Genomic DNA, 57,128 nt, shown 5'->3' with positions numbered 1-57,128 from the left:
TGCTCCCCTGGCGGCTGTTCCTCGGATGGCGTCTCCACGATGCCGGGCTGCGGGGCCCCTGCCAGGATGCGGAAGGGCGCGCTCGTGCCCGACACCGTTCCATCCTCGGTGCTGGCGACGCGCAGCAGCGCCTCATGGCTCGGCACGTCGGGCACGCGCCAGATGAGGTGCCCCGTGTTCTCCACTGAAGTGGCTACCGGCACCCAACTGGCGCTCGCCTCCGTGGAGTACGCCACGTCCAGCGTCCGCACCTCGCCGAGCGTGGACCACCTCACCTCCACGTCCTGGCCCACGACGAAGTCTTCTCCACCGGTCGGTGCGTCCAGCACCAGTCGCGCCGCGGGCGCCGTCGCATCCGCCAGCCCGAAGTCGTCCACCAGCGCCCATCCCACCCCTTCCAGGGCGACGCCCACGCTCAGTTCGAACGCGTCGGCCGGCAGCGCGATGGGCAGCTCCCACGACGCCTCCGTCCAGGCCTCCGCGGGTGGCAGGCTCGGGCCGCGGTTCCACACCTTCCACGTCCCATCCGTCCCCTTCACGGCCGCCTCCAGGTGCAGCGGCGTACTGGAGCGGTACCAGACGCTCACCCGCGAACCGCCCCCAGGCGTCACGGCCGGTGCGCAGGTTCCGTCGTCGCGCAGCACCTGGAGCGAGGCGGCGCCCCCGGAGGCTTCCACGCGCTCGAGCCGGTAGGACCAGGCGCCGCTGTGCGCCTCGGCGGAGCGCTCGGCGCGCACGGCGCCACCGTGGGTGGGGCCTAGCTGCCAGCAGTCGGGCACGCCGTCGGCGTTCGCGTCGTCCTCGAGCGAGGGATTCTTCAGCGTGGCCGTGGGCGGCAGGGACACGGGGTGCACCGCGGGCCGCGCCGCACCGCCCAGGATGTCCTGCATCGTGCGCACCTCTGTCCCCATCGGAGCCCGCTGCGAGAGCCAGCCCATGAACTCCCGGAGGACGTCGGGCTTCACGCAGTAGGTGTGCTTGGTGCAGTCCGGCTCCACGAAGTGGAAGACGACGACCACCCAGCCGCCCCCCGCGGCCTCCGTCGAGGTGACCCACGCCTGCAACTGCTCCAGTCCGTCGTCGCGCGTCACCGTCGCGGGCGTGCGGATTTCGTAGGGATCGAGCGGAGGAATTGTCTCGGCCGTGGGGCAGGAGCCACACGTGTCCACCAGGCCCCGCACGTCGCGCGCGGCGTTGTATCCGCACGCCGCTGCCGTCTGGTTCACCACCGCATCGTTCGAGCCGAAGGGGAAGGCGAGGGAGGTGGGCGAGAAGCCCCAACTGAGCAGCCGCAAGCGGTCCTCGCAAATCTCCTGTCGTTGGTTCTCGGGCGACAGCACCGCCAACTCCGAGTGTTGCAGCGTGTGTCCCCCGATGTCGTGTCCGGCCGTGGCCATGCGGCGCAGGTCATCGAGGTTCATGTATCCCGTCTGGCCGACCCGCCCGCTGATGATGAAGAAGGTCGCCTTCAGCCCCGAAGCCGAAAGCATATCCAGCACCTGGCGCTGCTCCTCGAGTCCGTCGTCGAAGGCCAGCGTGACGACCGTCCGCGCCCCTGGCGCCCCGGCCCACGCCCCTCCGCTCCACACTCCCAGCACCATTGCGAGGAGGCAGGTGCCCGCCCGCGCGTTGAGCCTTGCTCGCATGTTCCCCCCTGTCTCAGCCCACGACGCTCCCCTTCGCGATGGGCCCCCTGCGCCCCGTCCCCTCACGTTTTGAGGCTGGGCGGACCCAGGCGCAACCGGAGCGCTCCCTCGCGGACGAGGGGGATGGCGACAGCAGCGCTGCCACACACCCTCACGTCGCAACTGGAGGCAGGCAGGGGGGGCGGGCACGGGCCCTGCCAAGGGAGGGCAGGGTGGGGCACGTGGGGAGGCGGCAGGAGCGTGGGCTTGCCCGGTGGACTGGTCGAGTCCATGCCGCCGTGACTCGGCAGCCCACCGACGCGCGTGCAACTGAAGCACGAACGTGGCCTCGTGCCTGAATCAGAAGCGAGCGAGGAAGGCGTCGTAGCCGCCGGCGTTGGTGTTGCCGCCGAGGCTTCCGAAGGTGTTGCCAGCCACGTAGGCGTTGCCAGAGGCGTCCACGGCCACGCCGCGCGCGATGTCCTGGAATGGGGTGCCCAGGGTGCGGGTGCCCAGCTTGGTGCCCAGCGCGTCGTAGCGGGTGAGGAAGGCGTCGAGGGAGCCAGTGGCCGGGTTGCCGTCGAGCGCGTCGGAGGTGTAGCCGACGAGCTGCACGACGTTGTTCGCGGTGACGGAGGCGCCGAACGCGTAGTCGGTCTGCGCGCCACCGAGCATGCGGCTCCACTGGCGGTTTCCGGCGCTGTCGTAGCGGGCGAGTAGTACGTCGACCGTGCCGTTATTGGCGTTGCTGTCGAGGCTGCCGAACGTCTCGCCAGCGAGGTAGACGCCGCCATCGGGGCCCACGGCGACGCTCTTGGCATCATCGAGCTCGCCCGCGTCGATTTGCCGGACCCACTGCTGGGCGCCGAGGATGTTGAGCTTGAGCAGGAAGATGTCGCTGCTCACCGGCGTGGTGGCGCCGTCGAGGCTGCCGTAGGTGTTGCCGACGACGTAGACCTCGTGGGTGGGCGTGACGGCGATGCCGCGCGCCATGTCGCTCGCGGAAGTGCCGTACTGCTGGAGCCAGTACGGGTTGCCCGCCGTGTCGTAGAGGGCGACGACGATGTCATAGTTGTTGGGGTTGCCGCCGTTGGCGAAGCTGCCGCCGGTGTAGCCGGTGAAGAAGAGCTTGTCGGGTGCGTTGATGGCGAGGCCGGTGGCGAAGTCGTCCATCTGCGTGCCGTTCTGGCGCAGCCACTGACGGTTGCCGGCGGCGTCGTACTTGGCGATGAAGTAATCGATGCCGCCCGCGTTGGTGTAGAAGTCGAGGCTGCCGAAGGTGGTGCCGGCCACGTACACGTTGCCGGCCTCGTCGGTGGCCACCGCGGTGGCGCGGTCCGTCCGCGCGGTGCCGAACTGGCGGACCCACTGGAGGTTGCCGGCGGTGTCGTACCGGGCGATGAAGGCGTCCTGGCCGCCCGCTTGTGGGTCGGCACCGAGCTGGCTGGTCGTCTGGCCTGCCACGTAGACGCTCGTGCCCGAGACGGCCACGGCGTGGGCCTGCTCGTCGTGGTGGGCGCCGAGCTGGCGCACCCAGGACGGAGGGGGGACCTGTGCCTCGGCGATGGAAGGCGCACCCGAGGCGCAGACAATGCCGACGAGCCCGAACATGCTCAAGAGAGGGTGTTGCATCACGAACTCCGTTCCTCAGCGGGGGAACTGAGCCGTGGCGCCGGGAGGACGCCTGTCGTCCGCTCCGGGGGGAGAAGTCTGTTGCCACGGCATCCCCGCAAGACCACGAGAGACGGGCGCGCGGAAGATGGGTAACGAAAGACACGCATGAGACAGTGTCTGACCCGGGTCTGAGGTGTCATGGACCCGGATGCCAATGGTGCACTGTGGCAGCTTCAGCGCCGTTGCGGCTGTGACATGAGTGTTTCACCCAGGACGTGCGCCAGGCGAGGACGTTCAGAGCGCGTGTCCAGCTTCGCAGCACAGCCTTGGTCAGGGAATTCCTGCGGCAGTGCTTGTTACCCACCAGCGGGCGCGCGACAATCTCCGGCAGCCGGACGTCCATCACGCGCGAGGGGGCCCAGGTGCCGGCGGCCTGCGGATGAACTGCCATGTACATTCCTTGCAGGGACCCTTTCGGCCACCGGGACGAATTTGACGCTTGCAGGCGCTGTGACGTCATTATCTGCACCGTCTGCAATGCCGAAGGCGAGTGCGGTGAGGGGTGTGGGGAGGACTTTGCGATGGAGCTGTCCTCCAACCACCCGCATGAGGTCCAGGTCTTCGAGGTGAACAACCACGGGGATCTCGACGCACTGGTTGTCTACGACGAATACCTGTACGGGTACATTCGCGACATCGAACGAGAGGACTCAAAGGGAGTTCCCTACTTCCATGTCATCTTCGAGTGCATCGATCAGCAGTGGTTCGCCCAGCTCCATGAGGATCTTCGCGACATGCCGCGCTGGAACACGGTGGGGCAGGACAGCAAGTTCTGCATCATGGACCTGACCGTTTCGGCCGACGTGCTGCAGGACATCGTCACCACGGTCGACGGCGACACGCCCTACTTCTTTCCAGGCAACTGGGTGGAGATGGTGGTCAATCGCAACGATGATCCTCGCGACAATCGCCCCCTGGCGGCAGTCGACATCCATTTCGTGCCGCGAGGCGCCACCAACCCGGCCCTGGCTGGGTTGTCCGGCGTCATCGACTCCCGGTGGTTCATGCGCGGCATCGGCCGGGTTCCCGACACGCCCTGGGCGCTGCGGAAGCTGAAGCGCTTGAGCCGAATCTGGGAGGAGGGCTGAACCGTGCCGCTCATCAATCTCAATCAAGGGACCGCCGACGCCCTGCTCCAGCACTGGTTCCCCGTCGGGGCAGCAACCAGACCGCGCTTCGTGGTGGTCGTCGATGTGGGCCAGGGCAACTGCAACGTCGTCTTCAACGACAACTGGCGCCCGTTCATCTACTACGACCTGGGGGGCGGGATGAGCGGTAGTCAGTTCACCTATCCCCACCCAGCGCCCACGTACTGCGTCGACGTCGCCTACTCCCGCGTGATCCAGTCGCACTGGGACGAGGACCACTACCGCGCGCTGCTCGAGCTGTCGAACGCGAATGCCATCAACAACCTTCACATCCTGGCGCCAGCGCAAGAACGGTCGAACATCGCCTGGCGCGCCGCCATCCAGAAGAGCATGACCGCGGACGCGCTGGAGCAGACGCTCGATGGTGCCGGGTGCACCATCCACAAGTGGCCCGACGAGGACTGGCGCAATGCCCCGGTCATGCGCAGGTCCACGCATTCTCACTTCCAAGTCATCAAGTGCTCGGGCAGAGACCCGAACAACGTGGGGCTCGCGCTGCGGATCGAGAACCCCGGGGTGGCTGGGCAATACATGCTGCTCACGGGAGATGCGACGTTCGAGCAATTACCCCACATGGCCAATCAGCGGGTCTTCCGCCACGGAGTGGACCAGCAGTGCGTGGGACTCGTCGCTGGACACCACGGTTCGCCCGTGGGCCATCCCCCGTACGTTCCGCGTCCCAATCGCGCGGCGGAGTACCTGATTGTCTATTCGTTCGGCTGGGGCAATGCGTTCGGCCACCCGAACATCGACGATGGCGTGACGGCGTACGAGAGCCGCGAGTGGGACGACGACCACCGGATGGACACCGGGGGGGCGGAGTTCGCAGCGAAGTACGCGGGGCCTCGGGGCAACGTGGGCATCCTGTGGCCGGGCGCGGCCCGTGGGCCGTGCTACGCGGACGTCGCCAATACGCCGGAGGAGATCAACGGCGCGGCCGTGTCGCTCCTCGCCACGGCCGCAGCGGAAATCGATGTCTACCAGAACGTGCTGGGCACGAGGGCCCAGGTCGCGGTAGGCGCGGCATACCAGGCGGCAATCGAGAGCAACATTCCGCTCGTGGCCAACGCCATGCTTGCCCCCGTGGCGCAGGTGCCTCCGCGCACGCTCGCGCAGCGGGCGGCCGACATGGCGGGATTGGCGGCCACGCATGCCTCGCTCACGGGGGCCCTGGCGACCGTCGTGGCGACGGCGACCGTCGCGTCGCATCCCAATGTTCAGGCCCTGGCCGCCGCGGTCGTCCATTGCGTGATGCACGCCGCCGCGAAGTGCGCCCAGGAGGTCACGAACTTCGTCGAAATCGTGATTGCGGACATGCTGAGCGACCCGTTGAACATTCCGACGCTGCCGAGCCAGGCGAAAGAGGCGGCGGCGCAGGCGCACGGCTGTGCGGCGCACGCCGACACCATCGAGCTGGTACACGACGCCATCCCCACCGACTTCGCGATGCGCGTCGTTCTCGCGGCCCACGCGCGCAACGGGGCCAACGTGCCGACCGCCGCGGAAATCAAGACGGCGGTGACCGCGGCCGTGTGCGCCGCGTCCCAGGCGCGAATTGGTCAGCCGGGTGGCAATTTCTCACAAGGGCCGGCGGAGGCAGCGGCTACCGCGGTGGCCGCGATGGCGGCCATCCGTGCTGACGTCCGCGTGGCAATCGCGGCGGCCGCCGCGCTGGCACCCGCGATTCCCATCAACCCACGGGCGTTCGCACCCGCGATGATCATCGACAACGTGAACGCCAAGCTCCTGCCACGCATCGCCGCCGTGGCCGCCATTTGTGGCACGCCCAGCCCGGCGCTGGCGGAGGTCGCGCGCGCCGCCGTGGCGGCCGCCCGCGTCGCGTTCGCCGGTGCTTGCGGTGCCCCGCAGATTGGGTGCCATCGTCACCCGCGCGTCTGTCCGAACGGGCCTTGCTCGCTCTCCATCCACTACTTCTTCGGCATGTTCCCGGCGTCTGTCTCGACCTTCGCGGGCACGGGCGTGAACGGCGACGTGGGCGACGCAGGACAGGCGGCCGCCGCGCAGTTCAACACGCCAACGCACCTGGAGTACGACGCGGATTGGAACGTGTACGTCTCGGACCCCGGACATCACCGTGTGCGCGTCATCGACGCTTCGGGGGGCATCCGCGCGTTCGCCGGAGACGGCAACCAGGGGTACTTGGGGGACTCTGACGCGCTGGCCACGAACGCCCGGCTCCGCACGCCGGCGGGCCTCGCGGTGGACCCATCACGCAACCGCCTCTTCATCGCGGATTCGGCGTCGCACCGGGTCCGCGAAGTCAACCTGTCCACGGGAATCATCACCACCATCGCGGGGACTGGAGCCCCGGGCTACGGGGGCGACAGGGATCTCGCCACCGCGGCCCTTCTCAACGCCCCCAGCGGCCTGGCGCTCGCGGTGGCAGACAACCTGCTTTACATCGCGGATACAGGCAACCACCGTATCCGCTGCGTCAACCTGAAGACGGGGAAGATCCGGACCTTCGCGGGCACGGGTGTCGCGGGCAATACGGGCGACGGCGGCCCACCTGCCGCCGCGACACTGAACGCGCCGACCGCGCTGGCGGTGGACGCGCGTGGTGGGCTCTACATCGCGGATACAGGAAACCACTGCGTGCGCCTGGTTTCGGCGGGACTCATCACGGCCTTCGCTGGCGATGGGACGCAAGGATTCTTGGGGGACGGCGCAGATGCGGACTCAGCCCAGCTCAACGCCCCTTGTGGCGTGGCGGTCGACTCCGCGGGCAACGTGTACATCGCTGACCGGGGCAACCGCCGCGTGCGGAGAGTGAACGAGGCGGACGGCACGATCAGTACGTTCGCGGGGACCGGCGCCAACGGTAACGGGGGCGACGGCGGGCTCGCCACCGCGGCGACGTTCAACACCGTCTGTGCCGTCGCGGTCGACTCCACGGGCGATGTCTACATCGTCGACAGGGGGCACCACCGGGTTCGCAAGGTCACGGTGGCCGCTGGCACCATCGACGCGTTCGCGGGGAACGGCACGCAAGGGTTTGATGGCGACGACTTTGATGCCAGCGGTGCCGAACTCGACACCCCGCTGGCGGTTGCCTGTGGGCGTGAGGACGTCTTCATCGCGGACTCCGTCAATCACCGCGTCCGGAGGGTGGACGGCGCGGTCGACATCCACACGTGTGCGGGTGACGGCAACAACGCGCACGCGGGCGACGCGAATCATCCCGCTGCGGCGGCGCAGTTGGACACTCCGGGCGGGCTGTCTTACGACCGCGACAACCATGTCCTCTACGTGGCGGACAGCGGGAATCACCGCGTGCGCCGCGTCGACCTCAGGTCCAGCAACATCTCGCTCGTCGCGGGCAATGGGACCCAGGGGTTCGGCGGTGACAATGGTGACGCCCTGCTCGCGCAGCTCGACACCCCCACTGACGTGGCCTATGACTTCAAGGGCGACGTGCTGTACATCTGCGACGAAGGCAACAACTGCATCCGCGCGCTCTCCATCGCTACCGGGACAATCACTACCTTCGCGGGTGACGGCAACGCGGCGTTCGCGGGCGATGGTGGGGCGCCCGCCGCGGCATCGCTCCACAGACCGGTCGCTGTCGCAGTCGACAACTCGCGCAACGTCTACGTGGCAACCGTCGGCGACCACCGTGTCCGCATGATTGAGTATGACGACACCACGGACACCTTCACGATGAACACGCTGGCGGGCACGGGCGTGCAGGGCAATGCGGGGGACGGTGCCGCGGCGAACGCGGCGATGCTCGACACCCCGCAGGGGCTCGCCGTGGATGGCGCGGGCGTGGTCTACATCACATGCACGCCGCAAGCGCGTGTGCGCAAGGTGGAGGAAGGCATCATCACCACGCTGGTGGGCACGGGCGCAGCCGGCTTCGCGGGTGACGGCGGTCTGCCGGGGGCCGCTCAGCTGGATGGGCCTCGCGGCCTGGCGGTGGACCAGGCCGGGCGCAGCCTATTTATCGCGGACACCGGGAACCGGCGGATTCGCCGTGCGATCCTTTGAGCGCTTGAATCGCTTGCCTGGTTTCGGACGCCAGATGCCCTCGAGTGAGGGCGCCTCCTGGCGCGACCGGTAGACGGCGTCGATGCGCGACCGGGTGCCGTCGTCAATCTCGCCACTGGGCTCAAGGCCGAAGTCCGCTTGGAAGGCCATGAGGGCCTGCCGCGTTTCGGCGCCCGCGTCGCCGTCAACGGGGCCCTGTTCGAACCCGAGGTTGCTCAATCGTGCCTGTACGCCTTGGACGGTGGACGGGGGCTTGAGCTTGCCCAGCTCCAGGTTCCACGTACGCGGCGGGAGCCCTTCGGTGAGCCACACCTTGAGGGCCGCCTTGCGCGCCTCCTTGGGGACCAGCTGGTCGACCATGCCGCGGTCGCCCGTGTTTCCGTCAACGGATACCGAGTCGATGGTCAGCCGGTACTTCTTGTGGGTGTACACGCCAAAGTCGTGATTCCGCACCACCAGGCGGATTCGCACCTTTTGTTGGAGAGGGCAGGGCTCCACCGCCGAGTCCACGGGGCGGTCCGGGAAGGACTGCGTCTGGGCTTGGAGGCGGGAAAAGTTCTCTCGAGTGCTCATCGCAGGGCCCCGGCGGTGAGCTCGCAGAGTTGGTCAACGCGTGTGGACGCGGGGACGCCAGAGGCCTTGAGCACGTCGGCGGCCCAAGCATAGCGGGGATTGGTGTCGAACCCGACGCCGAGCGCGAACTGGACGTTGACGAAGCGCGCGAGGTCTCTCTCAGAGGTGAGGCCGTAGGTCCGGCCGCGCGCGATGCCTTCCTCTACGAATTTGTGGAGGTCGGACGGCGACATCGCCTCGCACGTCTCCCGCCAGTGCTGGCGCACAAGGTCGCAGAGCCGCGATTCGAACCGATGGAGAGAAGCCTCTCCGAAGGTTGCCAACTGCGCCTGGCGGATGACGAGCGTCATGGAAGAGAGGATACCCATGCGCTGCCCGGAGTATCCATAGGTCGGATGGATGTGCCGCCGCGGGGGAGGGCCGGTGCTGCGCGGCGCGAGGCAGGTCGCCCTCTCGAGGGCACCAGGGGGGGCGAGGCGGACCGCGGGCTTGGAGGCCCGCGGTCCTTCGCCGCGGCTCGCTAGTCCTTCGTGCAGACGACGTCGTCGACCTGGAGGTGGTCGCGGTCGGCTTCGCTGCGGCTCGGATAGAAGAACAGGCGCCAGTCACGCACGTTGCCCGTGACACGGAAGAACACCGGCTGCCACTCGTCGCTGTCGACGGTGAGGAAGTCGGTGGCCGGGCTCCAGCCGGCGCTCGAGTAGCTGCGATGCCGGATGGTGCCGTGGCCCCGCACCCGGTACGAGCAGGAGTAGTTGCCGCTCGGGATGTTGAACTTCTCGAGCGTGAAGCGCTCGGCGACCTGGATGGGGACCACGAACTGCAGCGCCGACGAACCGCCATGCACCGCCGTCGTATAGCGCACGAGTCGCGACGGCCTGATCTCCGTGCCCGGGTCGGCGACGCCGTTGTCGAGCCCGTACCAGTAGTCCGGGATGAGATGGTTGCCGTGGTAGGGGATGTAGGTGGTGCTCCAGCTTTCGAATCCACCGTTGAGGATGATGTTCGCGGGGTGGTCGGCGGACACGCAGCGTCCGGTCGCCGTGTCGCAGGCCGGCAGCTCACCCACGCAGTCGTACGTGGTGAAGCAGGCTCCCGCGGACAGCTCACACACGCCGCTCGTGGGGTTGCAGCTCGTCGCCGGGTGGTTGCACACGACGCCGGCGCAAGGGTCGCCTTCGACGCAGAGGTGGCTGGCCGTATCGCAGACCGGCGTCTCCGGCGTCCCCGCGCAATCCGCGTGGCGGGTGCAGCGGTCGGCGGCGACCACGCACGTGTTCGTCTCGTCGCAGGCTTGCCACTCGCTGCAGTCCTCGGCGGCGTTGCACCGGCCGGCGAGCGGCTCGCAGGTCGCGGTGGCATTCACGCAGCGCTCCCAGGACTCGCAGCTGACCGCGTCACACGGCTCGGCGGCCCGCGTGCAGCGCACGTCATCGATGCTCAGGTGCTCGCCGCTGGTGTTGCGGATGCTGAAGATGAGCTCGAAGGTGTCGAAGACGTCGTTGGCGAGGTTGAAGCCGTACGCCACCTGCGTCCACGTCGCGCTGTCGACGGCCGTGTAGGACGAATAGCTGGAGTAGTCGTCGTCGAAGAAGGCGTTTCGAACTTCGCCGGTGCCCCGCGCCTGGAAGGTGCAGGCGTAACGGCCCGCGGGCATCGACTTCGCTCCGGTGGTGAAGCGCCGGTGCGTCCCCGAGGTGTTGGTCAGGCGGACCGCGTTCACGCCCTCGTAGGCGTTCGTGGTCACCTTCTGCACGCTGTCCGACGTGATGTTCGACTTGCTCCCGAGCCACATCTCCGGAAGCGCACCGGGCCACTCTTCGAAGCCCCAGTTGTCGATGACGCTCACCTCGGGCTCCACACCCGCGTCAGGTGTCTCACTCCCGGCGTCGGGCGTCTCGCTGCCGGCGTCCGGGATTTCCTCACCCGCGTCGGGCGTCTCGCTGCCGGCGTCCGGGATTTCCTCACCCGCGTCGGGCGTCTCGCTGCCGGCGTCCGGGACTTCCTCGCCCGCGTCCGGCGTTTCCTCACCGGCGTCAGGCGTCTCCTCCCCCGCGTCCGGTGTTTCGCCGCCCGCGTCCGGTCGCGTCTGGCCGGCGTCAGGAGTCACTACGGGATCCGAATCCCCCCCGCAGGCGGCCACGAAGACCAGCAGCGAAGTCAGACACACTCGAAACAACGTCAAAGCAATCCTCCGGTTCGCGGGAACTGGCTTCTCGTACCACACTTCCCGCAAGCGGGACCGAGCCGGCCCCCACGGTGGCGCTGTGTCTGCCTCATGGCGTGGAAGAATTCTGAGAGTCCGATGCTTTCTTGGTTATTCCGCGCTGCGTGGGCGCGTGCTTCCCCGGAAAGCCCCACATGGTGCAACGGGAGACCCAGGTGCGCGCGACCGCGAGCGGGCTGCGCGCGCGACTTCAGCAGCTTCGGCGACACGCGATGTTCACGCCGTGTTTCCACAGGATGGGCTGGAGCTCCTTGTGGATGTCCGCCGCATCGCTGACCAGGTTCACCTTCGCCTATCTGGTCATGCAACGGGTCGACGAGGGCGTGGCATGCGCGGAGAGGTCCTGTCGCGAGCAGGCGGCACCCGCTCCGCCCCGGCGTAAGTGAGCTTCGCGCCGGAGACCGGGCGCACCTGCACGGCGTGCGCCCGGCCCCGCGTGAAATCAGCGTGTGCCTACTCCACGGTCTCCACGGTCAGGCACTTCGCCGGGCCGAACGTGGCCGCGTAGTACGGCGTGTAGAGGTCGGGCCCGAGCGTGAAGTTGCAGGTGTTCACCGCGTCCGGCGACAGCCCCTGGTTCTCCTGCAGGTAGCGCGCGACGTAGTCCCGCACGCCATCCGCGGACGTCCACAGCACGCGGCCTTCCTTGAACATGCTGTACCCGCCACCACCACCCGCGCGGTAGTTGTTGATGGCGACGATGAAGACCTGGTCGTCGGTGACTTCATTGCCCTTGAAGCGCAGGTGCGTGGTCCGCGAACCCGCGGGCTTCGTCAAGTCATAGCCGTATTCGATGTGCGAGTAGAGGTCCCAGTTGTAGTCCGCGATGGAGGGCGAGGTGGCCTTCGCCTCCGCGGGCGTCGGGGGCAGGTTGGCCGGGTCAATGGTGGTGAAGTAGTTGGCGTTCATCTCCACCGCGCGCCGGAGGATGGAGCCGTTGATTTCCATGACGTACAGCGTGTTGTCGTAGATGTAGACGCTGTAGGCGTCGCGCAGGGTGACGTCTCCCTCGGGCAGCGAGACATCGTTGGTGAAGATGGCGCCCAGGGACAGGTCCACGGCGAAACCGGCTTCGAGCGCGGCCTGCTCCTGCACGATGTTGATGAGGTCCCCCAGCGGGCCGTCCACGTAGCGCCCGGCGAAGCCGCCCGGGAACACGCCGGTGGTGGTGCCAATCTTCTGGTTCACGTAGGCGACCGTCGTATCGTGGTGGACCTGGGTGCTCTGGGTGACGGCGGCATCCGCCGCCACCGTGTCGTCCACGACGTGGAGTTGGGCGTCATGGGTGTTCACGCCCCATCGCTCGCCATCCCAGGTGACCTGGAGCTGGACGTCGGCCAGGTGGCTGCCCCAGCGGTTGGGCTGCGTGAGGAGGACCTCGCTACCGTCCACGTTCCGCAGCAGCATCTTCGGAATGGGCTGGTGCGTGTGGCCCGTGAGGAGGACATCCACGCCGGGGACCTGCTGGGCAATCTGGACGGCCTGGTTCTCTCCAGGGAGGTTGCCTCGGTCCGCCCACTTCGAATCATCCGCGTAGTCGGCCAGCCAGGACTCGGGGTTGCTCGCGCTGCCGGTCGGCTGCCGGTCGGGACCGCTGTGGATGGCCACCACCACCACGTCCGCGCCGGCTTCCTTCATCCGCGGCACGTAGTCCTTCGCCGTCTGCAGCGGGTCATCGAAGCGCAGGCCGGCGATGTTCTCCGCGCGCTCCCACGTCGTCACGCCAGGCGTCACCAGGCCGAGGATGCCGACCTTCACGTCACACACCGTCTTGATGACGTAGGGCGTGAAGGCCTCGGAGCCGTCCGCGCTGTTGCGCACGTTGGCTCCGAGCAGAGGGAAGTTGACCTCGTTCTTGAACTTGTTGAGGACGTCCAGGCCGAAGTTGAACTCGTGGTTGCCCAGGGCCATGGCGGCATAGCCCATCTCGTTCATGGCGGCGGCCATGGGATGCTGGGGCGTGTTGTCCACCAGGGCATAGTAGGTGCCCAGCGGCGAGCCCTGGATGGTGTCACCCGTGTCGACGAGCAGCGTGCAGTCCGGGTTCTTCTCCCGCTCCTGCTTGACGAGCGTGGCCACCTTGGCGACGCCGCGCTTCGCGTCGGGCTTCCCGGAGAAGTAGTCCCACGGGAAGATGTTCGTGTGCAGGTCGCTCGTCTGCAGCAGCGTCAGCGTACGAGGGGTGGTGTCGGGTGGGGGCTCGTTGCCGGGCCCTGGATCTTCGCTGGAATCGCAAGCCGTCAACAGCGAGCAGGCACCCACGAGGCAGATTGAAGTCGTGCGCAACGCGCGCGCCCAGGCAGGAAAACGCATCAGGAAACCTCTGCAAAGTTGAATGCCGGGAAGAATCTCCCAGCAGGGCGAGACCCTAACTCATGGCTCTGTCATTCCCGGTGTGTCCCGCCAGTGTCTCTGTGATTCTCGGGATTCGGGAGCGCGACGTTGCAGAATGCCATGCTCGATGAGTTGGAGTCTCACAGAGTGAGAATTGACGCAGGCCGTCTTTGGAGCGGTCGAACACGAGCCGGGCACCCCATGTCTCACCTCAGGCCAGGGCCGCCCCACTCACGCGGACACGCACTGGGGTTCGCGCCAGCGGCCGGCGTCCGTGAATTCCATTCGGATTCATAGAACTCTGTTAGCCATTGTTTCAGGCACTCTGTAGGAGCCGGCTGACGACTTGTCGGCGTGTCATGTCGCGCCTGAAATGACATTGTTTCTGGGTGCGCCGAGAAGCGCCCCCTTGAAGCGCGCTGCTGTCAGGGAGAGACGTTCGGTCCTGGAGGGGCTGGTCGTTCCGGGTGGGGCGTTCGTAGACTCTTGCTGCCTGAGGCTGACATGGCGGGGGACTGACATGGCCGACGAGGTGCGCACCACGCAGTGTTGTGTCGTGGGAGGAGGCCCGGCGGGGATGATGCTGGGCTTGTTGCTGGCGCGGGCGGGGGTGGAGGTGACGGTGTTGGAGAAGCACGCGGACTTCCTGCGTGACTTCCGCGGCGACACCATCCACCCCTCCACCCTGGAGCTGATGCACGAGCTGGGGTGGCTGGATGAGCTCCTGGCCCTGCCGCATCAGAAGGCGCCGGTGTTGCGCTTCCAGCGCGGTGCCCATGACGTGGTCGTCGGAGACTTCTCTCACCTGCCCACGCGCGCGCGTTACATCGCGTTCATGCCGCAGTGGGACCTGCTCGACTTCCTCGCGCGGAAGGCCGCCGAGTACCCGGGCTTCCACCTGCGCCGGTGTGCGGAAGTGACGGATGTGTTGCGTGAGAAGGGGTGTGTCGTCGGCGTCCAGGCCCGGACGCCGGAGGGCTCATTGGAGGTTCGTGCGTCGCTGGTGGTGGCGGCGGATGGCCGGACCTCCGTCGTGCGTCAGCGCGCCGGCCTGGAGGTGGAGGTCCTGGGCGCGCCCATGGACGTCCTCTGGTTCCGTGTCTCGCGCAAGCCCGAAGACCCAGAGGACCCCATGGGCCGCTTCGAGAAGGGACAGATTTTCGTCCTCATCAACCGGGGCGACTCGTGGCAGTGCGGGCGTGTCATCGCGAAGGGCAGCTTCGACGCCTTGCGCGAGGCCGGGCTGGCGGCCTTCCGCGAGGACTTCGCCCGGATGGCGCCCTTTCTGGCGGACCGGACCCACGAACTGGCGACGTGGGACGACGTGAAGCTGCTCACCGTGCGAGTGGATCGGCTGCGCACCTGGTACCAGGCGGGCCTGCTCTGCATTGGCGACGCGGCGCATGCCATGTCGCCGGTGGGCGGGGTCGGCATCAACCTGGCGGTGCAGGACGCGGTGGCCGCCGCCAACATCCTCGCGGGGCCACTGCTCGCCCGGCACGTGACGCCCATGGACCTGCGGCGCGTCCAGGAGCGCCGGGAGTGGCCCACGCGTGTCACCCAGCGGGCCCAGGTCCTCATCCAGAATCGCGTGCTCGGGCCCGCGCTGCGAGGCCCGGCGGCGTCCACCGCGCTTCCCTTGCCGCTGTGGCTGGTCCAGCACGTCCCCTTCCTGCGGCGCATTCCGGCGCGCCTGGTGGGCATGGGCGTACGGCCCGAACACGTGCGCACGCCAGCGGCGCCTCCCAGGGCCTGAGCGATTCAGGCGGGCGTCAAGCCTTGCCCGCCACCTTCGCGGCCCACCACCGCAGGCCCACGAAGAGGAAGCGCCAGTCCTTGAGGAACTCAGGGGGCTTGCGCTCGAAGGCATGGCCCACGAACTGGAAGCTCCACCCGGCGACGAAGAGGGCGGCGGGCACCTTCCAGAGGCGAGGGACGAACGGGGATGCGGCGGCCAGGGGGACCGAGGCCGCAATCATCGGAATGCCCACCTTATGACACAGACGGTTGACTGCATGGGTGTGGCTTTTTGAGTACTCCGAAATCCACTCCTCCCAGGAACGGTCGCCGAGCATGACGCCACGGTATGCACCGTGCGCCCCAGGAGGAAGGTGCCGGGTGCGTGCTCGCCTGGCCAGGGAGGCGTCACGGGCGTGTGATGCTGGAATTCACAAACTCTGCATGACCGCTTTGACTGACGCCGAGCGGAAGGCGCTCATCGAGGCCGCGAACCGGGCCCAGGTTCCCATTCACGCCGAGTAGATTGTGACGGCAAAGTCCGAGGACGTCGCAGCCGTCGCCCGGCTGCCGTCGGATATTGAGCCCACGTCGCTGCGGGTTCGACGCCTGCCAGGACCACTTTTCAACTCAGTCATGACGCATGGTTGGTCACGTCCTCCGCCTGTGTCGCACGCGGGCGCAAGCGGGAGGTCCAGCACTCGCATCGCGTGACGACGCGTGTCGGGATTGAGGTGGGCTACCACTCCGTCATGTCGATGGTGGCGCGCCCCATCAGTTCTTGGATGATCTTCAGGGGAACGACCTTCATTGCGAGGTGGCTCCCGTAGGTGTGGCGCAGGTCATGCCAGCCGGTGATGCCTTCCTCTCGCCAGGAGACGTGTGTTTCTCGTGCCTCATTCCGGGGCACGCACAGGAGGCGTGTCTGCACAGGAAGCGAAGGTGTCTGGCCGCGCTGCTGCTGTCGTTGCTGTCCACGACGGGATGGGCCTCGGAGCCTCCGTTGCCCGAGGAAGAGGTGCCGTCCACCCCTCCGGCCTCTCCCGCGCGCAGGTGGTACTACCTGACGCGCCTGGAGGCGACGACGTTTGCGTTGCTCCGTCGTGCGGGCGCTGGTGATGATGGCTTTATCCAGGTGGAGCCCACCTTCATCATCGACGGGGGCCCCGAGTTCGGCGTCAACGTGGGCGCTCCCGTGCGCTTTCGCCTGTGGGGTGGGGGCGAGAGCGCGGGGATTGTGCGGCGGGAGGACTGGGACTCCCTCTCGGACTGGGGGCAGCTCGTCCGTGGCCTCAAGTTCGGCTCGGACAACGCGCCGATGGGCATCTGGTTTGGCGCCCTGGAGGAACACCGACTCCTCTCCGGGCATCTGGTCCGTCGCTACTCCAACCGTACGAATCCCGACTACCACCCGGCAGGGGGCATCTTCACCGGCGAGTTTGGCCCGCTCTACACAGAAGCCTTTGCCTCGGACGTGCTGGGCGCGCGGCTGATGGGCGCGGAGTTTGCCCTGGACATGGAGCACATCCTCTTCGGCCAGCCCAAGCAACGGGGCCGTTACACGCTCGCGCTGTCCGCAGTGCATGACTGGGGACGGGCAGGTGGACGCGCGGCCTCGGTGACGCTGGCGCATCTGGACGCAACGGCGGGGGTGTTGTTGCGGCCTGACTACGAGGTCCACGTGATTGCCGGGTGGGGCGGCCGTCCGGGGGATGGGGGCGCGTGGGGCGCCGTTGTGGGGGCCGGGGTGGACGTTCTCCAGGAGAAGCTCAACCTGCGTTTGCGGCTGGAGGCGCGACGCCAGCAAGGCGGCTTCCGGCAAGGCTTCTTCGGGGCGGACTACGAGTTGGCGCGTTTCCAGGCTGCGGGCCCGGATGGCGTGCCGCTCGCGGATGCTGGTTTCCCGGACGGCTACTCCGCATTCGGTGAGGTTGAAGTGGGCTGGGACGCCGTCAGCTACGGAGGCCTCTACAGGCACCTGAAGCTGTCGCTGGGCGCGGAGACGTTCTCCTGGGGGCGCTTCGACGTGGACGGGCGCGTGGCGGTGCAGCTCTTCGAGCGCAGCCTGGAAGTGGCGTTGAAGGGCTTGGGTGTGGGCATGGGGCAGCCTGGGGCGCGCTACCTGGGGGCGGCGGAAGTGCGCTGGCGATTCCTGGACGGGAAGCTCTACGCGATGGGGACGGGAGGCACGTTGCTGTTCCCCACGGTGGATGGGACGCTGCGACCGGGGGCCTTCGCTGCGGTGGGGCTGGGGGTGGACAATGCGCGCTAACGCCCTGCTGTTGGTGGTGGCCACGGGGGCGGCTTCGGTTGCGCATGCCTCTGGCCTTGGTGGAACGCTGCATTACGCGCCGCGCGTGGTCACCTTTCCCGCGTGGGTAGAACTGCCGAGCGGCGAGAACCCGCGCGTCCCGACTTTTCTTGCGTCGTGTCCTTCCTCTCTCGGTGGCCGGGGACTCGACGGGGTGTTTACGCGCTATCTCGACCATGGCTCGAAGCAACTGACGTGGCTCCGAGGAACGCTGGGGAGTGCCACGGCGCTGGCGGGAGTGGCGTCGGAGGTCGGGGGTTCAGGAATGGAGCTGAGCCTCCTTCAGATGACGGGGCCCCGGCTCCAGGCCGCGATGTTCGGAACCCTGCTGCTGGCCACGTGGGTGGACTTCCTTCAACTCGCTGATGCCTTGCTCCGCGACTGCCCCATGTGCGGCTCCGAGAAGCTGTTCGCGGACCTGCATCGAGTTCAAAGCAAGGTGACTCCGACGCTGGCGGACCTCGCATCTGGGGACTCGGAGCGGATAGAGGCGGCGGCGACCGGGATGCCCGTGCTGATGGGGGAGCTGACTCACGAGTTCGACACGATTCGTCGGGATGCGCGCTCGGCCATGGAGGTGGGCGGCAAGGTCATGGTGGCGGCGCAGGTGATGGAGCTACTCGCCCTGATTTCCACGCTGAAGATGTCACTCCCCCGGCCTCCCCCAGCAGCCCCCGCGACGCTCAGCGTGGGCCTCGTGATGAGTTCGGGGGGCGTCATGGCGGGCTCTTTGGTGTAGCCCCCTGAAGAGTCGGACAGGCTCGTTCGGCTAGAAAGCGAGTCTGACGATGGAGAAGAAGACCCAAGAAGGAGCCCCGGAGGGGGCGGAGAAGGGCAAGCGCCGTCGGCGGTACTCAGCGGCGGAGAAGCTGCGCCTGGTGACCGAGAGTGAGGCGCCTGGCAGCAGCGTGTCCCTGGTGGCACGGAAGTACGGCATCAGCCCCAGCCAGTTGTTCCGCTGGCGGCATCTGAAGGAGGCGGGCGGCGTATCCGGGCTGCAGGCCGGGGAGGCCGTGGTGCCCGAGTCCGAGGTGCAGGCGCTCAAGGCGCAGGTGCGTGAGCTCCAGCGGCTTTTGGGCAAGAAGACGCAGGAGGCGGAAGTGCTCCGGGACGCGGTGGAGTTGGCCCGCGAAAAAAAACTACTGTCGCCCGCGGCCTTGTCCAAGCTGGGAGGCATTCTGTGAGCGCGGTGGCCCGGGCCCTCGGCGTGGCCCGCTCCACCCTGCACCGGCCCCTGGGCCCTCGGGAGCCCCGCAACCCAGACGCCCATGTTGACGCCGAGGTGCTGGAGGGACTCAAGGCCGTCGCTCAGGAGCGCGCCACGTACGGCTACCGCAGAGCCTGTGCCCTCCTCAACCGGCAGCGCCGGGCGGCGGGGAAATCGCCCGTCAACCACAAGCGGGCCTACCGCCTCATGCGCGACGCCCAGCTCCTCCTGCAGAGGCACACGGGGAAGCCGACACGCACCCATGAGGGCACCATCATCACGTTGAAGTCCAACCTGCGTTGGTGCAGCGATGGCTTCGAAATCCGCTGTTGGAACGGCGAGCGCGTCCAGGTGGCATTCAGCCTCGACTGCTGCGACCGGGAGCTCATCGCGTACCGTGCGTCCGCCGAGCACCCCACCGGCCTCACCATCCAGGATTTGATGGCCGAGACGGTGGAGGCCCGCTTCGGCCCGGGCACCTCGAGGGTGCCACACCCGGTGGAGTGGCTGTCGGACAACGGGCCCGTCTACACGGCCACGGACACCCGCGATTTCGGCCGGAGCCTCGGCCTGCTGGTATGCACCACGCCCGCCTACTCCCCGGAAAGCAACGGCATGGCCGAGGCTTTCGTGAAGACGTTCAAGCGTGACTACGTGTACGTCAATGAGTTGCCCTCGGCTCCCCACGTCCTCGCCCAGCTGCCCGCCTGGTTCGACGACTACAACCGCTGCCACCCTCATCGAGGATTGAAGATGATGTCACCCCGCGAGTTCCGTACTGCTAATTCCCAAGCCTGAGCTGTCCGATTTGACGGGGGCAACTCCACTCTTGGCTCGTCGTCTCGGCTGAGTGGGTAGAGATGATGCGCAGGCTGGTGCAGGCGGGTGTCCTCTCCCTCCCAGCCGTGAGCGCGGCGGTTCGCATCCATGGTGGGCAGGTGATGATGGTCCAAGCGCACCAGGACTTGCCCAAAGGCGTGCGTGAAGCGCTGGGGGACAGCCCCGAAGTGCGAGGTATGCAGGTGACGGGCAGGGCTGGGGCGGGCATGTCCAGCGCACCGAAGCACCACGTTCTGCCGAAAGAGCACCGGGAGTGGTTCGAGCAGCGCGGCTTCAAGGGCGACATGGACATCGACAACTTCTGCGTCCGTTTGGAGCAGGCCCACCACGAGGCGATTCACGGTGGGGGGAACTGGAAGCTGGGGCGCATGTGGCCCGGCGAGTGGAACCGAATGATCATGCGCACGTTGAGCGCGGCCGAGGCCAAGGCAGGTCGGATGTTGAACCGGAACGAGATCCTGGCCATCGTTGCGGACAACATGAAGGAGTACAGAGTCCCGATGAAGTTCGTCACCGGGAGAAGCCGATGAGCGACGGAGAAGCTTGGCGGGGAGATATCAAGGCCCGCCTGTACGAACGGGTGCGCGAGCGTGGGTACGAGTCAATCACCGCCTTCGCAAACGAGCGTCCCACTGCTTCGTTAGTGGCGCTAGCCGAAGAGCTGGGGCGCGAGGATGTTGCAGGGGTGCAGGTTCTAAGTGCCTTGCTCTACGAGGCGGAACAGCGCAGGCAGGTCACACGCTTTGTTCGCGACGTCCTTGTGCGCATGTTGTCCCAGAGTCTTCCTGATGGGTGGCCGGCCGTATTGGACGATGCGAACCGATTCAAGGTCGCCAAGGCTCTAGGCCGTTGGACTGGGTACACCCCAGAAACCCACCAGAAACAAGTTGATCGGGCAGGCGATGCGCTCCTCGCCAATCCGCCTCCCCCTGGCTGGCGTCCGCTCGGACCCGACGACGAGCTTTTGAGGACACTCCTCCCCGATGAAGACGCGTGACCAACAGAGGCGGCTGCGCAATCCGCTGAGGGAGGCGCCGCATACCTGTCAGGCTCACAAGCGCGCCGGCCACACTCCATGGCCTCAACTGTAGAAACAAGAGGGGCCGAGCCATCGCAACTCGGCCCTCTCTACGTGGGTTGAAGACCGTCTCCGCCTGCCCCACGCCATGTTGCATGTACGTCACATGACCCTGCGGAACGCGCTGGAACATGGCGGGACGTCGAGGGCCCTGACGGGAGTCGAATCTGGGGTTTCCAGAGCGGATGCGAGGCGAGGGCGCGACGCTGCTGGGTCTACGCACCGCCTGGCCGCAGATTCCCAACCCGCGGACGCTGGTGGATGCCTCCGGATTCCAAGCGTCTGACGCTGACGTGGACCCTCCGCGTCCGCTTCCAGGGGCATGCGCCCGGGGCGGGAGGCCAGCCACTGGGGCCTCCCGCCGCGTGGCGGCTACGACTGCGCGGACGGCTCCTCCCACGGGAAGTGGGTGGCGCCCATCGCGGGCTTGAGGTCGAACAGCCAGGAGGCCTTCTCGTCGTACTTCGCGAAGAAGGGCCGGCCGACGAGCTCCGGGTCGCGCGCCTGGATGAAGTGGAGGACGAAGACCTTCTCGCCGGCAATCTCCGCCACACCGTCCACGCACACCTTGCCGGGCGTGGCGGACATCGACGGGCCGCGCACCGTGCGCGCCAGTCCGGACACGCTCTGGTAGGCGTTGCGGAAGATGTCGTAGGCCTCGGCGAGCGGTACCGCGAAGTAGTCCTGTGGACCCGTATCCCGCTCGACGAACATGTAATACGGCACCATGCCGTGGCGCAGGTGCGTGCGCCACATGCTCTCCCAGGTGCCCGGCGTGTCGTTGATGGTGCGGATGAGCGGCGCCTGGGTGCGGATGACCGCGCCGGTGCTCCGGATGCGGCGCACCGCCTCCTGGACAATCTCGGGGACCATCTCGTTGGGATGAGAGAAATGCGCCATGAAGGCCAGGCTCTTGCCGGAGGCGACCACCTTCTCGAACAGGCGCAGGATGTCGTCCGCGTCCGAATCCGTGACGAAGCGCTGCGGCCAGTAGGCCAGCGCCTTGGTGCCGATGCGGATGGCCTCCAGGTGCTCGATGTCCAGCAGCGGCTCGATATACTTGGCCAGCACGGCCTCGGTCATGATCATCGGGTCGCCACCGGTGAACAGCACGTTGGTGACCTCGGGGTGCGCGCGGATGTAGTTCACCAGCGGCTCGATTTCCCGCGAGGCGAACTTCAGGTCCGCGTCCCCGACGAACTGCGCCCAGCGGAAGCAGTACGTGCAGTAGGCGTGGCACGTCTGACCCTGCTTGGGGAAGATGAGCACCGTCTCCTTGTACTTGTGCTGGAGGCCCGGGACGGGCTCTTCGTTGGCCTGCTTGGGAACGTTGAGCTGCATCTGCCCGGCGGGGTGCGGATTGAGCCGCGCGCGAATCTCGTTGGCGGCCGCGTTCAGCTCCAGGGGGGATGCACCGGAGCTCAGCAGGTCCGCCATGCGAGCCACGTCGTCCGTGGGCAGCATGTCCGCCTGCGGGAAGACGAGCCGGTAGATGGGGTCGGCGGGCGCGGCGGCCCAGTCGATCAGCTCGTCCACGACGTAGCTGTTGGTCCGGAAGGGCAGCACGTGCGCCACCGCTTGCACCGCGAGCCGTTCATCCGCTGAGAGCCCGGCCCGAGTCGTCAGCTCGTCCAGGTGTCGCGTGGTGTAGGCACGGTACCGGCGACCCGTGGACAGAGCCAGTGCTGCGTTTGACATAACGCTCATGTCTCGTTTCTCCTGCGGTAGTCAGGGCGGCCACGAGGTCCACAGCGGCCACCCTGGCTGGTGGCCGGGCGTGAGCGCACACCGTTTGACCACCAACGAGGGAGAGTCCGGTTACCACGCCGAGGGGCGAAGTGTCATCTCTCAGGGGCGAGCGGGCAGGCTGGATTCCACCTTGAGTTGCAATTTCCAGTGACTCTGCGTCCGAAGTGGCATGACGCAAGGTGTCGAAGGCCGGGGATTCTGCTGTCTCCAGGCTCCGGGCCGGGGAGTCCCTGCCGCCGCAGCGGGCCGGAAGATACCTGACATACCCCTGTCATGCGGGCTGCCTAAGTCATGGGCGTCGTTTCACTCGTTCGAGGAGATTCCGTCATGTCGAAGGACAGCAAGCTGAAGCAGTACACCGGAGGATGTCTTTGCGGAGCGGTGCGTTTCGAGGCCGAGATGGATCTGTCGGAGCCCGTGAGCCGCTGCAATTGCAGCATCTGCACCAAGGTCGGCGGCACGCAGGCCTACCCGAAGCCGAGCGCCTTCCGCGTCACCGCGGGCGCGGAGCACCTGGGTGAGTTCCGGAAGGGCTCGAGCCCGAACTTCCGCTCGTTCTGCAAGCACTGCGGCATCCATTGCTTCTCCGCCGGGTTCGTCGAGGAGCTCGGTGGAGAGTTCCGGTCCGTCAATATCCAGTGCCTGGACGACGTCGACCCCGGTGAGCTGAAGGTCGTGTACTGGGACGGCCGCCATGACAACTGGGAGGCCGGGACGCGCGACAGGCCCTGGCCCATCCGGAGCTGAGCCCTCGCTCACGTCCCGCGCGGCTTGCGCCGGCGCGCGAGCCGCTCCGCCTGCTCCGGGTTGAGCATCTTCACGTAGGCCAGGAGGCCGTCGAGGCGCGCGCGGTGTGCCTCGCTGTCCTCCGACCGCCCCTCCTGGTGCAGCATTGCCCGGAGCCGCCGCCGCTCCTCGCGTGACAAGCCCAGCGTCGTATTCACGGTGACGCCAGTGACGCGCTGGGCACCGCCCCGGCGTTGCACGCGGGTCTTCTCGCGGTTGACCTCGAAGCCTTCCTCCTGCACGTACCGCGCGGCCAGCGCGCGGACTCGCTCCAGCGCCGTGACGTCGTCGCCGGAGAAGGTGAGGTCATCCGCGTAGCGCGTGTACGTGTAGCCGTACCGACGCGCCAGTCCCGCCAGCCGCCGGTCCAGTCGCAGCAGCACCGCGTTGCACAGGGCGGGGCTCGTGGGGGCGCCCTGCACGCAGACGCGCGGGCCCACTGGAACGTGGAAGAGGGTGCCCTCCAGCTCCACGGGCTGGCGCTCGGACTCCGTCATCAGCACCGCGAGCGTGGCCGCCACGGGATAGCCATAGCCCAGGGCGATGAGCAGCCCTCGCACCCGCGCGAAGGTGACGGAGGGGAAGAAGTCCTTCAGGTCCAGCTTCAGGACCACCCGCCGGCCCACGTGCGGCGCGGCGCCCGTCTTGATGGAGCGGCCGGGCACGAAGCCATGGGCCTGTGGACTCACGGGGAGCTTCGACACCAGGAGCGCCAGCATCCGGCGTTGCAGGGCCTTCAGGCGCCGCTTGGGCGCATGCAGCAGCCGGACGCCGCCGGAGCGCTTGGGCACGGCGAAGGTCACATAGTGCCGCACCCGCTCGCGTGGACGGTGGATGCTGTAGTGGCGGAGCACGCCCACCGAGACGCCCAGGGCCGCTGCCACGTCCTCCTCCGTGCGCCAGACCGGCAGGCCGTAGCGCGCCAGCTGGGCCTCATCGGGCAGCAAGTCCCTCAGGTTCCGGTTCCGCGTGCGCAGCGTGGCGGAGAACAGCCGCCGGGCCTCGGCGGCCTCCATCCACTTCTTCCGGCCCGGGGTGTAGCGGCGGACGCCCTTGGGGAGCAGCCGCGCGTCCCGGTGGATCTGTCGCAGGTGCCCGGGCTTCAGGGGGCCCGACGTGGAGACCGTCTCCGTCACGACGTCCTGGGGACGGCCGTGGGCATCCAGCGGCACGTCCAGCCCGGTGGTGCTTCGCGTCACGGGACGGCTGAACAACCCCTTGAGCCAGGAGAGGGGGGTGTCGAACCAGCTCATGGTGCTCCGGAAGAGGCCAGGGGACGACCTGCGAGGCGTTGGACCCGGGGCTCCCTGCGTTGCGTACGCTGGGACCCTGGCGAAGAGATGGGGACAGAACACCCCCGCGGCGAAACACCGCGGTACTCATGGCTCATCTGCGAGCCTGGCCTCTCCCGAGAGCACCTGCCGTTATCGTCATTCGTCGTCTCCCGGGTCAAGCGTCTCCGTGGGCCGCCGCCGCGCGTCCGCCTCCGCCGCCCGGGCCGCGAGCGCGTCCGCGGAGGCGGGCTCGGAGCTGCGGAGTTCGCGGCGCTGCGCTCGCGCCGGGCGGCTGAGCGCGAGCAGGTGTGCGCAGGGGCCCTGGTTCAGCAGGTGCTCGCTGAAGTACTCGCAGCCGCACCGGCCGAAGAGGAGACGGTCCTCGTCGTTCATCACCAGCTCGACGCCCGACTGTGGGCCCGCGCGGCCATGGACCACCCAGTCCCGGTGAACCACCTCGCGCGTGACGGGCCCCTCCGGCGTGGACAGCGTGCGTACGCTGCGCTTCTCTCGCGGCGCCGCGGAGGTCACCTCCACCTCGCCCGCGGCCTCCAGGCGCTCCGCTTCCTCACGGCGGGCGTCAGGCGGGTACAGACGGCCCAGGTCCACCGGCGTGGCGAACAGCTCGCGGTGGCGCCAGCGCCGCGCCTCCACGTCGAAGATGGCGCGCCCGGCCGTGCATTGCGCCGCCAGGGCGCCCGCGGCCCGCGCCGTGTCCACGCCCAGGGCGGTGGCCACATCCTCGGTCGAGGCATGAAAGCGCTCGCGCAGCACGCCGAGCACACGCTCCGCCAGCGCGCTGTCACGCGTCGGCTCCAGCAGCAGGTCCATGCCCGCGGTGTTCGTCCAATGATTCGCCGTCCACCCGGACAGGCCCAGCAGGAAGCGCACGCCGCCGGGCAGGTGCGCGACGTAGAAGTGCGGCAGCGCGCGGCCCTTCAGGTAGATGTCCACCCGCTCCGCGTAGGGCAGCAGCGGCTCCAGCAGCCGCAGCCGCCGGCGGCCCCAGGCCCGGATGATGCGAGGCGCCGTGTACCCGTGGGCCGCGCCCTTCAATGGCACGGGGTGTTCCCACGGCTCCAGCATCAGCCGCGCGTCCTCGCCCGGGTGGAGTTCGTAGCGCAGCGCGCGCGGTGACACCTTGGCCTTGGTGTGGCTGAGGAAGCGCACCGCGGCGAGCAGGTCCACCGGCCGCGCGGTCAGGCGGGTGCCGGGCATCGCCATGCCGCCCTGGAGTTGGAGCAGGCCTCGCACCCAGGGCTCCGGGACGTCCACCTTCTGCTCGAAGCGACCGCCCGCGCCGGTGGTGCGCACGTCGAGTCCCTCCGGGCCGATGCGCAGGTGTGTCTCCCGGGTGGAGCGCATCTCGGCCAGCGCCGCCCACAGCCAGGCGGTGAAGTCCACGTTGGTGGTGCCGCAGCGCACCTCGCCCTCGGGCTCGAAGAGGCCGCGGTCCACGATGACGAGCCCGTAGGCGCTCTGGTCCTGGGTGAAGGCCTCGAAGAAGACGCGGTCGGGGTGCACGGTGATGAGCGGGTCCAGCAGCCCGCCGCCCCACGTCTCGTTCCACGCGTCCGATTGCCAGATGAGCCCGCCGAGCGCCTGGAGCGCCATCCGGAGAGACAGGACGTCCCGGGCCACGCGCGCGTGGAAACGCACGGGGCGGTGCGCGTCCGCGGACAGGCTGAGCTGCGCGCGCTCCCGGGTGGATTCGAACACGGAGGGCGTGGCGTAGAGGAAGCTGGAGGCCGTCACGCGCCGTCTCCTTTCGCGGGCAGGCCGAAGACGTGGGGGACTTCGGTGGCGTCTCGCAGCTCGGGCCAGCGCGCCAGCATGCGGGCCAGCAGCGCCATCAGCGACTCCTTGGGATAGCGCGAGTCCGGCAGCGCGAAGGCGTCACGCACGCGCGGCACCAGCACGCGGGCGGCCTCCACGCCGTGGGCGGCGGCGTTGGCCAGCGCGTCGAAGGCGGCGTGACGCGTGCGCCGGTGCAGGGGTCTCAGCAGGGTGGCCTGGAGCAGGTCCAGGTTTTGCGCGGCCACCTCGCGGGCCTTCGCGGAGTCGCGGCCGAGCAGCCGGAAGGCCAGCGCCTGGACGTGAATCTGCGGCGCCTCCAGCAGGTCGCGCACGGCGCGGGGCTCGGCCAGGTAGAAGTCATCCGAGCGGAGGAAGAACAGCCGCGCCAGCCGGTTCTTCTCCATCAGCGCGTCGAAGGTCCACATGGAATAGGCGGGCAGGGCGCCCAGCGCGTTGGCGGCGCGGCGGGCGAAGACGCCGCCCTCCTTCGGCAGGGCCTCGTAGTGCGCGGCCATCGCGTTGAGCACCTTCTCCCACTCCTTCGCGCTCCCCGTCGCCGGGAGGTGCATGGCGGCGCGGCTGGCGAGGTAGTCCAGCAGGTCCTCGTCGTGCGCTTCCAGCGCGCGCATCACCAGCTTGGGGTACGCGGCGTGCCAGCTCAAAGCGACGTGCATGCGGAAGGGGCCGCGTACCAGCTCCGGAAAGCGCGCGTACAGGGCGGTGGCGGTGGCGTCCGTCAGCGGCTGCACCCGGGCCAGGCCCAGGCCGGGGAGATTCCATTCGCCGCCCGCGCCCGCCAGTTGGAGCAGCCGGCGCCGAGTCCGGGCCGGGAGTGATGCGTCGTCCTGCACCAGCCGCAGCACCTCCGCGTCATATGTCTCCGCCATGGCCGAGGTGCGCAGGAGCGCGCCCCAGACATCGTCCCAGTCCCGCGCCCGCGCGAGCGCCAGCAGCTCCGGGAAGCCCTTCGCGTCCTTTCGTCCCAGCGCGCCCCAGCGAGGCGCCACCGCTTGCAGGTGGCCGAGGAGGTAGGGCACCACGTCACGTCCGCGCGCCTCCGCCAGCTCCACGAAGAGCCGCGCCGCGCCGGGCATGGGCATCTCCGGGTGGTGCGCCTTCAGCGCGGCGACCAGCTCGGCCGGGGACTGGACGGTGCGTGCGAGCGCCAGGGCATCACGGCACCAGGTGGGCTCATCCACGCATCGCCGGTAGAGCGCGGAGGCCAGGGCCGCGTCCCCCGCGCCTGGGCCCGCTCGCGCAGCGTGTTCCACATGGGCTGGCGCTCGCGGTGCCCTCTCCATGGCAGATGCTCCAGGATGAAGGGCCGGGCGGCCTCCGCGTCCAGCGCGTCCAGGGCCAGGGCGGTGGGCTCGTCCAGCCGGCCCCAGCCGATGTCCATCTTGGCGAGCTCGGTGTGCCGCGCCGCGCGCGTGGGCGCTTTCTGGACACGCCGCACCACCTCGGTCCGCCAGAACTCCGTCTGCCGGGGGCGCGCAGGCCCGCGAGCTTCCAGTCCAGGAGGCGGCGGAACATCTCCACGTCGTCGGCGCGGTCCGCGTCGAAGAGCCAGACCTCCAGCGCGGAGGCATTCTCCCCGAGCCAGGGGTTCCCCCACTTCCCGTCGGCGGTGACGCTGCCGGGCGAGAAGCAGGACAGCATGAGGGGGCGGAAGCGGACGCGGTCCCTGGCGTGAAGGGCGGGCCCCCACAGCCAGGTGAAGGACCGGAAGGCGGGGCGGCGTGCCAGTTCCTCGAGGGCGGCACGGAGTTCTTCGTCAGACTGTGTCCGGGACAGGACGCCACGCAGGGCGGCGTCCATCTCTTTGACCTCTCGGCGGAAGCGCCGCTCCCAGCTTTCGTTCACGCTCCCCGGTTTACACCGGCCGCTCCGGGAGACCCAGCGGCGAAGCGGTCAACCCATGTAGGAAGGCGGGTCGCTGGCGGGAAACGAAGACATGGAGCCTTCGGCGACGATGTCGCGATTGCCCGCCGCGTCGCGTGACTCGCCAGGGAGGATGTTCCACCGTCCGTGCTCGCCCGCGCCGTACCGCGAGGGGTCGCGAAGGCTGGAGGCGCGTGCGTCGATGACCACCGGCATGCGGCTGTGCGCGCGGCACTGCGCCGCGAGCAACGCGGCCTGGACGGCCGCGTCGGCCAGGAAGACGGCGGAGCGCCGCTTCCGGTTCGTGGCGTACGTGGAGACGTCGACCACCAGGAGCGTGAGAGCGCTCCAGATGCCCAGCTTCCTGAGCTCCGGTGTGACGCGGCCATGGCGGTGCGCGGACAGGAGCGTCGCGCCCATCGTGCCGGCGAGTCCGCCCACCGTCATCATCAGCCAGCCTTCGCGGATGGGCCCGGTGAGCCGGGTGACCCGCTTCGACTGGAGCCAGGGCAACAGGCCCTTGAGCAGGTAATACGCGCCCTGGACTTCTGTCGGGTCTCTTCGGAAAAACGAAGCGAGTCGTCTGTTCATCCGCTCTCTGCCTCCCGCGCTCAAGGTGCTTCCTGGCGCGGGGAAGGGCACCTGGACCGGGAGGGCGGGCAGGCGTCACCCTGGAGGACAGGCGGGCGGGCGGCGGCGCTCAGGCAGTTCGGGCCAGGGACGTCAGTCCAACTGGGTGGAGACGATGGGGTCCTGCGCCGCCGTGTTCCATGGCAGCGAGGGCCACCAGCGTTCGAGGGAGGACGGCGCACCGGGTTCGACACGCTCACCCGGCTTCGGGACGATGACGCTCACGCCCGTGGCCTCGCCCGCCGCGAGCACGCGTTCAATGGGCTCCGTCCACCCGTGGAGCGCGAGGGTGAACAGGCCCCAGTGTACCGGCAGCAACACGCGCCCCCGAACCCACTGGTGCGCGGTGACGGCCTGCTCGGGGCCGATGTGCCAGTCGGGCCACGCGCTGTGGTACTGGCCCACCTCAATCATCGTCAGGTCGAAGGGCCCCAGCCGCTCGCCAATGTCCTTCATGGCGGGGAACAGGCCCGTGTCGCCCGAGTAGTACACGCGGTGCTTGGGGCCCAGGAACGCGAAGCCTGCCCACAGCGTCGCGTCCTTGTCGATGCCCGTTCGGCCCGAGGCATGCCGGGCGGGGGTGCAGACGACCTCCAGCGCTCCCACGCGCGCACGCTCCCACCAGTCGAGCTCGATGATGCGCGACTCGGGGATACCCCAGCCCACCAGGTGTGCGCCGACGCCGAGCGGCACGATGAAGGAGGTGTCCCAGTCCTTCATCGCCAACAGCGTGTGATGGTCCAGGTGGTCGTAGTGGTCATGGGAGATGGCGACCGCGTCGACGGCGGGCAGCTCCGTCAGCGCCAGGGGCGGGGCGTACCAGCGGCGCGGTCCTATCCAGCTCAGGGGCGACGCGCGCTCACTCCACACCGGGTCGATGAGAATCCGCTGGCCGTCCAGCTCCACGAGCGATGTCGAGTGCCCGAACCATGTGACGCGAAGGCCGGTGGCGGGTGGCGCGCCGAACGCGCTCCTGTCCAGCGTCACCGAGGGCAGCGCTCCCTGGGCAGGGCTCACGTCGGGGCTGGCGCTGAACATGCTCGCGATGGAGCCCCAGGTGTCGTTGCGCAGGGGCTGCGGGTTGTCGAAGTGCCCGTCCTGCCACTGGGGCGAGCGCTCCATGCGTGCCCGCCGCGCGCCGTCCGCGGCCTGACCCAGCGCCGGCCAGGCCTGGATGGCGACCACCGTCAGCAGCAGGGCCAGCAGCGCCGCCGTTCCCATTGCCGCATACGCCAGCCTTCTGCGCCACGTCATGCCGTCCACCCGCGCTCGTCGTGATGAAGTTCAAGAACAAGGAGGACATCTTCGCGGCCGGGCGCCGCGGGCGACAAACTGCTCCAGGTGTACGAAATCACCCTCCTGGAGCCGTGGGAGATGATGGCCGGGGCGCCCATGGCCTCCGAGTTCTACACCGCCTGCGAGCGGCTGTTGCCGGAGGTGGAGGCGAGACACCGCCGACGCTGGCTCAAGTACACGCAGGCCGTTCTGGAGTCGCGGCCGCTCGCCGAGGTGTTCATGCTGGCCGTCGACGCGCTCCAGTCCGACCTGCCCACGACGCGGGTGTTGCGTCAGCGGCTGGCGTTGCTCGTCGAGCGCTTCACGGGTTGAGGAGGGGCGTCACCCTGCTACCGCTGGCCGGGCGCCCCCGGTCTCTCCCCAGGGGCGTTCCGACGTGGCGCCGTGCCAGCCTTCATGCCGGCGCGGTGCCAGGTTTCTCGCTACGCCCGTGCGGGGGCCAGCGCTGCGCGCTTGCTGTAGGTGTCGCAGAGCTCCAGGTATTCGTCGCTGTCGATGTCGAGCGCCGCCACCCGCATCTTCTTCGTCTTGGGCTTGTCCAGCGTGGTCTTGATTTGAATCATCTTGAGCGTGGGGATGCCCATGTAGGACTGGCTGTAATAGGTATTCTCGGTCATGTCGGCCCATTCAATCAGCAGGCCATCCTCGAAGCGGATGCCGTCCCGACCGATAATCAGCGCGGGCTTGTCCAGGTTGCCCAGCGGCCTGATGCAGCCGTAGAGCATCCAGACCATGCAGAGGTTGACCGCCCCGCAGAGCGCCATCACGCCGGGACTGTTCGCCAGCCGGAAGGTGAGGATGCCACAGAGGCCCGAGGCCACCGTCCAGATGACCACACCGATGATGAGCTTCGTGCGCGAGTAGTAGACCTCGCGCGGCTTCAGCGTCTTCTGCTTGTTCTGCGAGGAACTGTAGATTTCCATGACGTGTGACCTGTGAGGGGAAAGGGAGTCAGGTGGCCAGCCGTTGCGACAGGTAGGCCAGGAGGACGGGCGCGTTGACGATGCGGGCCTCGTCAATCTTGAGCGGCTTGCCCTGGGCGGCGATGATCAGTTCGCGGGTGGAGACGCCGTCGCCGAACTCGTCCTGGAAGCGGATGCTCTCGATGTCGTCCCAGCGCATCAGCCGCTTCTTGTGTGTCAGCCCGGCGCCACTGAGCGTGAGGGGCCCGAACTGCACCGCCTTGCCTGCGTTGACCTGCCGGTGCACGCCGTCAATCAGCGCATCGACGACATGGTCCGTTACGTGGGCGTACAACTCGTCCGCGTCGCTCCACAGGTTCAGCCTCAGCCGGTAGGAGCCCCCGCGGTGGCGCAGGACGAGCCGGTCGTGGTTCTGCACCGTGATGATGGCGCTCACGTTCCGCCAGGCGATGCGCGTGTCACCCGCGCGCAGGCTCTCTTCATCCACCACCAGCTTCGGCGGCGCGGCCAGCCATGCGAACAAGTCGCTGGCCCGCCAGAAGATGAAATAGAGGCCGCAGGGGATGCCCGCCAGCAGGACGATGGGCGCGGCGTTGTAGCGGAGGAGCCCTTTGATGAAGTCCTGCGGGAGCAGGTAAATCTTGCCGAACGAGAGAAACGCTGCCGCCACCACGTAAATCAGGGCGAAGCCAGCGGCGAGCCAGTACAGGACGTGCGTGGGGAATTCCCGGGTGTGCGAGCGCTTCAGTGAAGACTCCGGAGCCGTGTCGAAAAGTGCACGCATCTATAAACAATCGCGTGTGTCTTTTCGATGAGATTCGCCACTGCGCTCAGGGTGAAGCCAGCGTGGCGCATTTTACCGATGTCTCATACGCCGTGTGATGTTTCGGGGTTGCTCAGGTGCGGCGAATTCGAGAAATAATTCGGCGTTCTCAAGTCGTGAGAAGTCATTGGATGAGGTTGCGTGAAACACAGTCTTTCCGTGTCTGTCGTGCCTGATGCATGGCGGAGCGGGGGCATCAGGTGGCACGGCGCCCTCCGCCGCGCGTGGTGTCCAGGCCTGCGTCGATGCGGGCGGTGAGCGTCTGGTCGAAGCGGATGCCGCTGGCCGTGGGGCGTACCCGTCAGGCCGTGCGACTCGTCAAGGCGAACCCGGCCACTCCCACCTCCGTGAACAGGATTGGGGGGACGAGCAGGCAGGTACGGGGACGGGAACGCCGAGGCCCTTGGGGACCTGGACGCCGATGGCTCGGCCCCGCTTCGGTGAAGTCTCCTCCACCACTGGCGAGCAGGATGGGCTTTGGCGCCTGAGCGCGAAGAGGTGGTGCTGGCGCGTGCGGAACGGGTTGGCGCGAGTTTGTGAGCGTATTTTGAAAGTCTTTGTCTGGGATGTGAGAGCGATTGGCTCAAAATGCGCGTCTACAGCCTGCGGCTGGGCACGGACCAGGAGCTGCTGGCGGTGGGCAAGAATGGCCGCCCCCTCTACGCGGGTGGCTTCCGGCCCCGGCCGTCACCCGACGGGAAGCGCGCTGGCCTCGTACTGCTTCGCGAAGTCCTCGCTCGGCGGAATGGGCTTGATGACATCGATGAGCACCCCGTTGGGGTCCGCGGTGATGAAGTGCCGCTGGCCGAAGGCTTCGTCCCTCAGCGGGAGGTGGATGGGAAGGCCGGCCGCCTGCAGGTCCCGGTAGACGGCGTCCGGGTCTTCCACTTCGAAGTTCAGGATGGTCCCCGCCACCGTGCCCCGGGCCACCGCCGGCACCGTTTCGTGCCGGCCGTCGAGGATGGCCAGCGCGACATGCTCTGCATCGTCCGACTGGAGGTGGACGTACCAGTCGCTGGTGAAGCGCGGGCTGAAGCCGAAGTGCGCCGTGTAGAACGCCGCCGTACCTGCGACGTCGTTCGTCATGATGACCGGGTAGTAACTCGTGATTTTCATGGGCTCCGCTCTCCTTCGGGCTTGTCTTTCGCTGAGGTAACATACAGGCTGCATGTATGCAATCGAGGGTGCGAAGAAGCAACGATGAGCGCAGCGCGACGACGCGGCAGGCGCTCGTGAGCGCGAGCCGGGCGCTGTTCGTGGAGAAGGGGTACGCGCAGACGTCGACGCCGGAGGTGGTGGCCGCCGCCGCCGTGACGCGCGGGGCGCTCTACCACCACTTCGAGGACAAGCAGGCGCTGCTGCGGGCGGTGCTCGAGCGGGAATTCGCTGAGCTGCGCAGGGCCATCGACCAGGCGACGCCGCCGGCTCTGGGCGCGCGGGAGGCGCTCATCGCTGGAAGCCTGGCCTACCTCGACGCGATGGCCGTCCCGGGCCGCACGCGCCTGCTCCTCGTGGATGGGCCGGCGGTGTTCGGCCATGCGGAGATGATGGCACTCGACGAGGCCTCCGCCGCGGGCTCGCTGCGAGAAGGGCTCGCCGCCTTGCTGGGAGACGGGCCGCTGGTGCCGGCGCTCGCCAGCCTGCTGTCCGCCGCCTTCGACCGCGCGGCCCTGGCCATCAGCACCGGCGGCGATGCGAAGGCTTACCGCGCGGCGATGCTCGCGCTCATCGAGCGCGTCACCGCTGGCGCCGGTCGTTGAGCGGCAGCGGCTCCAGCGTGTTCGGCTCCGTGTCGTCCGACAGGGCCGAGGCCAGATGGACCAGGTTGGTGCCGATCAGATAGGAGGCCACGATGACGGAGATGCGCAGCACGAGCAGCGTGGGCTCGAAGGGGAGGATGTCGCGTTCCTGGAGCCAGGCGAGCGTCTGCGGCGCGTAGGCGGCGTTGCAGGCCGCCACCACGCCCAGGAGCAGGGACATCTGGATGATGCCGAAGAAGGTGTTGGCCCGGGAGCGGACCAGGCCGGCGAGCCCGCCCAGCCGTTCCATGAGCAGCGGCTTGACGAACTTCATCACCAGGATGCCCTGGAGGATGCCCACGGCCAGCGGAACGAAGATTTCGGCCAGGGCCATGACTGTCTGAGGTTGTTCGCTCGAACTCATGGCCGCGGACGATGCTCCGTCACGCAATGCGAATCAACCCGGCCCGCCGGTTGACGGATGCGGCACGCGGGCGTTTCAGGCGGCACAGCGGGTCCAGGCATTGCGCCTGAACCCGCCGTGTCACTTTCTGGAACGTCAGCCGCCAAGCTCCACGTTCTCCAGCACGCCCCTCGTTGAGCTCAGGGGGGGCGTTATAGTCAGGTGCTGAAACCTTATTCAGGTGTTTCTTGTATGAGAGATTCCCAGGTGAAGTCTCGACTTGCCTGCTGACGCACGGATTTAGCTCCATCCGTGCGCCGTTAGGCTTCCGCGATAAGTCGTGTTTTCATTCACCAGCAGTGTTGGTGATGAACTCCACGCGGCGGTTGGCGCTCCGTCCCTCGGGCGTATCATTGGACGCAATGGGTTGGGCGGGGCCGTAGCCCTTCGCAGTCAGACGCGAACTCTCAACACCTTGCTGGATGAGATATTGCCGCACTGCGTCCGCGCGGTCCTGGCTCAGTGTGCGATTGAGCTCCTCGGGGCCGGTGTTGTCCGTGTGTCCTTCGATGCGCAGGGACACGCCCGGGTTGGCCTTCAGGTAGTCCGCGATGGCATCCAGGTTCCGACGCTCCGAGTCGGAGAGCGTCGACTGACCCACCGGGAACTGAACGTGGTGCTCGGTCGGCAGCCGCGTCGGCGCTTCGGTGGGGGGCGCCTGGGGCGCGGGCTCGGGAGCGGGCGGCGGTGGCGTGGGCTCCTGCTTGGGTTCAGGGCAGCCACGGTGGGCGGCGACACCGGCCTCGTTCGGGCATGCGTCCTCGCGGTCCACGACGCCGTCGCCATCCGCGTCGGTGTCCGGGCAGCCGTCGTTCTCTGGCGGGCCGGCTTCGAGCGGGCAGCGGTCCTGCCCGTTGGGAACCGTGTCGCCGTCGTCATCCAGCGCGGGGCACTGCTCCGGCGTGTGACTCCGGCCGCTCCGGCACACGTCTTCCCGGGCGGGCGGCTGATGGGCCCAGGCGATGCCCGCGGCCGCGCGGATGGACGGCGTGCCCGGGATGTCCGTGAAGCCATGTCCGGCGATGGCGAAGGCCTCGAAGCCGCCGCCCACGGGCAGCCGCACGCCGCCCAGCAGCTCCAGCGCGAGGTCCGGCTCCACCAGTGACTCCGCGGCTTGCAGCGCGATTTCGCCGCGCAGGCCCTTGCCGCGCGTGGACACGACGACGCCTTGCTCCAACTCGGTGCCGAAGTCGCGTCCGGGCTCGTTCTCCGTGGAGCGGATGCGCACGCCCGCGCTGGCGCCGAGCACGACGGGGCCCAGCTCCCGGCTCACCGCGACCCGGGGCGCGACCTGGAGGCCCGCCCAGCCCTGTTGCCGGCCAAAGGCATCCGCGGTGCCGCCGGGCGTGCCCACGTCCAGGCCCAGGCTGAGGAAGACGGGGGCGCCGTCCTCGCGCCGCAGCAGCGCGTAGCGGGCGCCCAGCTCTGGCGTGCCGAGGCCGAACGCGTCCGGCGCGGAGATGCCGACCAGCGTGTCCGCGCCTTTGCCGCCCTGGTGGATGATGACGGGCAGCCGCGCGGACAGCTCCAGTCGGTCGGTGGGAGACCAGGCGCCCGCGAGCCAACCGGAGACGCGGTAGTCGAGGATGGAGCGCTCCTGGCCATCGCTGCCCTTGAGCAGGAGGATGCCGCGCTCATACCCGGCCATGAGCATCAGCCGGTAGGCGCCCTGGGGGAGCACGTGGCCTGTGTCCACGAGCATTGAGTCCGTGGCGGCGGGGGTGAAGCGAAGCCGCTCCAGGTCGATGGGGACGAGCGCGCCCGTGGTGCTTTGTGCCAGGGCATTGGGCGCGATTGAGGAGATGAGCGCGGCCAGCGCCCAGCTCCGAGCCTGTGTACGCAAGGTGAAGTCCATTCGCGAAAGAGGGTGACGTACGGGTCAGTGCGAGGCGTGACGCGAGCGGCGACGCAGTCCGCTCCACGATGCCAGAGCCACCAGGAGGGCCAGCGACGAGGCAGCGCCACCGCCAGCGGCCTGGCAGCCGCCTCCGGCGATGGAGACGACCGTTGCCTGGACGGTGACCTGGAACGTGCAGCGGGCTTCATTGCCCGCGGCGTCCGTGGCGGTGACGGTGACGGTGTTGTTGCCGTGCCGGAAGGTGCTCCCCGATGCCGGCGAGGACGTGACGGAGGGCGTCGAGACGCCGTCCGTGGCCTCGGGCAACTCGAAGGTCACCGTCGTTCCCGACGCATCATCGGAGGTCGTCCGGATGTCGGCGGGGCACGTCAGCGCGGGCGGGGTGGTGTCCCGCACCTCGACCTGGAAGGTGCATGTGACTTGCGTGCCAGAGGCGTCCTCCGCGGTGGCGGTGACGGTCGTGGTCCCCAGCGGCAGCGTGCTGCCCTCCGCCGGTGAATAGGTGAGCGTGGCGGGTCCGCCCGCTCCGGGCGTCACGGTGGCGGGGGGCCAGTTGCCTGGAGCGCCGTCAGGCCCTGTTGCCTCGATGACGGTGTCCTCGGGGCAGGTGATGGCCAGGGGTTGGGTGGCCTCCACCGCGATGTCCACCGAGGGCTCGTTGCTGTCCAGGCCGCAGTCACTGACGCGGTAGGTGAAGCTGTCGGCGCCCACGTAGCCCGGGTTGGGCGTGTACTGGAGGTTCGGCGGCGTGCCGCTCAGCGTTCCATGCTGGGGCGGCGTGACGATGGTCCACGTCAACGTCTGGTCCGCGTCCGGGTCGGTCGCGGTGAGCGTGATGTCCAGCGGGACGCCGGTCATCGTGGCGATGCGCACGGCGTCCGCGGTGGGCGCGGTGTTGGCGCGCACCATCACCATGCGTCCACCCGGAATGGCGTTGGCGAAGACGGACAGGGCATACGGGCCCGGCGGCGCCTCCGCGGGCACCCGTACCGTCGCACGCGTGGTGGACATGTCCGTGGCGGGAAGCGTCCAGAGCCGCCCTCCTCGGCGGCGCGCAGGCGCACCAGGGGGAAGTCCGTTGGCGAGTCCAGGTAGCTGCCGCTGGACGCGCCCGAGATGCCCCGGAAGCCCTGGCCTTCGATGACGGTGGGGCAGGTCTGGTACAGCGTCTCCGGCGCGGAGACGACCGGACGCCAGGCGGGAGGCGCGAGGACGTCCTCGTAGCGCTGGGCCGTGGTGGCGGCCGTGCCACCCGCGAGCAGGACCTCGCCCGTGGGCAAGGCAACGGCAACGGCCCCACCCCGCACGTCGGGCGCGATGACCGGTGTCCAGGTCCGCGAGGGGCTCCGTAGGTTTCGGCCGAGGCCACGTAGGTGTCTGGCGCGCTCAGGCCTCCGGCGACCAGGAGCGTACCGGACGGCATCAGGGTGGCGGTGTGGCGCCAGCGCGCTTGCGTCAGCGGGCTGTCCGGCGTCCAGGTGTTCGCGGCGGCCGAGTACCGCTCCGTGGTGGCGAGCGCCACGCCTCCCGCGGCGCCGCCCGCCGCCAGGAGCTCTCCAGAGGACAGCAGCGTCAGCGTGAAGCGCTCGCGTCCCTGGGGGAGGCCGGCGATGGGCGCCCAGGTGTTGGTGGCGGGGTCGTACACCTCCGCCGACGCGAGGGCGGCTCCACCCGCGTCACGTCCTCCCGCGATGAGCACCCGTCCATCGGGCAGCAGGGCGGCGGCGTGCGCGGTGCGCGCCCCGGCCGCGGACGCCGCGGCGGTCCACGCCTGGGTGCCCGGGTCGTACAGCTCCGCGGAGGCGAGCACGTCCGCGCCGTCCTGGCCACCGACGACGAGCACCCGACCATCCGGCAGGCGCGTCGCGGTGTGCAGGTGTCTCGCGCGGGTGAGTGACGCCGCGGGGCTCCAGGTGTTCGTGGCCGGCGTATAGCGCTCTGCCGTGTTCAGCGTGCCGCCTGCGTTCGTGCCACCCACGACGAGCAGCTCGCCCGAGGCCAGCGTCGTCGCCGTGGCATCCGCTCGCGCGGTGGAGAGGCCCGCGGCCGCGGACCAGGCGTTCGTCGCCCGGTCATACAGCGAGGCGGACGCCAGCGCGGTGCCCGCACCGTCACGGCCACCCGCCACGAGGACGCGGTTCGTGGGCAGCAGCGCCATCAGCGGGTCAATGCGAGGACCGCCCAGGGCTCCCGCCGCGGCCCAGCCCTGGACGCCAGGGTCATAGACCTCCGTGTCCGCGTAGTACGTGAGTGACGGAATGGAGTGGACGCCTCCGGTGGTGAGCACCTTGCCGGAGGGGAGCAGGGTCGTCGTGCTGTTCTCCCGGCCAATCGCCATGGCGCCCGCGAGGGTCCACGTGCCGGTGGCGGGGTCGTAGAGCTCGGAGACCGGTTGGGCATCTCGCGCGGCGTTGGAGCCGCCCATGACGAGCACCCGGCCGTCGGGCAGCAGTGAGGCGGTATGGCTGTTGCGCGGGAAGTTCAGGGCGCCCGTGGCCGTCCACGTGTTGGCCGCCGGGTCGTAGAGCTCCGCATGCGTGGTGACACCGGTCGCGGTGCGTCCACCCGCGAGCAGCACGCGGCCATCGGGAAGCAGGGTGGCGGTGGCGTAGTGCCTTGGGACCAGGGGCGCCGCGGCGGCGGTCCATGTTCCCGCCACCGGGTCGTAGAGGTCGGCGCCCGGGACTTCGTGGTCCTCGTTGTTGAAGCCGCTCACCGCGAGCACCCGGCCGTCGGGCAGCAGCGTGGCGGTGTGGGCTTGCCGGACCCTCAGGAGGCTGCCGGTGGGGAGGAACGTGTTGCTCGCGGGGTCGTACAGTTCGGCGGTCGCGAGATTGCTGCCGCCCGCGATGAGGAGTTGACCGGAGTCGAGCCGCGTGAGGGTGGCCAGGGGCGGGGCGCGGCCATGGGGCCCGTGGCCGACCAGGTGTCCGTCGCAGGGTCGTAGATGCGCCCCGACGTGGAGCCGTCCGTCAGCACGAGCGCGCGCCCATCGGAGAGGCGCGCGGAAATGGTGACGTTGCCTGAAATCCCGGCGGCGGCCGCCGCGCTCCAGGTGTCGGTGTCGGGGTCGTAGCGTTCGGACGAAGCCACGAAGCCCAGGCGGTTGACGCCGCCGACGACCAGCAACTGGCCGGTGCCGAGCAGGAGGCCGGCGTGCTGAGCGCGGGCCTCCGCCATGGTGGCGGTGGAGGACCAGCCAGGGTCGACGACGAGCGGCGCGGTGAGCCCGGCGAGCGAGACCTCGGTCGTGATGCGGACCTGCGCGCCGTCCACGTCGAACACCTGGGTGCGCGGATTCATGCGCCCACCCGCGAGCCGCGTGCTGCCCGCGCGCGAGTGGCCGTTGGCGTCTCGCACCACGGCGGGATGGAAGCGGAGCACGGGGCGCGCGCTTTCATCCAGGAACTGGAGGTAGTCGCCCGTGTCCTGGATGTGCCGGACGGAGGCCGGCAACGTGACGGTGTACTCGGCGCGGTGCGTTGGCTTGCCACCGCGCGCCTCTGGTACCTCGTCCAGAATCCACGCCTCCTCGACCCGCGAGGTGCGCCAGCCCTGTGGGGTGGTCTGCGTGCTTCCCGCGGGCCACCAGAGGTGCCGCTCGCCCTGGAACGCGGCGAAGCGCTCGCGGTGGAGCGTGCCCGGGGGGCGGCCGCCGGCTGGACCTGGAAGGTCAGCCCGCGCGTGGTCAGCGTCAGCCCTCCGTCATTCCCGAGCTGCGCCTCGAGCAGCCGGGCCGAGGGCGCTGAAGGGGCCGGACCCGTTTCAAGGTCGGGGAAGTAGGCCAGCGCCAGCGCCAGGGCGGTGGGGGCGGAAGGGGCCTGCTTCCACTGGGACAGGGCCTGGCCTCGTGCGGCGGCCAGCGCGTCGTCACCCGGAGGCGTCAATCCCTCCTTCCCGCATGACAGGAGGATGACGCTCCCCACGAGTATCAGGCGCCTGCTCCAGACCGCGCGATGTGACTGCATCCAGGAACTCCGGTTCGAAAGGAGCGGCGGGACGGCGCGAGCCGTGAACCCGACGCTGTGAGTCATTTTCAACGGCTTATCCGCTGCGGGGGCGGATGGGCAATGTCGACCGTGTCTCCGTTGTGCGTTCTGTGCGTCTCCTGGCTCACGGCGCTGGAAGCTTCCGTTCCCCCTGTCGCTTGACGGGGTGGGTGTGGATTCAATACATACCAACCAGTCTGTATGAACCAGATGCCCACCCGACGAAGGCGTGACGCCCCCGAGACGCGGCGTCAGCTCATCGCGGCCGCGACGCACCTGATGATGCGTCAGGGGTTTTCGGCGACGACGGTGGACCAGATTTGCGCCGAGGCCGGGCTGACCAAGGGCAGCTTCTTCCACCACTTCGAGTCGAAGGAGGCGATGGGCCTCGCCGCGATGGCCGCCTTCGCGGAGATGGGCATGGGGCTGTACGCCGAGGCCTGGGACGAGCCCGGCGTGGACCCGCTGGAGAAGCTGCACCGGCTGCTGGACGTCATGAGCGACCTGGCCCGCCAGCACGGCGGGATGCTCACGTGCATGGTGGGCATGCTGTCCCAGGAGCTGGCGCTGTCGAACGCCACCGTGCGCCAGGCGGGTGAAGGCCACATGGAGGCCTGGGTCGGCGCGGTGGCGGGGCTGCTCACGGAGGCGAAGCGGCTGCATCCGCCGCGCGTGGGCTTCGACCCCGACGCCGTGGCCTGGATGCTCTACAGCACGTGGCAGGGCTCGATGCTGGTGGGCAAGACGCGGCAGCGGCCCGAAATGGTCCTTGAGAACCTGCGCCAGATGCGCACGTACCTGGATGGGCTCTTCGAGTCGCCGGTGAAATCAAAGTCCAAGCAATCCAAGCGCGCCTGACGCCGGGCGCATCCTGAACAGAGGAGACCGCATCATGCAGAAGATCACACCCTTCCTGTGGTTCGACGGCAACGCGGAAGAAGCCATGAAGTTCTACGTGTCCGTCTTCAAGAAGGACGCGAAGATTCTCAGCCTCAACCGCGCTGGGGACTCGGACACCGCGCCGGTCGTCTCTGGCACGTTCCAGCTTCATGGACAGCAGTTCATGGCGCTGAACGGCGGGCCTCACTACAAGTTCACCGAGGCCATCTCCCTGTTCGTGGACTGTCAGACGCAGGAAGAGGTGGATGAGCTGTGGTCGAAGCTCCTGGAGGGCGGAGGCCAGACACAGCAGTGTGGCTGGCTCAAGGACCGCTTCGGCCTGTCCTGGCAAATCGTCCCGTCCGTGCTGGGGAAGATGTTGAATGACAAGGACCCGGAGAAGGCGCGCCGGGTGATGGAAGCCATGCTGGGCATGGTGAAGCTCGACATCCGGGGCTTGCAGCGCGCGTACGACGGTGCGGACCAGTAGGTTGCCCGACGGCACGGTGGTGCCGCCCTCTGTCCGTATGGGGCAGGGGGCCGCTTTCAACTCGACGTCAGTCGACACCTGCGCGTCAGCCGTGGCTGTTCGCAGGGTTGCGCCTGACGCTCACGCGGCGGGCCACCCGTGCGCGGAGGTTGAAGGGCACGCCCCATTCGCGCGCGAGCTGCCCGGCGCGTGCCAGCAATCCCGCACGGAGGAGCCTGCGCGCATGGGGCAGCCCCACGAGGATGCGGTTGTCCGACGCCTGCACGTTGAAGGCATAGAGCTGCGGGAAGCTGGCCTGCCACAGCGGGTCCATCAGCGAGCCGGGCTTGCCTGACTTCCGGAGCACGTTGCCCACCACCACCCCGTCCGGCGTCAGCCTCGCCTGCGTGGCCCGCAGGAACTCCTGCGTCGCCAGCGCCGGCGGGATGCTTCGCGTGCCGTAGGCATCCAGGATGATGACGTCATACGGCGCCCCGGGTGATTCGATGAAACGCCGTCCGTCCGTGAGATGGGCGTGCAGGGCCTCGTCCTCGTGGAAGTCGAAGTAGCGCCGGGCCAAGTCCAGCACCTGGGGCTGGATTTCCACCGCGTCGATGTGCGCGTGCGGGAGCACCGCGCGGAGGAAGGTGGGAATGGTGCCGCCTCCCAGGCCCACGACGAGCAGGCGCGAGGGCTCGGGCACGAAGGCCAGCGTCGCCGCCACCGCTCGCGTGTAGTCCAGCTCCAGGCGCAGCGGGAAGCCCGGCCACATCGCGCTCTGGAAGGCGCCAATCCACCCGAACTGGAGGTAGCGGCGGCCCTCGTCGTCCTCACTGACGATGATGGGGCCACTGGCGGACTTCGCGACGTGCAGAATCGTGCGGGGAAACTCGAAGGCGCGGGAGACGCGCGCCAGGGCCAGGACGCCTCGGTGGCGCTGCCTCGCTCGTGAAGGCTCCTTCGTCTGCCACCGGGCGGAACTGGCGAGTGCCGTCCTCCAGGGCCCCGGGTCCCACGCTTGTCCTGCCTGACGCATCCACCTCACGCCCCGAGCATACGGGCTACTCGGCGCAGGGGAAGGATGTGTCGAGCGTGAAGTGGCATTCCAAGGGCATTGATTTTACTTCGATTGCTTCTATTCCTTGTTTGGGGCTGTTGATAGCCTCCGTGCCCGCCATGCTGAGAATCCGTCCGGAGCAGATGGCTTTCATGAACGCGCAAGGGCGCGAGCGCTTCATCGCGGAGACGCTCCAAAGCCTGCCCTCGGTGTTTCCGGGAGACGCGCGGCTCCAGGATGCGAGGGCCCTGCGCGGCGCGGTGGAGGATGGCATCGCCCATGCCGAGCGTCACGGCATCACGGATGCCCGTGAGGTGACGTTGTACGTCTTCTTGTTCATCGAATTCGGGCCCGGGTTCGAGAAGGCGCCAGCCACCCGCTGGATGGGAGACCTGCTCACGGATGCTCAGCGGCCGGCTTCCGAGAAGCTCAATCTCATCTATGCGCGCTTGGAGCTGGCTCGGGCGCGCGAGGGGAATGGATGAATCTCGACGCCGCCCTGAAGGCCGCAGAGAAGACCGCGTCGACCGTCGTGGGGACTTCGACTCTTCCCTGTATCCAGCACCAGACGGGGCTGTTGGTGCTCGTCTATCGGGCAGACACCCAGGAGATGCTGGGGCAGGTCCAGGTGTCGCTGTCGGGACGTGCCATCCGGCTCATCCCTCCCGTGTACGATCCGCACCGCAACAAGGCCATGCAGCCCAAGGGCCGCGTCCTGCGCTACGCCGTGAATGACATGACGGCCGCGACGCAAGACGATGGCGTGGCTCGGTTCCTGCCCTTGGATGCGGGGGCCTACACCGTCACGGTGGATGGCCTCTCGGCGGTGGACGACCTGCTCCTGAATCCAGGGGCCCGGGAGCAGCCGGTCATCTTGAACACCTGCCCGGTGTGCCTGGTCCCAGTCGAAGTGGGGGCGCGCCCCGAGTTCCTGCTGCGATGGAAGCACGATGCCGCGGGTGTCAGCGGCGTGGAGCTCACGCTGGGGGATGCCCATCCCCTGGCTCAGGCCACGGGGACCTCGGGCCTGGTGGGATGGAGCGGGGAACCGCTGGTGCCCGGGCCCTATCCGCTCGCCCTGCGCTTCGCGGGAGGCGGCAAGTTCCAGCTCTATTCCGCCACGGGCCAGTTGCTGGACGCCGCACCTGTGCTGGACATCCCCGCGGGCCGGTCTCAATTCCACTTCCAGGTCCAGCAACTGGGACAGCTCAAGCTCGCCGTCCAGCTCCAGCGGCCTGATGGGACGACGGCGCCCATCGACCGGCCGCACGTCACCGTCCAATGGCCGCCGAGTGCCTCGCCAAGGCAGTGGGTGCTCGACCAGGGCGTCAGTGAGGACATTCCCCTGGTGAATGGACCTCAGACCGCGTTGACGCTCGACGCACTCGAACTCGAGGACGACGGCGCCCCCGAAGTCTTCGAGTTCATGGCCTTGAACCCGTAACGGAGGGCGTCCATGCCTCCTGTCTTCGCCCGCCGGTCGGATTCCAACAAGATTGATGTGACGCACCGGCAGACACTGGGTGAGTTGCTCGACACGAACGGGCTCACCGGACGGTTGAACGACGTGGCCCTCTACAATTGGGGCACCCTCGTCCCGGCGGAAATCAACCGCGCGCTGATCGAACTCGTGGGTTGCGCCAGGCCGGAGACGGACCCGCTCGCGTCGCTGCTCGACCCCGCGCTGGGACCGAAGCCCTTCATTCACAAACCCGAGCCGTGGAAGCCCGACGCGCCGCTCGCCCTGGACACGGCGCACACCGTGCAGGTGCGACGCCGGTTTCCTGCTCCGGCGGTGTCCATCCGCAAGCTCACCCGGTGGTTCCTGCCTTCCTCCGGCACCTGCGAAGCGGAGTACGTGCTGGAAGGTGTCGCCTCCAGTGCCGACAAGGTGGACTTCGAGGTCCACGCCCATGGGTATCACTCGCTTTCGCCTCAGGGCGGGCAGGTGGCCTGCGACACGGATGCGACGGAGGGGGGCTCCACGCACTTGTTTCGCCGGCGCAAATGCTATGAGGTCGCTGACAGGCGGCCGCCCGCCGTGGCCCAGAAGCTCCCGGACTGGAAAGGGGAGAGCGAGGCCACGCAGGGCGTGCTGAAGCGGGAGGGCACGGGGACCTTCATCCACCACGGCTGCGCGCCCTATGACGTGCTGGTGCGGTACTACAAGGATGACCGGGACAACGCGGCGAAAATCCTCCTGACGCCTTTCGCTCCACGCTGGAAGCCCGTCAAGGGCGCGGACCCCGAGCTCGACGAGGACACGCTGAGTGTCTCGTGGGAGCTGCAAGGCGACCACGGCAAGCTCAAGCGGGGGCAGCTCGTCGTCTGGGACAAGGACGACAACGTGGTGTTCTTCGCGCCCCTGGACGAGCAGCAGCTCCGGACCCGGATGCGCTACGAGTTCCTGAAGGATGCGCGGAAGACGTGGGACAAGGCCGCGATTCGCCGCGACCAGTTGCCCTACCGGGTGCAGCTCCAGGCGCACAGTGACGAAGACGAACCGCTGGGCCTCGCGCTGGCCGTGATGCCCACCCAGGTCCGTGCCTTCGACTATGCGCAGGTGCAGTTCATTGCCTTCAACGTCAAGCCGGGGACGAAGCCTCGCGTGCCTGGCCCCGGAATCGACTACCTGGGCGACGCGGACCCGGACGTCGACATCCAGACGCGCTGCGATGTGATGAAGGATGCCATTCGACTCGCGGCGGCGGATGGCCACATCCGTCCCGAGGAGAACGTCCTCAAGTTGTTCATGGCCCCGGAGTTCTACTTCCGAGGAAAGGACGGTGGATATCCGGTCGAGAAGCTCTGGGACGTCACGCGGCAACTCCGGCAGGAGACGGACAAGCCGGAGTATGCAGACTGGCTCTTCGTGTTTGGCAGCGCCATCGGCTATCTCCCGCACGAGGAGTTGGATGCGGTGACGGGGGCGCCCACCGGGACGCCCCTCACGCATGGCGGGGAGGGGCAGGTCCACGCGGTCCTCCTCGAGGCCAATACGTCCGGCGTGGATGACGTCCTCAAGGTCGCGCTTTCGCGCCCTCCCGAAACGACCTGGAAGGTGCGTGGGATTGGGCAGAACCACTCACTCAAGGCCGTCGCGACGACGCTCACGCCCGGCGAGTACCAGCTCACCGTGGACGGCAAGAGCGGCCTTGTTCCAGGCCCTATCGTCTTGTCCGAACCCGTGGCTTGGATTGACACCGTTGACCAGACGGGAGCCTGCACGGAGGTCGTGGTCAACTCCAGGGTGTGCTCTCGCATCTTCATTCCGTCATCGGGCGCCGCGCCTGCTGCGCCGTGGAAGCTGCGCACGGGGTCTGAAGAGGACGACATCAAGGGGTGTGTGCCGCTGGGGGCGGGCCGGTACCGCCTCACGCTGGCGAACAAGAAGGTGGGCTTCGCCAGCGGGTCGGCGGAGCTCGTCGAGCCCAGGTCGACGGAAGTCTTCAACGTCGTCATGGTCCAGAAGGGCTGGCCAGCCCCCCTGCTCAGCCAGGGGTTGAAAGGGGCCGCCGTCTACAAGGAGTACGTCTCCGCCATCGATTTCGTGGGACCCAACTCCCACAATGCCAATGCCTGGTTCGACGCGACGGGCTTGGGCCGGCGTATCGAGATCCATGGCGGCACGGACAGGCTGGCGCTTCCCACGGAAGGCTCCACGGACGTACCGGCGGCGAGCCCCAACCGGGTGGGGCTGGGCGCCACCTGGTTGAACCGGCCGAACCGCGTCGGGTCGGAAATCAACCTGTCGGGCGACGGAGGCGGCTCAGTGGTCACGGTGGATGGCGTCACCCTGGGCCTGGAGGTCTGCCTGGACCACGCCATGAACCGCCTGGACCTTTTCTATCATGGGGGAACAGCCCCGTTCCCCCTTCGGGCCGCAGCCCCTGGCGCCGTGGCTGGTGACCCTCGGGTGCAGGTCCAGCTCATCCCGTCGTTCGGCATGTCCATTGGTCGTGGGAAGCTGTGCACCTGGATTGGGGGCCCGCAGCCCGGCCTGGTGTTCAACGTCGATGGTCAGCGGTGCGCATCGGTGGCACGCGTGACGGATGGCGCTTACTCCTGCGATGACCATCCGGCCATGCACGCGACCGTGCCGGGCCTTTGCACCCAGGACAAGGAATTGCGGTGGTGCGTCGGCTGTAACAAGACGCGGAGCGCGCCCGGGGACTGCCCGACTCACGGTCCGACCGAGGCGCGGCATCTGTGCGGCTACGCCTGGCAAAGGTGGCAGTGTGGGGTGGTCGGCTGTACCAATACCATGCCCTGCCTCGCACACCCCTATCCCCCCGCGCCTCCTCCGCTTGGCTTCAACTGGTGTCTGAAATGCAGCAAGGAATTCCCCGTGGGCCTGCCTTGCTCCACCTGCGGTGGCCCACCCGCGCCATGTCCTGAGTCCTACAGGGTGGGGACGACCTGCTCCAAGCACACTCCCGCGCTCCCTCAGCGATGCAACGCGCCGCTGGTCTCCATGGGGCGGTCCATCGCCACGGTGGGTGGCCCCACCCAGGTGAATTCCAGCCACGACCCGGCTTTCTTCGACGAAGGGGGACACGTGCTCGTCTATTCCGCGCAAGTCCTTCCGCGTCCCGACGTCTTTTGAGGCCGTGGTGGGAGCCTCGAACTTCGAGGCTCCCGATGGACCTACTGGCCTCGCGCCGGGTTTCTCCTCCGGCGTCCCAGGATGCCGAGAATCGCGAACGCCAGTGGGCCCGCGAAGCTGGCTCCAGCGGCTGTGCAGCCACCCGAATTCTCGGTGTCGTCTGGCTGCTGCGGCGTCGTGCCCGCATCCGTGGGTGTGTCCGTGCCCGCGTCCGTGGGCGTGCCTGTTCCCGCGTCGGGCTCGGTGCCCGTGCCCGCGTCCGGTGTCTCGGTCCCTGGCTCGGAGGCATCCCCATACGCGCCGATGTGGGCCGGGCTCACCTGGGCGCGCGGCTCACCCGCGGTGTGTTTCACGTACTGCCAGGTGACGGGCTCGCTACGGGTCTCGGCGGGGAGTGCCACCGCCTGACTTCGCAGGGCGGAGGCAGCGGCCAGGCGGAAGTCCTGTCCGGCGAGGTTGATGAACCCGGGGTCGGTTCCGGTGAGATTCCCCCCCGCATCCACCACGGCGCCCGTGAGCGTGCCGAAGGTGCTCACGTAGCCGGGCTTGTACCAGTTGCCGCCATGTCGGAGCGTGCCCGCCTCGTCCGTGAGGGACAGCGTGTTGCCATGGGCCGCGGCCACCAGCATCACGTTGTTCATCACGTGCGCCGTCTGGTTCTGGTGCGACAGCCGCAACAACGTGGTCCGGTCCGTGCGGCTGGACACCACGGTGTTGTGGAAGAAGTAGAGCGTGCCCCGGTAGTTGGCCGTGTTGCCGGAGTCGCCACCGAAGTGGACGATTTGCCGGTTGCCCGCGCCCTCGGGCTCCAGCAGGACGTTGCCGTAGACGAAGGTCCGCGCATACGACGGCGCCGCGCGCAGCGTGCCGCTGGACGAGTCCACCAGGTCGAGCTGCCGGTTACCTCCCTCAATCCAGTTGTACCGGATGAGACTGCCCGCCGAGCGGTCCTTCAGGTTGTTGCCCAGACAGCCGGTGCAGAGCGGACCGAAGCGGTTGAACTGGTAGGTGATGCCCAGCGCTTCGGTGTACGCGTTGTGCTCGAGGATGCTGCCGGTGTTGCCGTTGCCCAGGATGTGGCTGTGCTCGACGGTGACATTCGACGCCTGGTTGGCGATGAACAGGCCGTTGCCGCTGTCCTCGAGCACGCAGCCCCGGATGGTGATGTGTTCGCCCTTCTCGATGAAGATGGCGGCGGCGTTGTCCAGGTAGGTGGACGCGCCATTGCGGCCGGTGAAGGCGCCACGTGCCCGGCGCAGGTGGAGGTTCTCCACCACCAGGTGCGCGGGCATCGTGTCCGCGGGCCGGTTGGAGCCACCAATCTTCAGGATGCCGCGCTCCTCACCCCAATAGTTGAGCTGCGAGCGCGTGGTGGCGTTCTCGCCGACGATGACGGGCAGGTTGCCCTGCGCGTCCTTCACGCCGCGCACGGTGATGGGCGCGGCGGCAGTGCCCCTGCGGCCCAGGACCCACTTCTCCGCGTAGGGCGTGGGCCGTGCGTGGACGAAGACGGTGTCTCCGGGCTCGAGGGACTCCCAGGGCACGTCACCCAGGCGGGTGTACTGCTGGTCGGGGCCTACGCGGTACTCCGCGGCCTGGACGGCCAGCGGCTGGAGCAGGACGAGAAGGGCGGCTCGCGAGAGGTTCATGTCTCGCAGTCTGACGGCTCCTCCCGGTCCAGGTCCACGAGGGCTGACGCTCCTCGAGGACACGGGTGAAGCGCACCGGGAAGTTTGTAGGCGGAGCGCTCGCCAGGCTCAGGCAGGCGGGCGCGCTGAGTCGCGAGGGCAGGCCCGCGTAGGGGGGACAACCGCGTGCTGCAACGGTAGCGGCGCCCCGCCGGGCCCTGGTAGGGTTCCCCACGGGGCGGCCCTGGGTGTGCTTCCTTCTCACTCCTGAGGTAGCGGATCCGCTCTCCGCCCCGTTTTTTCCTCTCGTCTGGAGTCACCATGGGCTCCCCTTCGCTCGACGTGATGGGCGGTACCGCCGCGCTGCTGCTCCGGACCCTGGGGCTTGTCTTCCTCCCCTCAGGACTTGCTCCCAGCGGTGACTCGCAGGAGCGGGAGCAGGGCATGGATGCCCTGGAGGCAGACCTCGCGGGGGTGGGCTACACGCTGGACGGCGCGCTCCGGGAGGCGCTGCTCGCGCTGCCCACCGAGGTCATGGCGGCTTCCGGCCGCTTCATCTACGACAACTGCGCGGCGCTTCGGGGCTCCAACCGGCCCTTCGTTCCATTGTTCCGGAACTTCCCCGAGAGCGTCCCGCACGACACCCGGCAGTTGTACGTGCAGCGGATGCTGGGCTGGCTGTTCCAGTCGCCGGAACAGCCGTGCATCCACTGCGGCGCGCAGGGCACGGTGCGTGCGCTGTCGCCGTGCGCCCACCTGGTCTGCGAGCGGTGCTACGACGGAAGCGACTACAGCGCGTGTCCCATCTGTCACCGTCGCTTGTCTCCGTCCGAGCCGTTCCTCAAGCCCACGGCGCTCGAGGCCGCCGAGCGCGTGTATGCACTGGCCGCCAACCGGCTGACGCGGCTGTCCCTGGGGACCGACCCGGATGCCACGGGGAGGGAGGTCATGCGGCGCCTGGTGTCCCGGTCCACGGTGCTGCACCCCTCCGAGGTGATGTTACTGAAGATGCTCGTCTCCGCCACGGGGGTGCGCATCCTGGGGTGGCTCCCTCCGAGCATCCCGGTGAAGGAGACGCTGGCGCAGGTCATGGGCCTGCTGCTTCAGGATGCCCGCACGGCGGGAGACGTGCTGGCCGGCGCCGCGGCATACGTGAAGACCGCCACGGATGTGCTCCGGATACTCGTCGCATGGGCGGGCGGCAACCCCGACCTCACCGTCAAGATTCCACTGAAGAGCCCTCCGCGTCCGGTACGGCGCGCCGTCCTGCGGATGCTGGAAGGCTTCTCCGTGCTGAACCTCACCGAGGACCTCCGGCGCCACCCCGGCTTGTGGAAGGCCCAGGCGAAGCTCCTGCATGTCTTCGAGGAGTGGCAGCGCCATCCGAAGGTCGCGCTCGCGTTCGCTGTCTTGCGTGAGACGGTGTTGGTGCCGGAGACACCGTTCGGAGCATCCGTGCTGAGTCTGGCCAGCGAGCATCCAGCGGCCTTTCACAGGCTGGAGGCCGACGGAGGGGTGCGCGTTGGCTTCCGCTCCTTTGCCTCACACGTCGAAGCGGCGCTGGACGCGAGCGATGTCCGCGGCGCACTGCGGCTGCTGCGGCAGCGACCCGGTGAGCTGCTGCGCCGGTTGGACCATGTGAGCCGCCTGTCGGTGGCCCGGTCGAGCTCCGCCGCGCTCGACCCGGAGCTGCTCGCGGTGCTCGAGGCGGTGCTGCCTCGGGGCGCGCCTGGGCTGCTGCTCACCGTGGCGGCGCACCTGCGTCAGCGGCACAAGCCGTTCGCCAAACGCGTGTTCTTTCCCAAGGGCGAGGCCACCCACGCCTGGGGCATGGAGGACCGGCGCCCCTTGCTCCCTGGCGACGCCATTGGCCAGCTGGTGGCGCCGCTGGAGCGGGAGCTGCTGCGCCGGGCGGAGGCCCTGCCGGCCTTCCCTCAAGCGGTGCTCGACGAGGCCCTGGCCGACCTGATGGTTCCGCTGGCGGAGAAGACGGCCTCCCGGGCATTGGTGGCGGTTCCGCGTGGGAGCCTGCTGCCGCTGCCGGAAGGGAAGACGTTGCGCTTCTTCGTCCACTGGACGGAGCCCAAGGGGACGCGGGTGGACCTGGACTTGTCGGTGGCCTTCTACGACAAGGATTGGTGGTTGGTGGACCTGTGTGACTTCACGAACCTGCGGCTGGCGGACGACGCCGCGGTGCATTCGGGGGATGTCACCTCCGGGCCCCTGCCGACGGGTGGCGCCGAGTTCCTGGATGTCCATGCTCCGAGGCTGCTGGCGCAGGGCGTGCGCTACGCCATTCCGGTGGTGTTCTCCTACAACAGCGTCTCGTTCGACCGCATGGAGGACGCGTTCGCGGGCTTCATGGTCCGGGACGGGGAGGGCGGGCCCCACTTCGATGCGCGCGCGGTGGAGCAGCGCTTCGACCTGCAGGGGAGCGGGAAGATCTCCGTGCCGCTCGTCATCGACCTCGTCGAGAAGACGCTCCGTTGGGTGGATGTGAAGGTCCCTCCCGAGGATGGCTTCCAGAGTGTGCACAGCTCGCGAGGCGAGCTCGCGAACCTTGGAAAGGACACCCTGGCCTACTTCGGAACCGGCGCCCGCCCCACGCTCTGGGACCTGGCTTGCCTTCACGCCGCCGCGCGCAGCCGCACGGTGCAGGTCCGGCGCCGGGATGGCACGGTGTCTGTCCTGAAGCGGGGCTCGGACGAGGACACCGCCGCCTTCCTGCGCAGGCTGCGTGGCCTTGAAGTGGATGCCACCCCCCACGCCTTCTCGCCTGGCTCGGCGCCCACATTCTTCGCGGGGATGACGGACCGCCCCTCGCTCCCGGCCGGCAGCGAGGGCTATGCGCTGCGGTTCCTCCACACCTCCGCGGAATCCGTTTCACGGCTGGCCGCGGGCGATTTGGTGTCCGCGCTGAAGGCATAGCCCGGTCCAGGTTCGCCCGTGTCACCTCGGCGGAAGCGCGTCGCCCGGCAGTAGCCGCCTGGGTGGTGGAGGTGGGAGCCCTGACGCGTCGGGTGCGGGGTTCCTCCCTCCGAGACATTGCTCCAGGCGCACTTTCACAGGAAGGACGGAAAGTGCGATAATCGTGAAGGCAACCAACGCCTTCAGGGGAGCGACTGACATGCCTTTGTATTACGTGCAGAACTTCACTTACGACGGTCCTGGCAGCTCGAAGATGTATGGCGCCATGGGTGCCCACAACCACGACCAGGCCAATCAGTTCACCAAGGACTGTGTCGCCTACCTGAAGAGCATTGGCTGTACGAACGTGCAAGAGACGGGCAGCTTCGCGAGCAATCAGGCCGAGCCGCTCAAGGGCAAGGAGATGCGCTGGGACGTGCTTCAAGACAAATGGGTGAAAGCCTAGCGGTGCCCGCGGGCGTGCCTCTCCTCACGGGCCGAGGCACGCCGCTGCGCGCGGTGGCTCAGGGCGAATCCACGGCGTGCGTCAGGGGACGGCCGTCCTTGGGCGCGGCGAACCGGGCCTCGTCGCGCGAGAAGCGGTACTTCTTCATGGCCGAGAAGTCCCCCTTCATCCGAGGGTATTCGAGGTCCATGACGACCCGTCCTTCCTTCACGAAGACGAGCAGGCATTCCGATTCATAGATGTCTCTCGCGCCGGACCAGTCGTTGCCAAGCGATTGGCGGACTTCCTCCGCGACCACATAGGGCGTGAAGACGCGGAGGGTGTCCCAGTCGAAGTCCGTCACCTCCGACAGGTGGAAGGCCTCTCCTGTCTTCGCGGCGGAGCGGATGCGCTGCTCCAGCTTCGTGGCGAGCGCAGCGCGCTCTTTGCCTCTTCCACAGCCGCTCATCGCCACGCCGCAAGCGAGCCAAAGCGTCACCGCAATCACTGACGTGCCTGCCCAGTTTCTGTGTCCGCGCATGCGCGGCACTCTAACGGATTGTCTGGCTAGAAGCCCCGGAGCAGGGGCCGTCCGTGGGACAAGCCGGGCCAGGGAATGGCCAGTGCGACGAACAGCATGGCCAGCAGGAGCCCCACCGCCCAGGTGCGGTGCTTGGATTGAGCGGGCGCCTCCCGCCGCGTCATCGCGGAGGTGGCGTGCGCGGCCGTGAGGGCCAGGAGCATCAGCAGTGGGTGCTCCAGGCTGAAGAAGCGCAGGTGGCCGATGGACATGCTCATCCGCAGCGCGTCCAGGCTCCGGGGCGTGACGGGGCTGAGCGCGAAGTAGAGCGTCATCCCCAGCAGCATCTGGGTATCGAAGGCGGAGACGAAGAAGACCTGGAGCCGCCGGTCGCCGGGCGTCCAGTCACGGGCTCGCGCCCAGCCCATCAGTGCCCTCACGAGCGCGAGCACTCCCAGCACCACCACCGCCCAGCGCAGCCAGGAGTGGAGGAGCAACACCACTGAGTAGAGCATGGTGCCTACCCCCCCTTCTTCGTGGGCATCGCTTCAATCCAGCGCTGGATGAGCGCCCGGCCCTGTTCATCCACCACGCGAGTGCCCAGGGGTGGCATTTGCATGAAGTCCCCGCGCTGGCCCATCCGGTAGAGCAGCGAGCTGTGCTGGACGTCACCCGGCGCGACGCGCTGCGAGCTCTTCCCGAACATGCCCGACGTCTGGATGAGCGCCTTCACATTCACGGACGTGCGCCAGGTGTCCGTCTCCTGCACGGAGCCGAGCTCGCCCGCTTCCAGGCGCAGGTGCAGGCCGGAACTGTTGCCCAGCGCCATGCGGTTGGCGCTGTGGCACGACACGCCGCAGTTCATGTGCAGGTAGCCCAGGGCGGCCTGCTCCACCGGCGTGCCAGGAATGCGGGGCACCTGCGCGGGCGGGTGGCTCAGGCGTCCCTCCTCCACCAGCTTCGCCAGCGTGAGGCCTCGCGCGCCGTCGTGGGCCAGCGCGACGGCCTCGAAGCCGAGCACCTCGTCGCCGCGCCCTCGGTGGCAGGACTGGCAATCCTGCTGGCTGGGGATTTCGTAGCCCTCCGTGCCGGGCACGTCCTTCTCACCGCTGGTCAACTCGAGCGCCGTCTTCCCGTCGTCGCTCCAGCGGTAGGTGGTCCGCAGCCAGCTCCCGTCCGGGCGCTTCCAGAGGAAGCGCGTCTCGATGGGCCGCCCCTTCCAACTGAACTCCTTCCAGAGCTTCGTGCCCACGGGGAAGCGCCACTCGTCGCTCTTGGACGTGTCCACCTTCGTACCGGGCGGCAGGTAGATGAAGCGCGTCTTGTCCAGGCCGTCGCTCCAGAGCTGGAGGCCGGGCTCGTAGGGGCGCACCTCGGGGGGAATCGCCCGGGCCGCCCACCCGGCGCCGCCCTCGCCGTAGAGTCCCGTGCAGGCCAGGTGCTGGAGCGTCTGGCACTGGATGCCGCCGTTGGCTTCCTTCACGCCCTCCTCGGTGGGCGTCTTGGTACAGCCTCCGGCGAACACCATGAGGGTGAGCAGCAGCGCACTCGCGCGTGGCGGGGACATCGGGCCTCCTGACACCTTCCACCCTACCGGCTCGGGCGCCGCGTTTCGTGCGTCTTGCTGACGCACCCCGGGGCTCACTTGGGAACGGGGTACTTGGACAGCTTGCGTTGCAGGCTCCGCCGCTGGATGCGCAGCAACCGGGCGGCCTGGGAGATGTTGCCCCCACAGTCGGCGAGCACGCGCTGGATGTGCTCCCACTCCGCGCGCGCCAGGGAGGGCACCTCGTGGGTGAGCGCGGCCTCCTGCCCGGAGGAGGGTGGCGCCGGCGAAGGCCAGCAGGATGTCGTCCACGTCCGCGGGCTTGGCCAGGTAGTGCGTGGCACCTCGCCGGACGGCCTCCACCGCCGTGGCGATGCTGCCATAGCCCGTCAGCACCACGACGGTGGTGCTCGCGTCCAGGGCCTTCAGCTCGCGCACCAACTCCAGGCCGGAACCGTCGGGCAGGCGCAGGTCGACGACGGCGTAACCCGGACGCAACGCCCGCGCGGTCTCGAGCGCCGCTTGCGCGCTGGCCGCGCCATGGGCCTGGAAGCCGTGCCGTACGAAGGCGCGCACCAGCCGCTCTCGGAATCGCTCGTCGTCGTCGGTGACGAGCACCGTGGCGGGGGCTTCACCTGGGGGCATCGGACGACTCCTTCCTCAAGGGCAGCTCCAGCGTCACGCGCGTCCCCTGTCCCTCCTCGGAGCTGAGCTCCAGGCGGCCTCCACACAGCTCGGCGTACGTCTGGGTGAGGAACAGGCCCAGCCCCATGCCCTGGCCCGCGGGCTTGGTGGTGAAGAAGGGCTCGCCCAGCCGGGGCAGCAGCGCGCGCGGGATGCCGGTGCCCCGGTCCTCCACGATGAAGCGCAGGCGCTCTTCCTCGCGGTGCGCGGACACCACGACGTTCGCTCCGGTGGCCTCGCTGGCATGCAGCCCGTTGCGCACCAGGTTCGTCAGGACCTGCACCAGTCCTCGCACGGGGCACCAGAAGGGCACGTCCGGGCCGGGCTCGAGTTGGAGGCGCGCCTGGTCGGCGGTGCCCAGTTGTTCCCGGAGGCGGGCGAGCACGTCGCTCGGCGTCGTCCGTTCGGGGACCTCGCCCAGCGTCTGTCCGGCGCGGGCGCTCATGCGCTCCAGGATGTCCCGGCAGCGCTCCACCTCGTCCCTGATGAGGCGGGCGTCCTCCAGCGCCTCCTGGGGCGCCTCCAGGATGAGCGCGTCCAGTTCGTTGGCCGCGATGGCGATGGTGCCCAGCGGCGTGCCCAGCTCGTGTGCCGCGCCGGCCGCCAGCGTGGACAGCGACGCCAGCTTCTCCGCGCGCGCCGCCAGCCGCTGCGTGCGCGCCAGCGCGGCATGCCGGTCTCTCAGCGCGGCGGCCACGCGGGCGACGACGAAGCCGATGATGAGTGCCGTCAGCGTGAAGGCGACCCACATGCCCACGACGTGGAGCGAGTCCAGGCCGTGGCTGCCCGACGGGTTCACCGTGTCGGGCAGTGGGACGTGGCAGGCGAAGAGGCTGGTCGAGCCCAGCACCGACAGCATCGCGATGAGCGCCGTCCAACGGGGGCCCAGCACGATGGCCGCCAGCGTCACGTGGACGAGATACAGCATGGCGAACGGGTTGGCCGGGCCACCGGACAGCGCGAGCAGCCCCGTCAGCAACGCGGTGTCGAACGCGAGCACGGCGCCCAGCAGGCCGGGACGGACCTCGGGCTCGCGGCGGAGCCAGAGCGCGAGGAGCAGGTTGGACACCGCCGTCGTGGCCACCAGGGCCAGCAGGGGCGCCACGGGCAGTTTCAACTCCAGCACCCGGACGGCGACGCCCACTGTCAGCGCTTGTCCGGCGACGGCATGCCAGCGCAGGCGGACCAGCCACCCGAGCGCGATGTCGCTGGAGGACAGCCGCGCCGCCATGTCCCCAGTGGAGCGTCGGAAGGCGGAGCGCGGGGGCGAGGACAGGACGTCAGGCGACGGCGCCTCGGGGTGAGTCGGCGCGGTGGACACCCGCACGTCATATCCCGGCGATGGCAGTGGCGTGTGCGTCAAGTTGACGCATTGGCCTGCCGGACCGGTGCCTGGCCCTGGAGCGTGCTCCGCAGCCGGCCGATGTTTCGCGAGGGCGGCGCGCCAAGCAGCCGGCTGTACTCCCGGCTGCATCGCGAGGGGGCCTCATCGCCCACCGGATGCCCCGGCCAGCTCGGCCGGATATTGGGGGAGGCGGGCATGCGGCCCGTACCTCCGGGCCAGGGGATTCACCCGTCCGTGCAGGATTGGGCAAGAACCCGGCAGCATCGGCATATCGCTTCAGCGGCGCCAGCGCACAGATTGCGGTCATCCACTCCGCGGTCACGAGGCGCATCCATATGTCTGGAATTGAAGGGAAGGTCATTGCCATCACCGGAGCGAGCAGCGGAATCGGGGAGGCGACGGCTCGCCTGCTCGCGAAGCGTGGGGCACACGTTGTCTTGGGCGCGCGCCGGACGGACCGGCTCGAAGCCCTGGTGTCCGCCATCCGCGCGGAGGGTGGCTCCGCGCGCTACCGGAAGCTGGACGTCACGAAACGGGACGACGTCGAGTCCTTCATGGGCTTCGTCCGCGCCGAGCACGGCCGCATCGACGTCATCATCAACAACGCGGGCGTGATGCCGCTGTCGAAGTTGGAGGCGCTCAAGGTCGAGGAGTGGGACCGGATGATTGACGTCAACATCCGTGGCGTCCTGCACGGCATCGCCGCCGGGCTGCCCATCATGCAGGCGCAGCGCTCCGGCCAGTTCATCAATCTCTCCTCCATTGGTGGCCACCTGGTGGTGCCCACGGCCGCCGTGTATTGCGCGACGAAGTACGCCGTCATCGCCCTCTCCGAGGGCCTGCGGCAGGAGGTCGGCGGTGACATCCGGGTCACCGTCATTTCACCGGGCGTGACGACGTCCGAGCTCGCCGACTCCATCTCCGACCCGGTCGCGCGCGAGGGCATGCGCGAATACCGGCGGGTGGCGATTCCGCCCGAGGCCATTGCGCGGAGCATCGCCTTTGCCATCGAGCAACCCGACGACGTGGACGTGAACGAAATCATCGTCCGTCCCACCGCTCAGTCCTG

At 68.5% G+C, this 57,128-nt stretch carries 46 protein-coding genes and 4 pseudogenes (2 of these 50 running past the window's edge); 19 read left to right on the top strand and 31 right to left on the bottom strand.

From position 1 onward, the window contains the following. Both QEG98_RS34560 and QEG98_RS34555 read right to left on the bottom strand, forming a co-directional pair. On the bottom strand, positions 1–1,646 hold the 5' portion of the coding sequence (locus tag QEG98_RS34560) for a polysaccharide deacetylase family protein (protein WP_316564342.1). It extends 160 nt beyond the left edge of the window; the window shows 1,646 of its 1,806 coding nt (coding positions 1–1,646); it begins with the start codon at positions 1,644–1,646; its stop codon lies beyond the left edge, outside the window. A 339-nt stretch (positions 1,647–1,985) separates the two neighbouring features. Continuing rightward, positions 1,986–3,257, bottom strand: coding sequence for an SBBP repeat-containing protein (locus tag QEG98_RS34555; protein WP_316568013.1), 1,272 nt, complete (start codon positions 3,255–3,257; stop codon positions 1,986–1,988). 563 nt (positions 3,258–3,820) lie between these two features. On the opposite strand from QEG98_RS34555, the gene QEG98_RS34550 reads away from it, so the two are divergent. Then, positions 3,821–4,387, top strand: coding sequence for a hypothetical protein (locus QEG98_RS34550; RefSeq protein ID WP_316564341.1), 567 nt, complete (start codon positions 3,821–3,823; stop codon positions 4,385–4,387). Between the two features lie 3 nt (positions 4,388–4,390). Then, positions 4,391–8,458 carry a hypothetical protein gene (locus QEG98_RS34545; protein WP_316564340.1) on the top strand — a complete coding sequence of 1,356 codons (4,068 nt, stop codon included), beginning with the start codon at positions 4,391–4,393 and terminating at the stop codon, positions 8,456–8,458. Here QEG98_RS34545 and QEG98_RS34540 read toward each other — a convergent pair. The 4 genes from QEG98_RS34540 to QEG98_RS34525 all read right to left on the bottom strand — a co-directional run bounded on the left by QEG98_RS34540 (position 8,408) and on the right by QEG98_RS34525 (position 13,571). Next, a complete protein-coding gene (locus QEG98_RS34540; protein WP_316564339.1) occupies positions 8,408–9,031 on the bottom strand; it encodes a peptidoglycan-binding domain-containing protein in 624 nt (207 codons plus the stop codon). The two genes, QEG98_RS34545 and QEG98_RS34540, sit on opposite strands and share 51 nt — an antisense overlap. Beyond that, on the bottom strand, positions 9,028–9,381 hold the full coding sequence (locus QEG98_RS34535; RefSeq protein WP_316564338.1) for a hypothetical protein: 354 nt from the start codon (positions 9,379–9,381) through the stop codon (positions 9,028–9,030). Before QEG98_RS34535 ends, QEG98_RS34540 begins: the two co-directional genes overlap by 4 nt. 170 nt (positions 9,382–9,551) lie before the next feature. Next, positions 9,552–11,141, bottom strand: a complete 1,590-nt coding sequence (locus QEG98_RS34530) for an invertase recombinase-like protein (RefSeq protein ID WP_316564337.1) — start codon at positions 11,139–11,141, stop codon at positions 9,552–9,554. A gap of 570 nt (positions 11,142–11,711) precedes the next feature. Continuing rightward, positions 11,712–13,571 carry a bifunctional metallophosphatase/5'-nucleotidase gene (locus QEG98_RS34525; protein WP_410477884.1) on the bottom strand — a complete coding sequence of 620 codons (1,860 nt, stop codon included), beginning with the start codon at positions 13,569–13,571 and terminating at the stop codon, positions 11,712–11,714. Between the two features lie 541 nt (positions 13,572–14,112). Here QEG98_RS34525 and QEG98_RS34520 point away from each other — a divergent pair. Then, positions 14,113–15,348, top strand: coding sequence for an FAD-dependent oxidoreductase (locus QEG98_RS34520; RefSeq protein ID WP_316564335.1), 1,236 nt, complete (start codon positions 14,113–14,115; stop codon positions 15,346–15,348). Positions 15,349–15,364: 16 nt separating this feature from the next. Here the strand turns inward: QEG98_RS34520 and QEG98_RS34515 are convergent, their stop codons facing one another. Both QEG98_RS34515 and QEG98_RS34510 read right to left on the bottom strand, forming a co-directional pair. After that, complete coding sequence (locus tag QEG98_RS34515; protein WP_316564334.1) at positions 15,365–15,667, bottom strand: DUF962 domain-containing protein; 303 nt, start codon at positions 15,665–15,667, stop codon at positions 15,365–15,367. A gap of 401 nt (positions 15,668–16,068) precedes the next feature. Continuing rightward, entirely contained in the window at positions 16,069–16,239 is a 171-nt protein-coding gene (locus QEG98_RS34510; RefSeq protein ID WP_410477883.1) for a tyrosine-type recombinase/integrase, read from the bottom strand. Between the two features lie 93 nt (positions 16,240–16,332). Here QEG98_RS34510 and QEG98_RS34505 point away from each other — a divergent pair, with 93 nt between their 5' ends. From QEG98_RS34505 to QEG98_RS34485, 5 genes and pseudogenes are all read left to right on the top strand, one after another. Beyond that, the gene (locus tag QEG98_RS34505; RefSeq protein WP_316568012.1) at positions 16,333–17,601 is read left to right on the top strand and encodes a hypothetical protein; all 1,269 of its coding nucleotides are present in this window, start codon (positions 16,333–16,335) and stop codon (positions 17,599–17,601) included. 304 nt (positions 17,602–17,905) lie between these two features. Then, complete coding sequence (locus tag QEG98_RS34500) at positions 17,906–18,379, top strand: hypothetical protein (RefSeq protein ID WP_316564333.1); 474 nt, start codon at positions 17,906–17,908, stop codon at positions 18,377–18,379. 49 nt (positions 18,380–18,428) lie between these two features. Further along, positions 18,429–19,659 (top strand): annotated as a pseudogene (locus QEG98_RS34495) (IS3 family transposase). 15 nt (positions 19,660–19,674) lie between these two features. Then, a pseudogene (locus QEG98_RS34490) lies at positions 19,675–20,217 on the top strand (DUF2380 domain-containing protein); the annotation flags it as partial. Further along, positions 20,214–20,684 (top strand): NUDIX hydrolase, encoded by a 471-nt coding sequence (locus tag QEG98_RS34485; protein WP_316564332.1) that lies wholly within the window; start codon positions 20,214–20,216, stop codon positions 20,682–20,684. The pseudogene QEG98_RS34490 and the gene QEG98_RS34485, both read left to right, overlap by 4 nt. A gap of 453 nt (positions 20,685–21,137) precedes the next feature. Here QEG98_RS34485 and QEG98_RS34480 read toward each other — a convergent pair whose 3' ends face one another. Next, positions 21,138–22,472, bottom strand: a complete 1,335-nt coding sequence (locus QEG98_RS34480) for a lysine 2,3-aminomutase (RefSeq protein ID WP_316564331.1) — start codon at positions 22,470–22,472, stop codon at positions 21,138–21,140. 369 nt (positions 22,473–22,841) lie between these two features. On the opposite strand from QEG98_RS34480, the gene QEG98_RS34475 reads away from it, so the two are divergent. Further along, entirely contained in the window at positions 22,842–23,261 is a 420-nt protein-coding gene (locus tag QEG98_RS34475) for a GFA family protein (protein WP_011556204.1), read from the top strand. A gap of 8 nt (positions 23,262–23,269) precedes the next feature. On the opposite strand, the gene QEG98_RS34470 is transcribed toward QEG98_RS34475, so the two are convergent. The 6 genes from QEG98_RS34470 to QEG98_RS34445 form a co-directional block, all read right to left on the bottom strand. After that, positions 23,270–24,553 carry a reverse transcriptase family protein gene (locus QEG98_RS34470; protein WP_316564330.1) on the bottom strand — a complete coding sequence of 428 codons (1,284 nt, stop codon included), beginning with the start codon at positions 24,551–24,553 and terminating at the stop codon, positions 23,270–23,272. 177 nt (positions 24,554–24,730) lie between these two features. After that, positions 24,731–26,329 (bottom strand): hypothetical protein, encoded by a 1,599-nt coding sequence (locus QEG98_RS34465; RefSeq protein ID WP_316564329.1) that lies wholly within the window; start codon positions 26,327–26,329, stop codon positions 24,731–24,733. Then, complete coding sequence (locus tag QEG98_RS34460; protein ID WP_316564328.1) at positions 26,326–27,570, bottom strand: hypothetical protein; 1,245 nt, start codon at positions 27,568–27,570, stop codon at positions 26,326–26,328. The genes QEG98_RS34465 and QEG98_RS34460 overlap by 4 nt, the downstream gene beginning before the upstream one ends. Then, entirely contained in the window at positions 27,489–27,830 is a 342-nt protein-coding gene (locus tag QEG98_RS34455; protein ID WP_316564327.1) for a hypothetical protein, read from the bottom strand. The genes QEG98_RS34460 and QEG98_RS34455 overlap by 82 nt, the downstream gene beginning before the upstream one ends. Positions 27,831–28,282: 452 nt before the next feature. Further along, on the bottom strand, positions 28,283–28,843 hold the full coding sequence (locus QEG98_RS34450; RefSeq protein ID WP_316564326.1) for a hypothetical protein: 561 nt from the start codon (positions 28,841–28,843) through the stop codon (positions 28,283–28,285). A gap of 132 nt (positions 28,844–28,975) precedes the next feature. Beyond that, a complete protein-coding gene (locus QEG98_RS34445; protein WP_316564325.1) occupies positions 28,976–30,136 on the bottom strand; it encodes an MBL fold metallo-hydrolase in 1,161 nt (386 codons plus the stop codon). Between the two features lie 87 nt (positions 30,137–30,223). On the opposite strand from QEG98_RS34445, the gene QEG98_RS34440 reads away from it, so the two are divergent. Continuing rightward, complete coding sequence (locus QEG98_RS34440) at positions 30,224–30,490, top strand: hypothetical protein (protein WP_316564324.1); 267 nt, start codon at positions 30,224–30,226, stop codon at positions 30,488–30,490. A 110-nt stretch (positions 30,491–30,600) separates the two neighbouring features. Here QEG98_RS34440 and QEG98_RS34435 read toward each other — a convergent pair whose 3' ends face one another. The 3 genes from QEG98_RS34435 to QEG98_RS34425 all read right to left on the bottom strand — a co-directional run bounded on the left by QEG98_RS34435 (position 30,601) and on the right by QEG98_RS34425 (position 33,040). Continuing rightward, a complete protein-coding gene (locus QEG98_RS34435) occupies positions 30,601–31,101 on the bottom strand; it encodes a hypothetical protein (RefSeq protein WP_316564323.1) in 501 nt (166 codons plus the stop codon). Positions 31,102–31,129: 28 nt separating this feature from the next. Continuing rightward, positions 31,130–31,885 carry a DUF6585 family protein gene (locus tag QEG98_RS34430; RefSeq protein ID WP_316564322.1) on the bottom strand — a complete coding sequence of 252 codons (756 nt, stop codon included), beginning with the start codon at positions 31,883–31,885 and terminating at the stop codon, positions 31,130–31,132. Positions 31,886–32,611: 726 nt separating this feature from the next. Further along, on the bottom strand, positions 32,612–33,040 hold the full coding sequence (locus tag QEG98_RS34425) for a VOC family protein (protein ID WP_090493515.1): 429 nt from the start codon (positions 33,038–33,040) through the stop codon (positions 32,612–32,614). 68 nt (positions 33,041–33,108) lie between these two features. On the opposite strand from QEG98_RS34425, the gene QEG98_RS34420 reads away from it, so the two are divergent. Further along, entirely contained in the window at positions 33,109–33,684 is a 576-nt protein-coding gene (locus QEG98_RS34420; protein ID WP_244172135.1) for a TetR/AcrR family transcriptional regulator, read from the top strand. Here the strand turns inward: QEG98_RS34420 and QEG98_RS34415 are convergent. From QEG98_RS34415 to QEG98_RS42420, 6 genes and pseudogenes are all read right to left on the bottom strand, one after another. Further along, positions 33,662–34,057, bottom strand: a complete 396-nt coding sequence (locus QEG98_RS34415; protein ID WP_316564321.1) for a hypothetical protein — start codon at positions 34,055–34,057, stop codon at positions 33,662–33,664. The genes QEG98_RS34420 and QEG98_RS34415 overlap by 23 nt on opposite strands. Before the next feature lie 355 nt (positions 34,058–34,412). Next, positions 34,413–35,981, bottom strand: a complete 1,569-nt coding sequence (locus QEG98_RS34410) for an OmpA family protein (RefSeq protein WP_410477882.1) — start codon at positions 35,979–35,981, stop codon at positions 34,413–34,415. Positions 35,982–36,005: 24 nt separating this feature from the next. Next, positions 36,006–36,995: an HYR domain-containing protein gene (locus QEG98_RS42435; protein ID WP_410477881.1), complete on the bottom strand. Its 990-nt coding sequence runs from the start codon at positions 36,993–36,995 to the stop codon at positions 36,006–36,008. Continuing rightward, a complete protein-coding gene (locus tag QEG98_RS42430) occupies positions 36,893–37,264 on the bottom strand; it encodes a hypothetical protein (protein ID WP_410478104.1) in 372 nt (123 codons plus the stop codon). The genes QEG98_RS42435 and QEG98_RS42430 overlap by 103 nt, the downstream gene beginning before the upstream one ends. Positions 37,265–37,614: 350 nt before the next feature. Continuing rightward, positions 37,615–38,562 (bottom strand): annotated as a pseudogene (locus QEG98_RS42425) (Kelch repeat-containing protein); the annotation flags it as partial. Between the two features lie 191 nt (positions 38,563–38,753). Next, complete coding sequence (locus QEG98_RS42420; RefSeq protein WP_410477880.1) at positions 38,754–39,440, bottom strand: hypothetical protein; 687 nt, start codon at positions 39,438–39,440, stop codon at positions 38,754–38,756. Between the two features lie 743 nt (positions 39,441–40,183). Here QEG98_RS42420 and QEG98_RS34400 point away from each other — a divergent pair. Together QEG98_RS34400 and QEG98_RS34395 are read left to right on the top strand one after the other, a co-directional pair. Continuing rightward, entirely contained in the window at positions 40,184–40,831 is a 648-nt protein-coding gene (locus QEG98_RS34400; protein ID WP_316564319.1) for a TetR/AcrR family transcriptional regulator, read from the top strand. Positions 40,832–40,865: 34 nt separating this feature from the next. Beyond that, a complete protein-coding gene (locus tag QEG98_RS34395) occupies positions 40,866–41,342 on the top strand; it encodes a VOC family protein (RefSeq protein ID WP_316564318.1) in 477 nt (158 codons plus the stop codon). An 85-nt stretch (positions 41,343–41,427) separates the two neighbouring features. On the opposite strand, the gene QEG98_RS34390 is transcribed toward QEG98_RS34395, so the two are convergent. Continuing rightward, positions 41,428–42,357: a fused MFS/spermidine synthase gene (locus QEG98_RS34390; RefSeq protein ID WP_316564317.1), complete on the bottom strand. Its 930-nt coding sequence runs from the start codon at positions 42,355–42,357 to the stop codon at positions 41,428–41,430. A 140-nt stretch (positions 42,358–42,497) separates the two neighbouring features. Here QEG98_RS34390 and QEG98_RS34385 point away from each other — a divergent pair, with 140 nt between their 5' ends. Genes QEG98_RS34385 through QEG98_RS34375 form a run of 3 tightly spaced genes read left to right on the top strand, consistent with a single transcriptional unit; the run spans position 42,498 to position 46,984 of the window. After that, entirely contained in the window at positions 42,498–42,863 is a 366-nt protein-coding gene (locus QEG98_RS34385) for a hypothetical protein (protein WP_316564316.1), read from the top strand. Then, positions 42,860–43,822, top strand: coding sequence for a hypothetical protein (locus tag QEG98_RS34380; RefSeq protein WP_316564315.1), 963 nt, complete (start codon positions 42,860–42,862; stop codon positions 43,820–43,822). Before QEG98_RS34385 ends, QEG98_RS34380 begins: the two co-directional genes overlap by 4 nt. Before the next feature lie 12 nt (positions 43,823–43,834). Continuing rightward, positions 43,835–46,984: a hypothetical protein gene (locus QEG98_RS34375; RefSeq protein WP_316564314.1), complete on the top strand. Its 3,150-nt coding sequence runs from the start codon at positions 43,835–43,837 to the stop codon at positions 46,982–46,984. Positions 46,985–47,025: 41 nt separating this feature from the next. Here the strand turns inward: QEG98_RS34375 and QEG98_RS34370 are convergent, their stop codons facing one another. Then, positions 47,026–48,633 carry a right-handed parallel beta-helix repeat-containing protein gene (locus QEG98_RS34370; protein WP_316564313.1) on the bottom strand — a complete coding sequence of 536 codons (1,608 nt, stop codon included), beginning with the start codon at positions 48,631–48,633 and terminating at the stop codon, positions 47,026–47,028. Between the two features lie 300 nt (positions 48,634–48,933). Between QEG98_RS34370 and QEG98_RS34365 the strand changes: the two genes are divergently transcribed. Both QEG98_RS34365 and QEG98_RS34360 read left to right on the top strand, forming a co-directional pair. Beyond that, a complete protein-coding gene (locus tag QEG98_RS34365; RefSeq protein WP_316564312.1) occupies positions 48,934–51,540 on the top strand; it encodes an MXAN_6230/SCO0854 family RING domain-containing protein in 2,607 nt (868 codons plus the stop codon). Positions 51,541–51,739: 199 nt separating this feature from the next. Further along, positions 51,740–51,985: a hypothetical protein gene (locus QEG98_RS34360; protein WP_090493492.1), complete on the top strand. Its 246-nt coding sequence runs from the start codon at positions 51,740–51,742 to the stop codon at positions 51,983–51,985. A 58-nt stretch (positions 51,986–52,043) separates the two neighbouring features. Here QEG98_RS34360 and QEG98_RS34355 read toward each other — a convergent pair whose 3' ends face one another. The 5 genes and pseudogenes from QEG98_RS34355 to QEG98_RS34335 all read right to left on the bottom strand — a co-directional run bounded on the left by QEG98_RS34355 (position 52,044) and on the right by QEG98_RS34335 (position 56,035). Beyond that, complete coding sequence (locus QEG98_RS34355; RefSeq protein WP_316564311.1) at positions 52,044–52,505, bottom strand: hypothetical protein; 462 nt, start codon at positions 52,503–52,505, stop codon at positions 52,044–52,046. A 26-nt stretch (positions 52,506–52,531) separates the two neighbouring features. Next, positions 52,532–52,999: a hypothetical protein gene (locus QEG98_RS34350; protein ID WP_316564310.1), complete on the bottom strand. Its 468-nt coding sequence runs from the start codon at positions 52,997–52,999 to the stop codon at positions 52,532–52,534. A 5-nt stretch (positions 53,000–53,004) separates the two neighbouring features. After that, the gene (locus QEG98_RS34345) at positions 53,005–54,051 is read right to left on the bottom strand and encodes a hypothetical protein (protein ID WP_316564309.1); all 1,047 of its coding nucleotides are present in this window, start codon (positions 54,049–54,051) and stop codon (positions 53,005–53,007) included. A gap of 74 nt (positions 54,052–54,125) precedes the next feature. Next, a pseudogene (locus QEG98_RS34340) lies at positions 54,126–54,675 on the bottom strand (response regulator transcription factor). Beyond that, complete coding sequence (locus QEG98_RS34335; RefSeq protein WP_316568011.1) at positions 54,662–56,035, bottom strand: ATP-binding protein; 1,374 nt, start codon at positions 56,033–56,035, stop codon at positions 54,662–54,664. Before QEG98_RS34335 ends, QEG98_RS34340 begins: the two are co-directional and overlap by 14 nt. Before the next feature lie 359 nt (positions 56,036–56,394). On the opposite strand from QEG98_RS34335, the gene QEG98_RS34330 reads away from it, so the two are divergent. Continuing rightward, positions 56,395–57,128, top strand: the 5' portion of a protein-coding gene (locus QEG98_RS34330) for an SDR family oxidoreductase (RefSeq protein ID WP_316564308.1). It continues 1 nt past the right edge of the window; 734 of the gene's 735 nt are visible here — the first part of the coding sequence; the start codon lies at positions 56,395–56,397; its stop codon straddles the right edge of the window (only 2 of its three bases are visible, at positions 57,127–57,128).

This window comes from Myxococcus sp. MxC21-1, assembly GCF_032612255.1.
In the GTDB taxonomy this organism is placed as follows: Bacteria; Myxococcota; Myxococcia; order Myxococcales; family Myxococcaceae; genus Myxococcus; species Myxococcus virescens.
This window is presented reverse-complemented; position numbering and strand designations above follow the sequence as displayed.

Excerpts from the sequence above, each read along its gene's own strand:
- QEG98_RS34515 (WP_316564334.1), bottom strand. The coding sequence starts at position 15,667 with ATGCTCGGCGACCGTTCCTGGGAGGAGTGGATTTCGGAGTACTCAAAA.
- QEG98_RS34550 (WP_316564341.1), top strand. The coding sequence starts at position 3,821 with ATGGAGCTGTCCTCCAACCACCCGCATGAGGTCCAGGTCTTCGAGGTG.
- QEG98_RS34390 (WP_316564317.1), bottom strand. The coding sequence starts at position 42,357 with ATGCGTCAGGCAGGACAAGCGTGGGACCCGGGGCCCTGGAGGACGGCA.
- QEG98_RS34450 (WP_316564326.1), bottom strand. The coding sequence starts at position 28,843 with ATGAACAGACGACTCGCTTCGTTTTTCCGAAGAGACCCGACAGAAGTC.
- QEG98_RS34430 (WP_316564322.1), bottom strand. The coding sequence starts at position 31,885 with ATGCGTGCACTTTTCGACACGGCTCCGGAGTCTTCACTGAAGCGCTCG.
- QEG98_RS34470 (WP_316564330.1), bottom strand. The coding sequence starts at position 24,553 with ATGAGCTGGTTCGACACCCCCCTCTCCTGGCTCAAGGGGTTGTTCAGC.
- QEG98_RS34435 (WP_316564323.1), bottom strand. The coding sequence starts at position 31,101 with ATGGAAATCTACAGTTCCTCGCAGAACAAGCAGAAGACGCTGAAGCCG.
- QEG98_RS34425 (WP_090493515.1), bottom strand. The coding sequence starts at position 33,040 with ATGAAAATCACGAGTTACTACCCGGTCATCATGACGAACGACGTCGCA.
- QEG98_RS34360 (WP_090493492.1), top strand. The coding sequence starts at position 51,740 with ATGCCTTTGTATTACGTGCAGAACTTCACTTACGACGGTCCTGGCAGC.
- QEG98_RS34445 (WP_316564325.1), bottom strand. The coding sequence starts at position 30,136 with ATGACGTGGCGCAGAAGGCTGGCGTATGCGGCAATGGGAACGGCGGCG.
- QEG98_RS34535 (WP_316564338.1), bottom strand. The coding sequence starts at position 9,381 with ATGACGCTCGTCATCCGCCAGGCGCAGTTGGCAACCTTCGGAGAGGCT.
- QEG98_RS42435 (WP_410477881.1), bottom strand. The coding sequence starts at position 36,995 with ATGTCCACCACGCGTGCGACGGTACGGGTGCCCGCGGAGGCGCCGCCG.
- QEG98_RS34400 (WP_316564319.1), top strand. The coding sequence starts at position 40,184 with ATGCCCACCCGACGAAGGCGTGACGCCCCCGAGACGCGGCGTCAGCTC.
- QEG98_RS34475 (WP_011556204.1), top strand. The coding sequence starts at position 22,842 with ATGTCGAAGGACAGCAAGCTGAAGCAGTACACCGGAGGATGTCTTTGC.
- QEG98_RS34380 (WP_316564315.1), top strand. The coding sequence starts at position 42,860 with ATGAATCTCGACGCCGCCCTGAAGGCCGCAGAGAAGACCGCGTCGACC.
- QEG98_RS34520 (WP_316564335.1), top strand. The coding sequence starts at position 14,113 with ATGGCCGACGAGGTGCGCACCACGCAGTGTTGTGTCGTGGGAGGAGGC.
- QEG98_RS34345 (WP_316564309.1), bottom strand. The coding sequence starts at position 54,051 with ATGTCCCCGCCACGCGCGAGTGCGCTGCTGCTCACCCTCATGGTGTTC.
- QEG98_RS34375 (WP_316564314.1), top strand. The coding sequence starts at position 43,835 with ATGCCTCCTGTCTTCGCCCGCCGGTCGGATTCCAACAAGATTGATGTG.
- QEG98_RS34385 (WP_316564316.1), top strand. The coding sequence starts at position 42,498 with ATGCTGAGAATCCGTCCGGAGCAGATGGCTTTCATGAACGCGCAAGGG.
- QEG98_RS34485 (WP_316564332.1), top strand. The coding sequence starts at position 20,214 with ATGAGCGACGGAGAAGCTTGGCGGGGAGATATCAAGGCCCGCCTGTAC.
- QEG98_RS34410 (WP_410477882.1), bottom strand. The coding sequence starts at position 35,981 with ATGGACTTCACCTTGCGTACACAGGCTCGGAGCTGGGCGCTGGCCGCG.
- QEG98_RS34500 (WP_316564333.1), top strand. The coding sequence starts at position 17,906 with ATGGAGCTGAGCCTCCTTCAGATGACGGGGCCCCGGCTCCAGGCCGCG.
- QEG98_RS34395 (WP_316564318.1), top strand. The coding sequence starts at position 40,866 with ATGCAGAAGATCACACCCTTCCTGTGGTTCGACGGCAACGCGGAAGAA.
- QEG98_RS34365 (WP_316564312.1), top strand. The coding sequence starts at position 48,934 with ATGGGCTCCCCTTCGCTCGACGTGATGGGCGGTACCGCCGCGCTGCTG.
- QEG98_RS34355 (WP_316564311.1), bottom strand. The coding sequence starts at position 52,505 with ATGCGCGGACACAGAAACTGGGCAGGCACGTCAGTGATTGCGGTGACG.
- QEG98_RS34415 (WP_316564321.1), bottom strand. The coding sequence starts at position 34,057 with ATGGCCCTGGCCGAAATCTTCGTTCCGCTGGCCGTGGGCATCCTCCAG.
- QEG98_RS34555 (WP_316568013.1), bottom strand. The coding sequence starts at position 3,257 with ATGCAACACCCTCTCTTGAGCATGTTCGGGCTCGTCGGCATTGTCTGC.
- QEG98_RS34370 (WP_316564313.1), bottom strand. The coding sequence starts at position 48,633 with ATGAACCTCTCGCGAGCCGCCCTTCTCGTCCTGCTCCAGCCGCTGGCC.
- QEG98_RS34350 (WP_316564310.1), bottom strand. The coding sequence starts at position 52,999 with ATGCTCTACTCAGTGGTGTTGCTCCTCCACTCCTGGCTGCGCTGGGCG.
- QEG98_RS34525 (WP_410477884.1), bottom strand. The coding sequence starts at position 13,571 with ATGCGTTTTCCTGCCTGGGCGCGCGCGTTGCGCACGACTTCAATCTGC.
- QEG98_RS34480 (WP_316564331.1), bottom strand. The coding sequence starts at position 22,472 with ATGAGCGTTATGTCAAACGCAGCACTGGCTCTGTCCACGGGTCGCCGG.
- QEG98_RS34540 (WP_316564339.1), bottom strand. The coding sequence starts at position 9,031 with ATGAGCACTCGAGAGAACTTTTCCCGCCTCCAAGCCCAGACGCAGTCC.